Source organism: Streptomyces sp. NPDC008317, assembly GCF_042955955.1.
Lineage (GTDB): Bacteria > Actinomycetota > Actinomycetes > Streptomycetales > Streptomycetaceae > Actinacidiphila.
The window spans coordinates 760558-818228 of sequence record NZ_JBIBFQ010000004.1 but is presented as its reverse complement, the minus strand read 5'-3'; the positions used below and the strand labels follow the sequence as shown (position 1 = coordinate 818228).

Genomic DNA, 57671 nt, shown 5'->3' with positions numbered 1-57671 from the left:
GTCGAGATGCCCGAACGACAGCCTCCCGCCGCCGCGCGCGATCGTCTCGCGGGCCTTGCTTTGTGAGAGGCTAGGCCGCGTGAACCGGTTGGCTGACGCGACCTCGCCCTATCTTCTCCAGCACGCCGCGAATCCCGTGGACTGGTGGCCGTGGGGGGCGGAGGCGTTCGCGGAGGCGCGCAAGCGCGGTGTGCCGGTGCTGCTGAGCGTGGGGTACAGCGCGTGTCACTGGTGCCATGTGATGGCGCACGAGTCCTTCGAGGACGAGGTGACGGCCGCGTATCTCAATGAGCACTTCGTGTCGGTGAAGGTGGACCGCGAGGAGCGGCCGGACGTCGACGCCGTGTACATGGAGGCCGTGCAGGCGGCCACCGGTCAGGGCGGCTGGCCGATGACGGTGTTTCTGACGCCGGAGGGCGAGCCGTTCTACTTCGGTACGTACTTCCCGCCGGCCGCGCGGCAGGGGATGCCCGGCTTCCGGGACGTGCTGGAGGGCGTCGTCGCGGCGTGGCGGGACCGGCGCGAGGAGGTCGCGGATGTCGCGACGCGGATCGTCCGGGACTTGGCCGAGCGGGCCGACGCGTACGGCGCGGCCGTCCATCCGGGTGAAGGCGAACTGTCGGCGGCGCTGCTCGGGCTGACCCGTGAATACGACGCGCGGCGTGGCGGGTTCGGCGGGGCGCCGAAGTTCCCGCCGTCCATGGCGCTGGAGTTCCTGCTGCGGCACCACGCGCGGACCGGCGCCGAGGGCGCGTTGCAGATGGCCCGCGACACCTGCGAGGCGATGGCGCGCGGCGGGATCTACGACCAACTCGGCGGCGGCTTCGCCCGGTACGCGGTCGACCGCACCTGGACCGTCCCGCACTTCGAGAAAATGCTCTACGACAACGCGCTGCTCACCCGCGTGTACGCGCACCTTTGGCGGGCCACCGGCTCCGACTTCGCGCGCCGCGTCGCGCTGGAGACCGCGGACTTCATGATCGCCGAACTGGCCACGGACGAGGGCGGGTTCGCGTCCGCGCTGGACGCCGACAGCGACGACGGCACCGGCAAGCACGCCGAGGGCGCCTACTACGCGTGGACGCCCGCGCAGCTCACCGAGGTACTGGGCGCGGCCGACGGGGAGTTCGCGGCGGGCTACTTCGGCGTCACCGAGGAGGGCACCTTCGAGGAGGGCGCCTCCGTACTCCAACTCCCGCAGGGCAACGGCGTGGTGGACGCCGACCGGGTCGCCTCCGTACGCGAACGGCTGCTCACCGCCCGCGCGTCGCGCCCCCGTCCGGGGCGTGACGACAAGGTGGTCGCCGCCTGGAACGGCCTGGCCATCGCCGCGCTCGCCGAGACCGGCGCCTACTTCGACAGGCCCGACCTCGTACAGGCCGCGGTCGACGCCGCCGACCTGCTCGTACGCGTCCACATGGACGAGCGCGGACGGCTCTCGCGCACCTCGCGCGACGGCGTCGCCGGGGCCAACGACGGTGTGCTGGAGGACTACGGCGACGTCGCCGAGGGCTTCCTGGCACTCGCGTCGGTGACCGGCGAGGGCGTCTGGCTGGACTTCGCCGGGCTGCTGCTCGACTCCGTCATCGTCCACTTCACCGCGGACGACGGCGGGCTGTACGACACCGCCGACGACGCCGAGACCCTGATCCGCCGCCCGCAGGACCCCACCGACAACGCGACGCCGTCCGGCTGGACGGCCGCCGCCGGTGCGCTGCTCACCTACGCCGCCCACACCGGCTCCGACGCCCACCGCACCGCCGCGGAAAGGGCGTTGGGTGTCGTCGGCGCGCTCGCCTCCCGCGCGCCGCGGTTCGTCGGCTGGGGTCTGGCCGTCGCCGAGGCCGCGCTCGACGGGCCGCGCGAGGTCGCCGTCGTCGGCGCGGTCGGCGATCCCCTGACCGACGAACTCCACCTCACCGCGCTGCTCGGCGCCGCGCCCGGCGCCGTGGTCGCGGTCGGCGAGGAGGGCAGTACGGAATTCCCGCTGCTGCACGCCCGGCCGACGCGCGCCGGGCAGGCCGCCGCGTACGTCTGCCGCAACTTCGTCTGCGACGCGCCGACGTCCGACGCCCGCACCCTCCGCTCGCAGCTCCGCTCCGACGTGTGGACCGGACCCCGCCCGAGCTAGTCGGCCCCCCTGCGGGGGTGCGCGCTCAGCCACGACGCTCCCGCGGGTCACCGCCCGTCCCGGCGGGGCGTTTCGGTTGTTCCCGGACCACCGGCCGGTGGTGGGTTGCTCGCGCAGTTCCTCCCCCAGCCTTCGGCCGGGAGGTGCCCCCAGCGCCCCTGACGGGGCGCACTGTCTTTTGTCCGGGCGGTGGGCCGATCTTTTTAGGGGCGCGGGACTGTGTTTGATCTGCGGCTGCTGCCGCGTGGGCGCGCCCAGCCACGACGCTCCCGCGGGTCACCGCCCGTCCCGGCGGGGCGGATCGGGGGTGGCCGGGTCACCGGGGGGTGGGGGCTGGGGGCTTGGTGCCGGGGGAGGCGCGCGGGGTCAGAACTCCAGGCCACCGCGCAGCAGGCCGAGGGCGCGGTCGAGGAGGGGGAGGAGGTCTTCGGTGCGGCCCTGTTCGACCCAGTACATCGTCGTCTCGTGGATGACGCTGAAGACGGCGGCGGTGAAGACGCGTACCTCGAGGTCGTCGGCCGAGCGGCCGGACCGCTCGGCGATGATGCCGCCGAGCAGCCGACCGGTCTCCGACATGGTTTCGTGGGAGCGGGAGCGGATGGCGGGGACGTCGCGGACCAGTTCCTCGCGCTGAACCATCTCGGCCTGGCCCTCGGGGTCCTGGAGCAGCAGGCTGAGCGATTCGTGCATGACCATTTCCAGCGCCGTCAGCGGTGACTCGTCGGCGGGCCGGGACCGCAGCATCTCGGCCATGCCCGCGTCGTACTCGTCCGTGAGGACGATGTCCTCCTTGGTGGGGAAGTACCGGAAGACGGTGCTCGGCGAGACGTCCGCCTCGGCCGCGATCTGGTCGACGGGGGTGGCGTCGTACCCCTGCTCGGCGAAGAGCCGGTAGGCGGCGGCGCGGATGGCCTGGCGGGTCTGGGCCTTCTTGCGTTCGCGCAGACCGGTCTTCGCCGGGATGATGCCGCTGGAGCGAGGGGACATGGCCTCATTGTCCGGCATCCGTGGTGCGTTCTGCCACGGGCAGCGATGCCCCGGCGCGGGTGTCGGAGCCGGTCACGGCGCCAGTCACGATGCCGGGCGCGGTGTCGCTCCCGGACCCGGACCCGTGTCCGGACCCGGTCCCGTATCCGGACCCGTCTCCAGACCCCTTCGCGCCCCCGTCCGTCGCTTTCCCGGTGCGCGGGTTCGGCAGGAAGGCCGCCACCAGCGCGGCGGCCACCAGGGACGCGACACCGCAGACGGTGAGGACGACGCTCATGCCGTGCAGGTACGCGGCGTCGGCTGCGGTGGCCAGCGCGCGGTCGCCCAGGGAGGCGGCGACGGCGTGGGCGCCGACGACGGAGTCCTTGGCGGTGTGCGCGGCGGCCGAGGACAGGCCGCCGGTGTCCAGCCGTCCGGTGTACCCGGCGGCGAGGACGCTGCCGAGGATGGCGACGCCGATCGCGCCGCCGGTCTGCCGCAGCGTCTGGAGCAGTCCCGAGCCGCTGCCCGCGCGCTCGCGGGGGAGCGCGCCGAGCGCGCTGTCCATGGCGGGCACGATGGCGAGGCCGAAGCCGAGCCCGGCGATCGACAGCCACAGGGCGGTGACGCCGTAGCCGTCACCGACGCGCGTGGTGCTGCCGAGGAAGGCCGCGCCCGCCAGGACGGCGAGTCCGCCGACGATCACCGGCCGCGGGCCGAACCGCTTGACCAGCGGGGAGCCCGCGCGGGCGGAGAACATCAGCCCGCCCATCATCGGCAGCAGCCGCAGACCGGTGCCGAACGCGTCGTAGCCCAGGGAGGTCTGGAGGTAGGACGGCAGGACGAAGAGCAGCCCGGTGAGGATGAAGGTGACCAGGGTGGCGGCGACCGCGTTCCACACGAAACCGCGCTGCCGCAGCAGGGTCAGGTCGAGCATCGGCCTGCTCACCCCGCGCTCGCGCAGCACCAGCCCGGCGATCAGCGCGACCCCGCCGAAGAGCATCAGCAGCACCAGCGGGTCGCCCCAGCCCCGGTCGGGCGCCTCGATGATGCCGAAGACCAGGGCGCCGAGGCCCCCGGCGGCGAACACCGTGCTGGGGACGTCCACCCGGGGCGCGGCGGGGTCGCGGGTCTCGGGCAGCAGCGTCATGCAGGCGACGACGCTCAGGCCGACCAGCGGGATGTTGATCAGGAAGACCGAGCCCCACCAGAAGTGTTCGAGCAGCGTGCCGCCGATGATCGGGCCGAGCGGCATGCCGAGCGCCATCGCGGTGGACACGATCGCGACCGCCCGCGAGCGCTCCTGCCCGCTGAACATCGACGGCAGCACCGACAGCGCCAGCGGCATGATGAAGGCCCCGCCGACGCCCATCACCGTACGGGCGGCGATCACCGGTCCCGGGCTGTGCGCCAGCACGCCGAGCATCGATCCGGCCAGGAACACGACGAGGCCCGTGACCAGCATCCGGCGCCGTCCGAACCGGTCGCCCAGCAGGCCCGCCGGGAGCATCGCGGCGGCGAAGACGACGGTGTACGAGTCCACGATCCACTGCATGTCGCCGGTGTCGGCGCCGATCTGGGCGGACATCGTCGGCAGCGCCACGTTGAGGATCGTCGTGTCGAAGCTGAGGACGAGGACGCTGGCGATGATCGCGAGCAGTGCCAGCCAGCGCCGCGGGTCCGCCTGCGGCGGGGCTTGGGCGTCCGCCGGGGGCGGGGCCGGGGAGGAAGAGGTTGCCATGACGGCTCCTGAAGGTCTGTGTCAAATGAGAGTGACTCCTAAAAAAGAGTAGCTGTCAGATCGCCGCATGGGAACCCGTGCGGGTGGGCGCGTCCGCGGATGGGTGTCGGCGTACGCGTACGCACCGGCGTACGCGCCCTCACTCACCCGCGGGCGCGCGCCGACGTCCGGGCGTACGAAAAAACCCGCCCCCGTGGGGACGGGCGCGGGTGGGTGAAGGGGCGGGCGGCTGCGGCCCGGCGGATTTACGCGTGCTGGTAGGCGACCAGCGAGATGCCGACGTAGTGGACGATGAAGGCGACCAGCGTGAAGGAGTGGAAGACCTCGTGGAAGCCGAACCAACGCGGTGACGGATTCGGCCGCTTGAAGCCGTAGACGACGGCGCCGCCGCTGTAGAGCAGGCCGCCGACGATGACGCAGACCATGACGGCCACGCCGCCGGTCCGCAGGAAGTCCGGCAGGAAGAAGACCGCGACCCAGCCGAGCGCGATGTAGCACGGGGTGTAGAGCCAGCGCGGGGCGCCGACCCAGAAGACGCGGAAGGCGATTCCGGCGAGCGCGCCCGCCCAGACGACCCACAGCAGCGCCTTCGAGGTGTCGCCCGGCAGCAGCAGGATCGCCAGCGGCGTGTACGTGCCCGCGATGATCAGGAAGATGTTCGCATGGTCAAGTCGTCGCAAAATCGCTTCGCCCCGAGGGCCCCAGTTGCCCCGGTGGTAGAGCGCGCTCACGCCGAACAGCGCGCACGCGGTCACGGTGAAGACGCCGCAGGCGATCCGTCCCCTGGTGCTCTGGGCGAAGGCGGTGAGCACGACTCCCGAGACGAGCACGGCGGGGAACATCCCCGCGTGCAACCACCCTCTGAGCTTGGGTTTCACGGGGATCGGCAAGTCGACGCCGTCGACGATGGGGGACACCTCTGAAGTGTCGTTGCCAAGGACCATGCCGTCAATCCTACCTACGGTCGCGTAAGTTACCTGTTAGTAGATTTAAAGGTGGCGCGGGACACTCCCGGAGTGGTGATGCTCACTCGCGGCGCCCTGGACAGAATCATTTGACGGGGCCCACACTCATATGAGTGCGGTCGGTACCGGATGAGCACTCCACGAACGCGTCCGGGCCGCAGCCCCCAAGGGGCCGAGAACCAAACCCTCAATTTGTGACGCCGGTTCTGTGCGGACCCGGCGGGACGGAGCGATCGTGGCGCGCGGTATTGCGGCTCCCACCAACCATCAGGAACTGACCCGCTGGGTCGGCGAGATCGCCGAACTCACCCAGCCCGACGAGATCGTGTGGTGCGACGGCTCGGAGGCGGAGTACCACCGCCTGGCCGGAGAACTCGTCGCCAAGGGCACCTTCACCAAGCTCGACCCGACCCTGCGCCCCAACTCGTACTACGCGGCCTCCGACCCCTCGGACGTGGCGCGGGTCGAGGACCGGACCTTCATCTGCTCGGAGAACGAGGCGGACGCGGGCCCGACCAACCACTGGAAGGCCCCCGCCGAGATGCGGGAGATCTTCACCGGCGACAAGGGCGTCTTCCGCGGCTCGATGAAGGGCCGCACGATGTACGTCGTGCCCTTCTGCATGGGCCCGGTCGGCTCACCGCTGTCCGCCATCGGCGTGGAGATCACCGACTCCGCGTACGTCGCCGTCTCCATGCGCACGATGACCCGGATGGGTCAGGCCGTGCTGGACGAACTGGGCACCGACGGCTTCTTCGTCAAGGCCGTGCACACCCTGGGCGCCCCGCTCGAAGAGGGCCAGGCCGACGTTCCGTGGCCGTGCAACACCACCAAGTACATCTCGCACTTCCCCGAGAGCCGCGAGATCTGGTCCTACGGCTCCGGCTACGGCGGCAACGCCCTGCTCGGCAAGAAGTGCTACGCGCTGCGCATCGCCTCCGTCATGGCCCGCGACGAGGGCTGGCTCGCCGAGCACATGCTGATCCTCAAGCTCACCCCGCCCAAGGGGGGACCCGAGGCCGTCAAGTACGTCGCCGCCGCGTTCCCCTCGGCCTGCGGCAAGACCAACCTCGCGATGCTGGAGCCCACCGTCCCCGGCTGGACCGTCGAGACCATCGGCGACGACATCGCCTGGATGCGCTTCGGCGAGGACGGCCGCCTGTACGCCATCAACCCCGAGGCCGGTTTCTTCGGCGTGGCGCCCGGCACCGGAGAGCACACCAACTCCAACGCGATGAAGACGATGTACGGCAACTCCGTCTTCACCAATGTCGCCCTCACCGACGACGGCGACGTGTGGTGGGAGGGCATGACCGAGGAGCCGCCCGCGCACCTCACGGACTGGAAGGGCCAGGACTGGACGCCGCAGTCCGGCACGCCCGCCGCCCACCCCAACGCCCGCTTCACCGTCCCCGCCGCGCAGTGCCCGATCATCGCGCCCGAGTGGGAGGACCCGCGCGGCGTTCCGATCTCCGCGATCCTCTTCGGCGGACGCCGCGCCTCGGCCGTACCGCTGGTCACCGAGTCCTTCGACTGGCAGCACGGCGTCTTCCTCGGCGCCAACGTCGCCAGCGAGAAGACCGCCGCCGCCGAGGGCAAGGTCGGCGAACTGCGCCGCGACCCCTTCGCCATGCTGCCGTTCTGCGGCTACAACATGGGCGACTACTTCGGCCACTGGGTCTCGCTCGGCAAGACGCACGACGCCGCCAAGCTGCCGAAGATCTACTACGTCAACTGGTTCCGCAAGGACGCCGCCGGGCGCTTCGTCTGGCCGGGCTTCGGCGAGAACAGCCGGGTCCTGAAGTGGATCGTCGAACGCCTCAACGGCGAGGCCAAGGGCGTCGAGACCCCCATCGGCATCCTGCCGGCCCCCGGCGACCTCGACACCGAGGGGCTCGACATCTCGCAGGACGACCTCGACCTGCTGCTGTCCGTCGACCGCGAGGTCTGGAAAGAGGAAGCCGCCCTCATCCCCGCCCACCTCGAAACCTTCGGCACCCACACCCCGCGCGAGCTGTGGGACGAGTACGAGTCCCTGGTGGCGCGCCTGGGCTGACGTGGGGGGCGCGGATCGCCCGCGCCCCTTCGCGGTGACCTCCCGCGCTCCTTCGCCGTACCTCTTCCGGGCCCGTACCCCTCCCGGACGCCGTACCTCTTACGGCACCTGGCTGTAGCCGCCCAGGAAGTCGCCGATGCGGGTGACCGCGTCCGTCAGGTCCTCCTTGGCGGGGAGGGTGACGAGGCGGAAGTGGTCGGGGTCGGGCCAGTTGAAGCCGGTGCCCTGGACGACGAGGATGCGCTCGGCCCGCAGGAGGTCGAGGACCATCTGCTGGTCGTCCTTGATCTTGTGCACCTTGGGGTCGAGGCGCGGGAAGGCGTAGAGGGCGCCCTTGGGCTTCACGCAGGTGACGCCGGGGATGGCGGTCAGGGCCGCGTACGCCGCGTCGCGCTGCTCGGTCAGCCGGCCGCCGGGCAGGACGAGGTCCTTGATGGACTGGCGCCCGCCGAGGGCGGTGGCGATGGCGTGCTGCGCGGGCACATTCGCGCACAGCCGCATGTTCGCCAGGATCGTCAGACCCTCGATGTAGCTGGTCGCGTGGTCCTTGGGGCCGCACACCGCGAGCCAGCCGCTGCGGAAGCCCGCCACCCGGTACGCCTTCGACAGACCGTTGAAGGTCAGGGTCATCAGGTCGGGGGCGATGGCGGCGAAGGGGGTGTGCGTCGCGTCGTCGTACAGGATCTTGTCGTAGATCTCGTCGGCGCAGACGATCAGCCGGTGCCTGCGGGCGATCTCGGCGATGCCGCGCAGCATCTCGTCGTCGTACACGGCGCCGGTCGGGTTGTTCGGGTTGATGATCACGATCGCCTTGGTGCGGTCGGTGATCTTCCGCTCGATGTCGGCGAGGTCCGGCTGCCATTCCGCCTGCTCGTCGCAGCGGTAGTGCACGGCCGTGCCGCCGGAGAGCGAGACCGACGCCGTCCACAGCGGGTAGTCCGGCGCGGGCACCAGCACCTCGTCACCGTCGTCGAGCAGCGCCTGCATCGACATCTGGATCAGCTCCGACACCCCGTTGCCGAGGTAGACGTCCTCGACGTCCAGGTCGATGCCCTTGGTCTGGTAGTGCTGCATCACCGCGCGGCGCGCCGGGAGGATGCCCTTGGAGTTCACATACCCGTGCGCCGTCCCCAGCGACCTGAGCATGTCCTCCAGGATCTCCGGCGGGCACTCGAACCCGAACGGCGCCGGATTCCCGGTGTTCAGCTCCAGGATGCGGTGACCCGCCGCCTGCAGCCGCATGGCCTCTTCGAGGACCGGGCCCCGGATGTCGTAGCAGACGTTGGCGAGCTTCGTGGACTGGATCACCTGCATGCCGGTCACCTTACGGCCACGTCACGCGGACCGCTCGGTGTTTTCCGCCACGTACCGGCGGACCCGGGGGCGCGGCTGCCAGACTTGGACGGTGTCCTCCCCAGCGGCCGGACCGCCGCCCATGTCGCCGTACGCGACGCCTTACGCGACGCCGTACGCATTCCCGTACGGGTCCTCGTACCCGCCGGTGACCCCGCCCGCGTTCGCTCTGCTCAACGACGAACCCGTGGCCGACGAGACGCGCGACCTGCTCGGCGCCAACCGGGCCGCGGCGCAGCTCACCGGACTGCTGGTGGCCTCGCGCGACGCGACGCCCTTCACCCTCGCGGTGGACGCCGGATGGGGGATGGGCAAGAGCAGCCTGATGCGGCTGGTCGACGTACGGCTCCAGCGGTTCCCCGACGTGCACACCGTCTGGTACAACGCCTGGACCTCGACCGGCGGCGACGCCCTCGAAGGGCTCATCAAATCGGTGCTCAACCAGGTCGACCCCAGCATCCTGCGGCGCGCCCTGCGCCGGATCAGGGCCGGCGGCGCCCTGATGGGCCTGTTACGGGCGCTGACCGTCGTCGCCGCCGGGCCGCTCGGCGTGGCGGGCATGGTCGACGAGCTGTGGAAGCGCCTGTCGGTCGACGCGGGCGCCCGCAACGGCATGCGGGACGCGCTGCGCGACATGGTCGGCGAGTGGACCGCGACGCGCGGCTCCGCGCCCGGCGGCAAACTCCTCGTCATCTTCATCGACGACCTCGACCGCTGCTCGGAGCAGACCTTCCTCGCCGTCTGCGAGGCCGTGAAGGTCTACCTCGACGTGCCGGGCCTCGCCTTCGTCATCGGCTGCGACCGCGCCGCGATCGGCCCCGGCGGACTGCTGCCGGACCTCTCGCCCGCCGGGGCCGCCTTCGTGGAGAAGATCTTCCAGACCAGCTACCGCATCCCCGCGCCCAGCGGCCGGGAGATCCAGGCGTACGTCCGCTCCTGCGCCGAACTGGCAGGTATCGACCACCTGTTGGACCCGCACCTGGTCGAACTCCTCGCCTACCGCGCCGCCCGCAACCCGCGCCGGGTCAAACGCCTGCTCAACGGCCTGCTGTTGGAGGCGAGCCTCAACCCGGTCTGGGCGGGCATCCGCCCCGAGGCCGTCATCCGCACCCTGCTGCTCCAGTACCTCTATCCCGACTTCCACCGCATGATGACGGCGCCCGCCGGGCCCGGGGACGACGCCGACGTGGTGCGCGAATTCCGCACCTACCGCCGGGTCCGCACCCGCCTGTGGTCCCCGGCGCCGCTCGCCGACCCCGACCGGCCGATGGTCGCCGACTTCCTGCGCGCCCACTCCCTGCCGCCGCTGCACGGGCACGAGGACCACGGCACGGTCCTCGCCGACCTCGAAGCCCAGCTCCCGGTCGGCTTCCCCGACCTGGCGGGCGACCCCGCCTTCGTCTCCCTGGTCGAGGACCTGGTGGCGCTGCCCGAGTCCGAACTGGTGCTGCGACGGCTGCGGCAGGGCACCGAGGACGGCGAGGCGGCGCCGTATCCGCCGCTGGCCGGTCCGTGGGAGAGCGCGCCGCAGCCCGCGGCCGGGCCGGAACCGGCCGGGGACCCGGTGGCGTCACCGGGGCCGAGCGGATCGTCGGTCGACTACGGGGATACGGGGGTCGGCACGCCGCCGTACCCGGGGCCCGTGCCGGGGTACGGGCAGGGGCCCGTGCAGGGGTACGGCTACCCGCGCGGTGACGGGTCGCCGTACGAGCCGGATCCGCTGGAGCGGCCGCAGTCGGTGAGCCCCGCGCTCGACGACCCGGAACTGGCCGGGTACGGCGCCGACGCACCGGTCTGGCACGCGCCGCAACAGGGTTCCGGCTACCCGGCCGGGACGCCGGAGCGTACGTTCGCGCTCGCGGTGGCGGCGGGCTTCGCGCGGGGCAGAGGCCGTGCCATCGCCCAGTTGCTGACGGTGAGCTCCGCCGTGCTCCCCGCCGACACGGAAGCCGAGCTCGTCCAGATCTTCGCCGAACACCGCCCCGCCCTGCTGCTCTGCCACGCGGGCTTCGCGGACGAGCCCGCCAAGGGCTTCGCGCTGGTACGCGGTGTGAGGTCACGCGGCTACGCGGGTCCGGTGATCTTCTACTCCGGGCGGATCACGCCCAACGACCGGGCCGCCGCCGGGGCGTTGGAGGCGGTCATCACCGACGACCTGACCGCCGTACCGGCGATCGCCGAGACCCTCACCTCAGGGACTCTCGCCCCAGGGGGCGTCATCCCCGGGCCGTTCGCCGACCAGCCGTTCCTCGCGCCTCGGTCCGCCGCACCGAGCGTCCCGCCAGCACGTCCGTCCGACGGGCGTCCTCGATGACGAACCGGCCGTCGATCAGGACGTACGGGATACCGGTGGGCAGGGCGCGGGGGCGGTCGTACGTGGAACCGGCCGCGACGGTGGCCGGGTCGAACAGGACCAGGTCGGCGCGGTAGCCCTCGCGGACCAGGCCGCGATCGGGCAGCCGCAGCCGGGCGGCGGGCCTGCCGGTCAGATGGGCCACGCACTCCTCAAGGGGCAGCACCCCCAACTCCCTGACGTAGCGCCCCAGATACTCGGGGAAGGTGCCGTACGCGCGCGGGTGCGGCTTGTCGCCGCGCAGGATGCCGTCGGAGCCGCCGGTGTGCACGCGGTGCCGCATGATGGCCCGGACGTTCTCCTCGTGGCCGACGTGCTGGAGGATCGTGGTGGCGAGCCGGTCCTCCAGCAGGAGCCGCCGGGCGGTCGCGAAGTCCGCGATCCTGCGCCCGACATGGGCGGCCAGCGAGCGCTCGCGCACCCCGGCGACCTCGATCACCGACCAGTCGACGGGGACGCCGTGGCTGCCGTCGGCGCCGTCCACCTCCATCACCCGGCGGATGCGCGCCGCCGTCGCGTCGTCGCGCAGCCGGGCCAGCGTCGCCTCGGGGCCGCCCTCGGTGGCCCAACTGGGCAGCATCGCCACGAGGGTTGTGGAGCCGGGGAGGTAGGGGTAGCTGTCCAGCGAGATGTCCGCGCCTGCGGCCAGGGCCGCGTCCAGCAGCGCCAGCAGTTCGGGGGCGCGGCCCTCGTTCTCCGGGAAGTTCATCGTGGCGTGCGCCAAGTGCAGCGCGCAGCCCGCCTGTTCGGTGAGCGCCACCATCTCCTCGTACGCCCGCAGCGCGCCCGCCCCGTACGACCTGTGGTGCGGGCAGTAGTAGCCGTCGTACGCCGCCACCACCCGGCACAGCTCGGTCAGTTCCGCGTCCGACGCGTACATCCCCGGCGTGTACGTCAGCCCCGACGACAGGCCCACCGCGCCCTGGGCCAGGCCGTCGGCGACCAGTTCCTTCATCCGTGCCAGCTCCGCCGCCGTGGCCGGGCGGTCCTCCCAGCCCAGCGCCAGCATCCGGACCGTGCCCTGCGGCACCAGATACGCGGCGTTGACCGCGATGCCCCGGTCCAGCCGGTCCAGGTACTCGCCGACGCTCCGCCAGTCGAACTCCACGTCCGAGCCGTCGCCGTTCCACCCCGCGATCTGGGCCCGCACCTGCGCCAACGTCCGGTCGTCGACCGGCGCGTACGACAGGCCGTCCTGGCCGAGGACTTCCAGCGTCACGCCCTGTGCCGCCTTCGCCTCGTGCGACGGGTCCCGCAGCAGCGCCAGGTCGCTGTGCGCGTGCATGTCGATGAACCCCGGCGCCAGCGCCAGACCCTCCGCGTCCACCACCCGTCTCGCCGTGAGCCGCCGCCCCCCGTCCTTCCGCCGGATCTCCCCGACCCGGCCCCCCGCCAGCCCCACGTCCGCCACATACGACGCCGCCCCCGTTCCGTCGATGACGCGAGCGTCGCGGAACACGAGATCCATGGCGGGGCCTTTCATGTCGTCACGGTTGCCGCTCATCGCCGCCGGGCTAGTCCTCAATCGCCGGACGGGCTGGTCGGCTGGCGGGGGTTGCGTCGTCGGTCGCGGGTCGGGCTGTGCGTTGCTTCGCGCTGGTCGGCCGACGGCGGGCTTCGTCCTCGGTCGCCGGACGGGCTGGTCCGGCGCTTCTGGCGCGCCCGCCCAACCGGCCGCCCGTGCCCAGGGTTCGCACCCGGCGGTCGTCCCGCCCGGACCCGAGCCGCCTTCCCGCCCATCCGGCGGCCTCCGCCGAGCCCGTCCGGTGGGCGGGCGAAGCCTGCGCCCGCGCCGTCCGCGCCGTCCGCGCCAGACGGTCCGGGCCGTCCGGGCACCGCTTCCGGCGCGGGACGCGGCACACCCCTTTCAGCCCGTCCGGCGATTGAGGACATGGGGGGCGGGTGGGTTAGAAGAAGGTGCGGATGTAGGCGGGGACGGTGGCGTCGGGGGCGGTGACCGGGATGAGGGGCCACTTGTCGAAGGTGGTGCAGGGGTGGGAGAGGCCGAGGGCGACCCAGTCGCCGACGGCGAGGGGGTCGGAGGCGGGGACGGCCAGCCAGGTGTGCTGGTCGGACAGGGCGGTGACGGTGAGCCCGTCCGGCGCCGGACGCGGACCGGCGTCGGCGCCGCGAACCGTCTGGACGGACGGCAGCCCGAGATCGTACGGCGCGTCGCGCTTCCCGGCGTTGAGGAACGCCTGGGTGGGCGAGGGCCGGGAGACGACCTGGGCCCAGAGCCGGAAGGCCGGTTCGAGGGCGCCCTCGTCCGGGACCCGGTTGAACGGCGTGCGCCGCCGGTAGTGGTCGTCGTCGTGCGTGACGTACGCCCCGGAGCGCAGCAGCTTCAGGACCGGCAGGGACATCGCGGGCACGTCCGCGAAGACCTCCGCGACGAGGTCGAACCAGGCGGAGCCCCCGGCGCTGACCACGATCTGCTCGGCGCCCCCGAAGAGCCCGTCGGCGTCGAGGGCGCCGGCGAGCGCGACCAGCCGCCGCAGCCAGGCACGTACCCGCTCGGGGTCGGCGTCCGGCACCTCGCCCTCGTACCCGGCGACGCCGGTCAGCCGCAGCGTGCCGGTCGCGGCGACGGCCGCCGCGACGGCCGCGCACTCGTCCTCGGTCCTGACACCGGTCCTGGCGCCCTCGCCGCCCGCGAGCTCGACCACGACGTCCAGCCGCCGCCGCGTCCCGGCGTCCCGCAGCGCCGCGTCCATCAGCTCGACACCGCGCACGGAGTCGACGTACGTGACGACGGTGAGGCCGGGGTCGGCGTCGAGCTGACCGCCGATCCAGCGCAGCGCCACCGGGTCGACGACCTCGTTGGCGATGAAGATCCGCGGCACCCCGAACGCCCGGCACACGCGCGCCTGGTGGGGTACGGCGACGGTGATCCCCCAGGCGCCGCGCGCGAGTTGGTCGGCGAAGAGCTGCGGGGCCATGGACGTCTTGCCGTGCGGGGCGAAGGACAGGCCGTGTTGGGCGGTGTACCGCTCCAGCAGGTCGAGGTTGTGCGCGAGGGCGGCCTGGGACAGGACGAGGACGGGCGTGGTGAAGCCGCCGTCGAAGAGGCCGCGGCGCTGGTCGGCCAGCTCGCCGACGGTCAGCCCCTCGGCGTCCGGCGGCAGCCCCTTGAAGCGGTGGTCGACGCGCTCCCCGCGCAGCCCGGCCGCCAGCGCCGCCACCCGCTCGGCACCGGCACCGGCTCCCGTGCCGACCCCGGCCCCGCCCCCGTGTCCGCCCACGTCCGCCGTCATCGAACCTCCCGAGTTGCAACATATGCAACGGCCGTTGCATACAGTGATGCAAGCTGTCTAACATCCCCGCGAGTGCCTGGTCAACGGTGCTCCTGCCCACCAGGCCACCGCCGCTCCCGCCGCGGCCCGCAGAAGTGAGTGACCGCCGTGACCGTACCGACGAGCCCGAGCGCCGCCCCCGGCGCCGCCGACTTCGACGTCGTCTGCCTCGGCGAGTCCATGGTCACCTTCGTCCCCTCCCGCCCCGGCCGCCTCGCCGACGTGCCCGCCTTCCACCGCGCGATCGGCGGCGCCGAGTCCAACGTGGCCTGCACCCTGGCCCGCACCGGCCACCGCGCCCGCTGGATCAGCCGCGTCGGCGCCGACGGCTTCGGCGACCACCTGGTGGAGACGATCGCCGCGGCCGGGGTCGACGTCAGCGCCGTACAGCGCGACCCGCACCGCCCCACCGGCGTGTACTTCCGTACGGCGGGCGAGCGCGCCGTCGGTACGGACGCCCCCGCCGACCGGGCCGAGGTCGTCTACTACCGGGCCGGTTCCGCCGCCTCCGCGCTCGCCCCCGACCTCGTCGCCCGCGCCGACGCGTGGAGCGGCCGGGTGCTGCACCTCACCGGCATCACCGCCGCGCTCTCCGCGACCTGCGCGGAGCTGATGCGCGGCCTCACCCGCCGCGCGCCGGGACGCCCGCTGGTCTCCTTCGACGTCAACCACCGCCCGGCGCTGTGGCGCGACGCCGACCCCCGGCGCACGCTCGACCTCGCCCGCGGCTGCGACCTCGTCTTCGTCGGCGAGGACGAGGCGCAGGCCGCCTGGGGGCTGCCGGACGCGGCCGCGGTACGGGCCGCGCTGCCCGAGCCGCGGACGCTGGTGGTCAAGCAGGGCGAGGCGGGCGCGACCGTCTTCGACGGCGACGAACGCCGTCACGTCCCCGCCCTCGCGGTCGACGTCGTCGCGCACGTCGGCGCGGGCGACGCCTTCGCCGCCGGGTACCTGTCGGCGGCCCTGCGCGGCCTGCCCGTACGCGACCGCGTCAGGCACGGCCATGTGCTGGCCGCCGCCGCGCTGACCGAGCCGGGCGACCTCGGCACGCCGCCCGGCCGCGCCCGCGCCGACGCGCTGGTCGCCCTGGACGACGCGGCATGGGGGAGACTGCGGCTGGGCGCCGGGTGGACGGCGTCCGGAGATCGTGCGCCCACGACGACGGAGGAGGGACCGCGGTGAGCCAGACGGTCGACCGCGCGCTGAGCATCCTGCCGCTGCTGGCCGAGGGCCCGGCGGGGCTCGAACAGGTCGCCACCCGGCTCGACGTCCACAAGTCCACCGCGCTGCGGCTGCTGCGGACCCTGCACGAACACGGCCTGGTCTACCGGCAGCAGGACCAGCGCTACCGGCTCGGCGCCCGCCTGTTCGCCCTCGCCCAGCAGGCCATCGAGACCCTCGACATCCGCGGCATCGCCCACCCCCACCTCGCCGCGCTCAACGAACGCACCGGCCACACCGTGCACCTCGCGGTGTACGAGCAGGGCGAGGTCGTCTACATCGACAAGGTCGAGAGCCGCTATCCGGTACGGATGTACTCCCGGATCGGCCGCCCGGTCGCCATCACGGTCGCCGCCGTCGCCAAACTGCTCCTGGCCGACCTGCCCGAGCCCGAACGGCGCTCGGTGGCCGAGCAGTTGGAGTACCCCCGCTACACCGCGAAGTCCACGCCCGACGCCGCCGCGTTCCTCGCCGAACTGGCCCGCGTCCGCGAACAGGGCTGGGCCACCGACCTCGGCGGCCACGAGGAGTCCATCAACTGCGTCGGCGCGCCCCTGCGCGGTCCCGACGGCCGCGTCTGCGCCGCCATGTCGCTCTCGGCCCCCAACGTCGTCGTCCCCGCCGACGAACTGCTACGCCTGCGCCCGCTGTTGCTGCGGACGGCCGAGGCCGTCAGCCGCGACCTGTCGGGAAGCGCGCCCGCGCCCGCATCCGCATCTGTACCGGTACCCGCATCCGTACCCGTACCCGTACCCGTATCCGCGTCTGTACCCGCACCAGATTCAGTGAAGGACAACTCCGCATGAGCAACGGCCAGAAGACCGCGATCGTCCCGGCCACCCACACGGCGCCGCCCGCCAAGTTCTCGCACGGCGTCCGCAAGGGGAATCTCCTCCAGGTGGCCGGCCAGGTCGGCTTCCTCCCGGCCGTCGAGGGCCAGCCCCCGACGCCCGCGGGCCCCGGCCTGCGCGAGCAGACCCTCCAGACCCTCGCCAACGTCCAGGCCGTCCTCGAAGCGGGCGGTGCCACCTGGGAAGACGTCATCATGATCCGCGTCTACCTCACGGACACGGACCACTTCGCCGAACTCAACGCCATCTACAACGAGTTCTTCGCCTCCCTCGTCGAGCCCCCCGCCGCCCGCACCACCATCTACGTCGGCCTCCCCGCCGGCCTGCTGATCGAAATCGACGCCCTGGCCGTCCTGGGGTGACGGCTCCTCCCGCGCGGGAGGAGAGCTTTCGGGGCGCGGGGAACGCGTCGGGGGCGCCCCCTGTCCCGCACGTGCGGGACAGGGGGCGCCCCCTTGGAGCGGACTCCGTGTTACGGCATGCCGTGCACGTGGGCCCCGACGCTGTTGGACCAGGCGTTGCCCGCCGAGGCGTCCCAGTTGGTGGACCAGGTCATGGCCCCGCGGATGGTGGGCCAGGTGGTGGACGGGTGGAAGGTCCCGCACCCGGTGCCCTTGGCGAGGCAGTCCAGCGCGTTGTTGACGACGGTCGGGCTGACGTAACCGGAGCCCGCGGCGCTGGTGGACGCCGGGGTGCCGATGCCGACCTGGGACGGGGAGAGCCCGGCCTGGATGGCGGTGCAGGCCAGGGTCGTGATGAAGTCCACCGTGCCCTGGCTGTAGACGCCGCCGTCGCAGCCGTTCATCGAACCGCTGTTGTAGTACTGGGTGTTGACGACGGTCAGGATGTCCTTGATCTTCAGCGCCGTGGCCAGGTAGTCACTGCCCGCCGAGAGCATGTCGATGGTCTGCGGCGCCATCGTGATGATGAGCGACGAGCCCGCCTTGGCGCTCAGCGCGCGCAGTGCCTGCGGCATGTAGGTGGTGTCGATGCCGTTCTCGAGGTCGATGTCGACGCCGTTGAAGCCGTACGTCTGCATCAGCGTGTAGACGCTGTTGGCGAAGTTGGTGGCCGAGGCGGAGTCACGGACCGAGATGGTGCCGTTCTGACCGCCGACGGAGATGATCACCTTCTTGCCCGCGGCCTGCTTGGCGGCGATGTCCGCCTTGAACTGCGCGGTGCTGTAGTTCAGCGCCGGGTCGAGGGTGAACGAGACCGCGCCGGGCGTGGTCGTCGCGTCCGCGAAGGCGACGGCGATGATGTCGTACTGGCTCTGCACCTGCGCGATGGTCTGCACGGTGGCGCCGTTGTTGAAGTTCTGCCAGTAGCCGGTGACCGCGTGCTTGGGGATGCTGCTGGTGGGCGGGCTGGTCGGCGGCGTGGTGGGAGGCGTCGTGGGCGGGGTGGTGGGAGGTGTCGTGGGGGGAGTGGTCGGCGGCGTCGTGGGAGGCGTCGTCGGCGGGGTGGTCGGCGGGGTCGTGCCCGTACCGCCGGGGCCCGACAGCGAGATGTCGTCCGCGAAGTACGCGGGCTGCGCGTACCAGCCGTGGGTGTAGATCGTCACGGACTTGGTGTTCGCGCCGGTGGTGAAGCTGACGCTGAGCTGCTGGTACGAGGAGGCCGACGGCGTCCAGGTGGACGGGTCGGTGCCGCCGGTGCCGGTCGCGCCCAGGTAGACGTACGAGCCCTGCACCCAACCGCTGAGCGTGTACTGGGAGTTGGGCTGCACGCTGACGACCTGGGAACACTGGCCGGTGTCGCTGCTGGTCGGGGTGGCCTTGAGGGCGGCGGAGCCGGAGTGCACCGGGCTGGAGACGGTGCTGCCGCTGCCCGCGGTGCAGGTCCAGCCGGAAAGGCCGCTCTCGAAGCCGGGGTTGGCGGCGAGGTTGGTGGTCGCGGCGCTGGCGCTGCCCATGTCGACGAGCGCGACACCGGTGCCGATCACCGCGGCGGCGCTCAGCCCCGCGATACCTCGGCGGAAGAACGTCGAGCGGACGAGCTTTGATCTGTGCTGGGCATGGCTCGCTTGATTCGCGTGCGATGCACGTTCCACGACTGCCTCCTGGGGGCAAGGAGTTGGGGGGTAGTGGGAGTGCGGTGGCGCATGACATGACGTACGGACGTGAACGGGTGACCTGAAGTGCCGACGTGCGGAGCAATGTGAAGCGCATGCAGAAAACAGATGACAGGGAGAAAGTTGGTCCAGACCAATTCGGTTGTCAAGACCTCCGCCGGACACCTGTCGTTCACCACTTCCGATCCGCAACTTTCCGCACCCAAGCCGCTACACATCGATAAGCTGACGACCGCGAATCGCCAGGTACCGGCCACCACCGGGCGCAGGAGGGGAGGTTCCGCATGCCGAGCGTCATCACCGTCACCTCTGACGATCTCTCGCTCTCGCTGGAAGAGCAGTTGACGCGCACCACGACCGCGCTCGACACGTACGGGCACCTCATCGCCCTGGCACCGGCCGAACCGGCCGACCCCGCCAGGCGCCGGATGCACACCGTGCGGTCCGCCCTCGAAGCCGACCGGATCGCGATCGTCCCCAGCCCGCTGCCCCCGCTGGCCATCGCCCTGCTCGCCGAGCAACTGCGCCAGCTCTCCGGCACCGACCTCGGCCCCGGCGTCCTCGCGGGCGCCGCCCGGCTGCTCACGTACTACCTGCACTCCGGCGCGCTGCTCGGCTCCGTCGCCAAGCTCGACCGCGTCCCGGTCGGCGTGGGCGCCCACGTCAAGTCCCTCGTGCCGGGACGGCACTTCGCCGTCCTCGCGCACCCCGAGCCGTACCTGGCCGAGGCCGAACCGGGCACCGTCCCGCCGGGGCCCGGCTACCAGACACAGCTCGCCGTCGCGGGCAAGGGCGTCGACCCCGCCTGGGTCACCGGACCGCTCGCCAGCGGCTGGCGCGCCCAGCACCTGCGCGAAGTGCCGCTGCCGACCGACTCCCCACGCTGGTGGGGCACGTCCCGGCTGGTCGAATTCACCGCCTACATCGCCGATGTGGGCATGCTCTACCAACTCGTCACCTCGGTACGGCGCGACACCTGCACCTGGTGCGGGCTCGAAGTCATCGGTGACCAGTGCTTGTTCTGCGCCACACGGCTGGGGGATCGTACGGCTCCGGCGAAGCACGCCGCCGCCCGGCCGGGGCGCGAGGTCGAGACACCGCGCCGCCCCCAACTCGAACCCCACAAGCGATAGGTCCGCCCGCACATGAACTCACGTCAGCGTCGTGGTGTCGTCCTCCTCGTGATCTCCGTGATCTGCGCGGTGGCCGCCTTCGCGGGAGTGCTCGCCGTCGTCAGCGACGCGCGGTCACAGGTCGGACCGAAGGTCACCGCGTACGAACTCAGCGCCGACGTACCGGCGTACCAGGCGCTGACCGCGTCCCAGGTGCACCGGATCCGGATACCGAAGCGCTGGCTGCCGGACACCGCCGTACGCGATCTCGGCCAGCTCCAGGGCAAGATCGCCGCCGTGCCGCTGCGCAAAGGCTCGCTGCTCCAGTCCGACATGGTCGCCGCCCGGCCCGAACTCCAGGCCGGACAGATGGAGATCGCCATCATGATCGACGCCGAGACCGGCGTCGCGGGCAAGATCACCCCCGGCGCCCGGGTCAACATCTTCGCCACCTTCCAGGGCCGCAAGGACACCGACCCCGACGTCTCGAAGATCATCGTGTCCGGCGCGCAGGTCATCGACGTCGGCGAGATCAAGGCCTTCGACAAGAGCGAGAACGCCCAGCGGCTGTCCACCGAAGGCGTGCCGATCACCTTCGCGCTCAACGCCGGGGACGCCCAACGCGTCGCCTACGCCGAGTCGTTCGCGGAACACGTACGCCTCGCGCTGGTCGCCCCAGGTGACAGCTCCGCACCCTCGCAGACCGACCGCACGTACACCCTGAGCGGCGACGGCGGCACCGGAGGCAAGCCGTGACCGTACGCATCCTCGCCGGAACCGCCGACCCCGACGCCGCGCGCGCCCTGCTCGGCCTGCTCGGCCAACTGCCCGGCGCGGAACCGGCACCCGCGCTCGGCGACTCCACGGCGCTGCTCGAAACCCTCACGCGCGCCGCCGAGGCCGGGATCGACGAACTGCCCGAGGTCGTCATCGTGCAGGAGGGCATCGGACCGATGCCCGCGCTCGACCTCATCCGCGACGTCGCCCTGCGCTTCCCCGCCATCGGCGTCGTCCTGCTCACCGCCGACCCCAGCCCCGCCGTGCTCGCCGCCGCCATGGACTCCGGCGCCCGAGGCGTCGTCGGATTCCCGCTCTCCTACGACGAGTTGGGCGCCCGCGTCGAAGCCGCCGCCACCTGGTCGGCCGGCGTCCGCAGACACCTCGGCCCGCAGCGCGCCCTGCCCGCCGTCGCGGGCGGTACCCTCATCGCCGTCGCCGGGGCCAAGGGCGGCGTCGGTACCACCGTCACCGCCGTCCAACTCGCCCTCGCCGCCCACGCGTCGGGCCGCTCCACCGCCCTGGTCGACCTCGACCTCCAGGGCGGTGACATCGCCTCCTACCTCGACGTCCAGTTCCGCCGCTCCATCGCCGACCTCGCCGACATCGCGGACGTCTCCTCCCGGGTCCTGCACGACGCCATGTACGTCCACGAGTCCGGCCCCGCCCTGCTGCTCGCCCCCGCCGACGGCGAACGCGGCGAGGACGTCACCGACCGCTCGGCCCGCCTCGTCCTCGCCGCACTCCGGCAGCGCTACGAAGTCGTCGTCGTGGACTGCGGCACCCAGATGACCAGCGCCAACGCTGTCGCCGTCGAGGTCGCCGACGCCGCCGTCCTCGTGCTCACGCCCGACGTCATCGCCGTGCGCGCCGCCAAGCGCATGGTCCGCATGTGGGACCGGCTCCAGATCCGCAAGCCCCAGGACACCACCGCCGTCGTCAACCGCCACACCCGCGGCACCGAGATCCAGCCGTCGCTGATCGGCCGCATCACCGGCACCCGCATGGCGACCTCCGTCATCCCCGCCGGATTCCGCGAACTCCAGGCCGTCATCGACGCCGGCCGCCTCCAGGACCTCGACGCCCGTTCCACCGTCAAGGCCGGAATCTGGGCACTGGCAGGGGAGTTGGGCCTGGTCAGCAGCGCGACGCTGCCCGCCGCACGCGGGAAGAAGCAGCGCCGCGAGCGGTCCGAACGCGGCGACCGGGGCCAGGTCACCCTCGAAACCCTCGGCATGACGCCGATCATCCTCATCACCCTGCTGCTCATCTGGCAGGCGGTGCTGGCCGGTTACACCTTCACGCTCGCGGGCAACGCCGCCGATCAGGCGGCCCGGGCCGCGGCGGTGGGTTCCGACGCCTCCGCTGCCGCGAGCAGCGACCTTCCCAGCGCGTGGGGGCCAGGCGACACCTCGGTCAGCCGCGCGGACGGCACCGTCTCGGCGACCGTCACCCTCAAAATGCCCCTCCTCATCCCCGGCATCGGCGACTTCGTCCCCATCTCGGGCCACGCGAAGACGCTGGACGAAACGGCCAAGCGATGAAGCGCTCCCGCCGCCGGGCTCCCGCAGCCCGTACCTCCGCCGTGCGCGCGGTTCCCCGCGCCCCTTCGGGGCCCTCCCGGCGCGGGTTCGGGGGCGGCGCCCCCGAGAGGCACCGCGGGTCCGCCCGGGACCGGGGAGTGGCATCGCTCGAATACCTCGGAATGCTCCCGTTCCTGCTCCTGATCGCCCTCGCGGGCATCCAACTCGGCCTCGTCGCGTACTGCGGCGAACAGGCCGGCACGGCGGCCCGGACGGCGGCCAGGACCGCCGCGCAGGCGGGCCCGAACGGGGGAGAGGCGGCCGGCCAGCAGGCCGGCCAGGCGGCGGTGAGCGACTGGCTGACCGCGACGATCCGGTTCACGACGTCCGACACGACGACCGTGACCGCGCAGGCCACGGTGAAGGTCCCGTCCGTCCTGCCGGGCGTCAGTTTCTTCGACCCCGTGAAGCGCTCCGCCACCATGCCGAAGGAGGACACGACACGATGAGCCTCCGTGCCCGCCTCGCCGTCGAAGAGGCGACCCCGCAGACGCAGGAAGGCCACATGGTGGCCGTCTACCGCGCGAAACTGCTCCAGGAGATCGACCTCGCGGAGATGTCGGCGCTCGCGCCGGGCGAGCGCAGGGCCCGGCTGGAACGGGTGCTCGGCCACATCATCAGCCGCGAGGGCCCGGTGCTGTCCACGGCGGAACGCGCCGCGCTGATCCGCCGCGTGGTGGACGAGGCGCTCGGCCTCGGCATCCTGGAACCGCTGCTCGAAGACCCCACCGTCACCGAGATCATGGTCAACGGCCCCGACAAGATCTACGTCGAGCGCGGCGGCCGGGTCGAGGCGGTCGCCGCCCGCTTCTCGTCGGCGGAACAGCTCCTCCAGACCATCGAGCGGATCGTCTCCACGGTCAACCGCCGTGTGGACGAGTCGAATCCGATGGTCGACGCCCGGCTGCCGTCGGGCGAGCGCGTCAACGTCATCATCCCGCCGCTGTCGCTGACCGGGCCCACGCTCACCATCCGCCGCTTCCCGCGCGCGTACACGCTCCAGGAGCTGATCGCTCTCGGGACGCTGGACGAGCACATGCTGTTGCTGCTCTCGTCGTTCGTGCGCGCAAAGTGCAACATCATCGTCAGCGGCGGTACGGGCTCGGGCAAGACCACGCTGCTCAACGCGCTGTCCGGGCTGATCCCCGACGGCGAGCGGATCATCACGGTCGAGGACGCGGCCGAACTCCAGCTCCAGCAGGAGCATGTGATCCGGCTGGAGTCGCGCCCGCCCAACGTCGAGGGCGAGGGCCGGATCACGATTCGCGACCTCGTACGCAACTCCCTGCGGATGCGCCCCGACCGGATCATCGTCGGTGAGGTCCGCGGCGGCGAGACCCTCGACATGCTCCAGGCGATGTCCACAGGACACGACGGCTCACTGGCCACCGTGCACGCCAACTCCGCCGAGGACGCGGTGCTCAGGCTCCAGACGCTCGCGTCGATGAGCGAGGTCAAGATCCCCTTCGAGGCGCTGCGCGACCAGATCAACAGCGCCGTGGACGTCCTCGTCCAGCTCAACCGCCACATCGACGGCACCCGCAGGATCGGCGAGATCGCCGTCCTGTCCTCCCGCGGCCGTGACGTCTTCCGGCTCACCTCCGCGACCCGCTTCCGCGCGGAACCGCTCGGCGTCGACCGCATCGTCCGCGGCTGGTACGAACACCGGCCCGTCCCGCGCGAGATCGCCGAGCGGCTCTACCTGTCCGGCGAACACGTACCCGCCGCCTTCGGCATCGGCGCGAGCGAACTCGAACTCGACAGCAGGGAGGCGAAGTGACCGCCGTTCCGCAAGAGTTGACGGCGGTCGCGGCCCCGCCCGGCAGCGGTCTCCCACACCTGGCAGCGAGCCCCGGATTCGCCTCGGGACCGTACCCGCTGCTCGTCCTCGGCGTCAGCGTGCTCGCCCTCGCACTGGCCGTGTGGGGCGGCCACGCCTGGCGCGGCGGCAGGGCCGACCGGGCCGCGCTCGTCGACCGGCTCGCCGGCGACTTCGGCGGCGGCCCCCGCGAATCGGCCTTCGCCGGACTCGACCGCCGCGTACGCCGCTACGCCTGGGGCCAGCGCCTCGCGGCCCGACTGGCCGCCACGGGAACGAACTTGACGCCAGGTCAGTTCACCGCGGCCGCGATCGGCGTCGTCCTCGTCGCGTGGGTGCTCGCCGCGGCGGTCCTCGCCCCCTTCTTCGGGCCGATCGCCGCACTCATCGCGGGCTGGTCCGCGTACAGCTTCCTGGAGTGGCGCCGCCGCGTCCGTACCGAGCGCTTCATCGCCCAACTCCCCGAACTCGCACGCGTCCTGGCCAACGCCACCCAGGCCGGGCTCGCCCTGCGCACCGCCGTCTCCATGGCGGCGGAGGAGCTGGACGCGCCCGCGGGCGAGGAGCTGAAGCAGGTCGCGGACGCGATGGCGGTGGGCCACTCCATCGAGGACGCGCTGGCCGAGCTGCAACAGCGGCTGCCCAGCCGCGAGTTGGTCGTGCTGGTCTCCACGCTGGTGCTCTCCAGCCGCGCGGGCGGCTCCGTCGTCGAGTCGCTGCGCAACCTCACGGTCACCCTGGAGGAGCGCAAGGAGACCCGGCGCGAGATCCGCACCCAGATGTCCCAGGTCACCGTCACCGCCTACGCGGTCCCGGTCATCGGCATCGGCTCCCTGCTGCTCCTCAACCAGATCATGCCGGGCTCGCTCAGCGCCATGACCGGCTCCACCGTCGGCCGGATCTGCGTCCTGGTCGCGCTGGGCCTGTACGTGGTCGGCTTCGCGCTGATCCGCCGGATGTCGAGGATCGACGTATGACCGCGACCGTGCACACCTCACGCGGCAACCGGCCGGTGACCGGAGGGAATTCCCGATGCTCCTGATCGGCCTCGTCCTGGCGGCGGTCGTCGCCGCGGGCGTCGTCGGCGTCGTCCACGCCGTCGCACTCCTGCGCGCCGACGTGAAGCTCCCTGACGACCTGGCCCTCGCGCTGGAAGTCGGCAGGACCCGGACGACCCGTACCGGCAACGCCATCGACCGGATCGGCATCCGCTGGGCGCCGATGGTGATGCGGATGATGGGCCCGGCCCGGATCGCCAAAATGCGCGCCCGGATCGACCACGCGGGCCACCCGCACGGCCTCACCGTCGAGCGCTACGCCGCCCGCCGCGCCGTCTACGGCGGCCTCGGCGGCTTCGCGGCCCTGCTGCTGCTCGTCCAAGGGCACTGGATCCTGGCCCTGTTGCTCGCCGCGTACGCCTGGTGGTGGGCCGACCTCGGCATCTGGCTGGCCGTCCGCCGCCGCCGCGACGACATCGAACGCACCCTCCCCGACTTCCTCGACGTCCTCGCCGTCGTCGTCAGCGCGGGCCTCGGCTTCCGCCAGGCCCTGGAACGCGTCAACGCCGTGTACCAGGGCCCCTGGTCGGACGAGATCCGGGTCGCCCTGCGTCAGATGGACGTCGGCGTCAGCCGCCGCGACGCCTTCGACCAGCTCCGCAGGCGCAACCGCAGCGACCAGGTCGGCCAGTTCGTCACCGCCCTCCAGCAGGGCGAGGAACTGGGCGCCCCGATCGCCCGCACCCTCCTCCAGATCGCCAACGACATGCGCCGCACCGAGGCCCAGAACGCCCGCCGCCGCGCCGCCCGCATGGTCCCGCGCGCCACCGGCGTCATCACCACCATCCTCGTTCCGGCGACCATGATCCTGCTGATCACCGGCACGATCATGGGCTCCCACATCCAGTTCGGCGACACCTTCGGCAGCGGCGGATGACGGGGCGGGTGGTGGTTCGTACGTCGGGCCGGGTGATGGGGCGGGTGTCGGCGCGGACGACCGGGCGGATGACGGTCGTGGCCGCCGGACGCGGCGCGCGCGTGACCGGTGACGATGAGCGGAGACGGCGGCCGATGACCGGAGATGAGCGGTTGATGACCTGGCGATTACTGTGATCCGCTGGCCACACAGTGTGATCAACCGGCATGCTGTAAGCGCCAATTGGCGCAGAACGGGCTGCGGATGTCCGAGGTTCGGGTGTACCTTTGCATTCGCAACCATATTTGCACCTGCAATCAGAACCGATCCGCTGCGGACGGCAACACGACCAGCGAGAGGCGGTGCGCCGTGGACACCTACCCCGACAGGTGGAACGCGGCCGTCGCACGCATCCGTCAGGTGACGAAGAATGGGGCGAACGATGATGAACAGGTGGGTAGTCCGGCGCTACACGGACACCGAGATCTGGCTGCGCGACCGCACGGACAGACTCGCGGCCCGGATCGCCGACCGGTCGGCGGACGGGTCGGCCGACAGGGGTCAGACGTCGTTCGAGTATCTCGGGATCGCGGTGGTGATCGCGGTGATCATCGGAGTGCTGGCGGGGACGACGGACATCGGCACGAAGATCAAGGACGGCATCAACTCGATGATCGACAAGATCACCGCCGGAAACGGCAAGTAGGCCGGTTCGGGGATGACCGCGGTCAGACCCTCGGCATCTACATCGTGTCCATGGCCGCGCTGTTCTTCCTGGCCTTCGCGTACTTCGCGGTCGGCCAGGCCGCGGTCGTCCGCAACTCCGCCCAGACCGCGGCGGATTCGGCGGCGCTTGCCGCCGCTCGCGCGGACCGTGATGCCGCGTCCGCCGACTTCCTCGCCGCACTGACCTCGGGCGACCTCGTCCAACTGGGCAAACTGCTGGCGAATTTGGGGGCGCACGACGCGGAGGCGTGCGCTGCCGCGTCCTCGTACGCCGGGCAGAACGATGCCGCCGTGGACGCTCCGGACGGCTGCGGCCGGGCCTCCGGCGTACCGCTCGGATACACCGTCTCCGTCACGACCCTGGGCACGGTCGGCACCTCGGTGGTCGACGGCACCGAGACCAAGCACGCCAAGGCCACCGCCACCGCGGTGGTCGAACCGCGCTGCGGACTTGGCGACAAGGACGGCAACGCGATCGGATTCATCTGCAACGGCGACCATGTGACGGTCGATCCGACGGCGGGCGGCTTCGTGCTGGACCTGTCGACCTTCTACACCGTCCACTTGAGCAAGTGACGGCGGCCGAGCGATGAGGGAACGGGGAACGATGCGATACGGGCACAGGGCGACGATTGCGGTGGCGTTCGCCGCCGGTGCCGCCATCACGCTGGCGGGTTGCGGTGGCGGAGGCGGCGGCGGTGACAAGGCGGACAACAAGCCGTCCACCTCCGCGAGCGCGTCGAAGAACCCTGGATCGAGCGGCGGTGACACCGCCGCGCCGAGCGCCACCGCGACCCAGATCCTCGCCCAGATCAAGGGCGAGAGGGACATCGAGGTCACCATCAACTCGGCCGTGCGGGACTCCGGCGGATTCGTCACGGTCCAGGGGGTTGTGACCAACAACGGCACGAACATCTTCAACGCGGACAACTGGGTCGGCAACGAGACCGCGCTGTCCTCGTCCGGCGCGTCGGTCGCGGGCGCGGTCCTCGTCGACGAAGCCGGAAAGAAGCGCTACTACGTACTGCGCGACACGGACGGCAAGTGCCTGTGCACGATGAAGCTGCTGAGTGTCCAGCCCAAGGAATCCCGCCCGTTCTTCGCCCAGTTCCCCGCCCCGCCGGAAGCCACCACCCAAGTGTCGTTCGAGCTGCCGACGATGCCGCCCGCGAAGATCACGATCTCGGAGGGGTGAGGACGATGAAGCGCAACGCGTCGCCGCCCGGGGCGGCATCCCGCGCCGGAGGTCAGCGGGCCGCCCTGTCCGCGGGTGTGGTGATCGTGCTCGTGCTGGCCGCCGGGACGGTGGCCGGGGGGACCGCGGCCGTGGCCGACACGAATCCGCCGCCCACGGCCGGTGACAGCACGCCGACGGCCCCCGTGCGGATCGACCCGACGTCGCCAGGACTCAGGCTGCCGGAGGGCTCGACGCTGGCGCCGGCGAAGGTGCTGGACATCGTGTCCGTGACGGACGAGTCGTCGACGAAGGCGAGCCAGCCGGAGCAGCGGCAGGAGACGTCGAACTCGACGGTCACCTACGCGCTCCAGTCGGAGGTGCTGTTCAAGAAGGACAGCGCCGTGCTGTCGCCCACGGCGACCTCGCGGATCCAGGCCATCGCGGACGACATCACCGCACGCCATGTGACGTCACCCATCCGGGTGTTCGGGTTCACGGACAATCTCGGCAGCTCCGAGCACGGCATGGTGCTCTCGAAGCAACGCGCCGACGCCGTTTACCAAGTCCTGGCAACGGAAATGGGCAGCGCCGGTGACCCGTCCCACACGTTTCAGGTTCGTGGGTACGGCGAGGACTACCCGATTGCCGACAATTCGTCCGAAACCGGACGCAGTCAGAATCGCCGCGTCGAGATCACTTTCACGCCACCTGCCGCGTAACGTGCTGAGCGGTCGCTCTGACGCGGTACGGTGTAACTCCCCCCCTCGGGCCGGTTCGCTCTCCCCCCCTGCGAACCGGCCCGTTTTTCTTTTCCCGCGCCCGCGCCCGCGCCCGCGCCCGCACCCGCACCCGCGCCGCACCTGGCACCGCACGCGCTTTCGTGCCTGTCCCGCGCCCGGCGCCGCCCCGCACCCGCGTGCCCCCCATAGGCCGCCCCCGCAGGGCCCCCGCGAACGCCACCCTCAGCCCGTCTTCTCCACCCCCGCCGCCCGCAGCGGCCGGTAGGCCAGCCCCAGGCCGCGGTAGAGCCGCAGCGCCGGGGCGTTGGAGTCGTCGACGATCAGGGCGGCGGTGCCGTGAACGGCCAGCGCCTCCGCGACGACGAGCGCGCAGACCTCGCGGGCCAGCCCCCGGCCGCGCGCCGCCGCGGCGGTCGCGACCCCCGCCACGTACCCGACCGTCGGCGCGCACCAGGTGAGCGCGGCGACCGCGGCCAGGCGCCCGTCCACGCGGGCCCCGGCCCACCGGTCCCGCGCGCCGGGGCGGCCGGGGTAGGCGTACGAGGCGGGGAAGGCGGTGTCCAGCAGGGCGCCCACCTCCGGGGCGGCGCTGTCCGGAAGCCACCGGGCGGAACCGTCTCCCGAGGGGACGGGCCCGACCGGCGGCCCCGTACGGTCCATCCAGCCGAAACCGGCCACCGGCCGCAGCGAGGGCACCGCGCGCACGACCGTGTCGATCAACTCCCGGTCGCCGAGCGGCCGATAGCTCGGGCCGACCTCGCGCAGCACCTCGCGTACGAGCGGGACGGCGTCGTCCGCGGGGCCGGTGACCGCGAGCCGGTCGAGCAGCGACAGGTTCGGCGCCGCCACCGCGACCGCCGCGCCGCGGACGAAGGCCCGGCCCGCGCTCAGGTCCTGCGCCGCCCAGCGGCACAGCGAGTCGTCGGTGGGCAGGTCGCGGAGGCGGCCGATCTCGTGGGTGGAACGGGCGGAAGAGGTCGCGGGCATTCCGCATGCCTATCAAGGAGATGCGGGCCGCCGCATCGTAGATTGCCCGCATGCGGAACAAAACGGCGAAAAGCCGCCGGTATTCGCTCACCGGCACCGCCCTGACCTGCCTGGTCCTGGCCACCCTCTCCGCCTGCTCGGTCGGCGCCGGAGCCCCGGACGGCTGGCGCTATCTGCGGGCGGACCCGCTGGCGGTCGCGGTCCCCAAGACCTGGCAGGACGTGCGCGGCGGGGCGGTGCTGCGCGGCCCTGACGGCCGTACGGACGCCGAGGTCGCCGTCAGCGCCAATCCGGGCGCCGGCGGTCCCCCCGACAAGGCGACGGCCACCGCCCTCGCCACAGCCCGCAAGGAGTCGCTGGACTTCGACGGCCAGCCCGGCCAGGTCCTCAGCTACGCCCAGGCCGCCCCCGACGGCCGCCCCGCCGCCCGCGTCGAGGTCCGCCTGCACGACTACGAGGGCCACCCGGTCACCGTCCGCGCCTGGACGGCCGACGGCGCGGCCGACCCGATGCTGCTGCGCCGGATCATCAACAGCATCGAATTCGCCACCGACCCGAACCGCTAGGGCCTGTCCGGCCCGCCTCCCACGTCCGCCTCCAGCCGCACCCCCTTGCGCACCCCCCACCGCGCCAGCGCGCCCGCCTCCGCCTCCAGGACGTGCCGGGCCAGCATCCGGGGGCGGCCGACGCGGCCGGGCGGCATCGTACGGACGGCCAGGACGCGCAGCCGGCGGTCCAGATAGGCGACGTCGATCGGAAACCGCATCCGTACGGTGTGCACGCTGGAGGCCGGGGTCAGCAGAAGGGCGCCCTCGATCCCGTCCAGGCCGAGCAGCCCGCGGGTCCGCGCCCGGTACGACGCGGCGACCCGCAGCGGCACCTCGGCGTCGGGCGTACGCAGCGTGCCGTCACCGTCTCGCCAACGTCGGCGCATGGCCACTCCCCGGGGTGCTCGATCAGGCGGCAGGTGACGCGGTACGGGCCCCGTTACGGGTCCGCGGCGGCCGTGTACGGTCGGCCCGGTGCATGTCTATCCGATCGTGGCCGCCGCCGTGTGGGGAATCGTCAGCGGCCTGCCGCTGCCGCGCGCCGCCTACCGGTTGGCCGTCCCCTCAGGTGAGCCGTGGGCGGCGCACTGCCCCGAGGGCCATCCGCTGCCCGAGGGCATACGCGGCTGGCTCGGACCGGCGCGCTGCCCGCGCTGCGCCGAGCGCGGCTCCTACGGCTCCTACGGGCCCGCCGTCGTCCTCGCCCTCGTGTGCGCGCTCGCCTGCGCCGGACTGGCCGTCAGGGTGGGCGCCCACCCCGAACTCGTCGTCTGGCTCCTGCTGGTGCCGCTCGGCCTCGTCCTCGGCCGCGTCGACCTCAAGGTCTTCCGGCTCCCGGACGTCCTCACCTTCCCCGCCTTCCTCGGCACCGCCGCGCTGCTCGGTCTCGCCGCCCTGCTCCCCGATCACCGGGGCTCCTGGCCGCGCGCCCTGTTCGGCGCCCTCGCCGTCGGCTTCGTCTACCTGCTCCTCTTCCTCATCAACCCCGCCGGCATGGGCTTCGGCGACGTCAAACTCGCCCCCACCCTCGGCCTCGCCCTCGGCTGGTACGGCTGGCCCACCGTCTTCACCGGCACGTTTCTCGGCTTCGCCCTCGGTGCCCTCATCGGCCTCGCCCTCATCGCCACTCGGCGCGCCACCCGCAAGACCCCACTGCCGTTCGGGCCCTTCATGCTCCTCGGCACCCTCACCGCCCTCCTGCTCACCCCCTGAGCCCCCCTCAGGCCCCCGCCCCCCTGTCCGCCCGCCCTCCACAAGAGGCTGCCCCCCAGGGGCGCGGGGAACTGCGCGCTCGCCCTGCGCAAGGCCAGGCTTTTCAGGGGCGCGGGGAACTGCGCGCTCAGCCCCCACCGGCCCGGTGGTCGGGAGACCACCGAACTGCCCCTCCGGGCCCGGTGGTGACGCGCAGCCATCGCCATGGCCGGCCGCGCAGTTCCCCGCGCCCCTGAAAAACGCGGCGTACCGCCCGGCGCAGCCGCAGGTCCGGGGCCCGAGCCCCGAAAGAAAGGGGGGTGCCCCCCTCCGCCCGGTGAGGGGCGAAAGGGGGCACCCCCTTTAAACGGAAGCGAGCCGCAGGCTAGGCCTCGCTGCTGACCGACCAGAGGTTGACCCCCTCCGGCTCCACCGCGTGCGCGTCGATGGAGGAGAGCTCCTCGGCGGTGAGGGGGGCGGCGCCGACGGCGGCGACGTTGGCCTCGAGCTGGGCGACGGAGGAGGCGCCGATGAGGGCGGAGGTGACGCGGGGGTCGCGCAGGACCCAGGACAGGGCGAGCTGGGCGAGCGACTGGCCGCGCGCGGCGGCGATGTCGTTGAGGGCGCGCAGCCGGCCGATGGTCTCGTCGTTGACGAGGCCGGGGTTGAGGGACTTGCCCTGGGCGGCCCGCGACCCCTCGGGGATGCCGCCGAGGTAACGGTCGGTCAGCAGCCCCTGGGCGAGCGGCACGAAGCCGATGCAGCCCATGCCCTCCTCCTCCAGGACGTCCAGCAGACCCTCGTCCTCGATCCACCGGTTGATCATGGAGTACGAGGGCTGGTGGATCAGCGCGGGCACCCCCAGCTCGCGCAGGATGCGCGCGGCCTCCCGCGTACGGTCGGGACCGTACGAGGAGATGCCGACGTAGAGCGCCTTGCCCTGCTGGACGGCGGTCGCCAGCGCGCCCATCGTCTCTTCGAGGGGCGTGTCGGGGTCGAAGCGGTGGGAGTAGAAGATGTCGACGTAGTCGAGGCCCATGCGGGACAGGGACTGGTCGAGGGAGGACAGCAGGTACTTGCGCGAGCCCCATTCCCCGTACGGTCCCGGCCACATGTCGTAGCCCGCCTTGGTGGAGATGACCAGTTCGTCGCGGTAGGGCCGGAAGTCCTGGGCGAAGAGGGTGCCGAAGTTGGCCTCGGCGGCGCCGTACGGCGGGCCGTAGTTGTTGGCGAGGTCGAAGTGCGTGACGCCGAGGTCGAACGCGCGGCGCAGGATGGCGCGCTGGGAGTCCAGGGTGCGGTCGTCGCCGAAGTTGTGCCACAGACCCAGGGAGACGGCGGGGAGCTTGAGGCCGCTGCGGCCGGTCCTGCGGTACTCCATCGAGTCGTAGCGCTCGTCGGAGGCGCGGTAAAGGGAACGAATATTCACGGTCTCTGCTTATCACGCGGGGGTGTCGGCCCCGCCTCCCCGGTTCGTCCGCGAGCCCTTGTGCGCAGTAGTGTGGCCGCCGGGCGACAGGCCCAGGAGGGGCTGGTGTGCGATGAATCTGCGCGACCTGGTGTACGGGCTGTACTCCCGCAGGGTGGAACGCCGGCTGGACGTGGCGCAGGGCCCCAAGCACATCGGCGTGATCCTTGACGGCAACCGGCGCTGGGCCAAGGCGTCCGGCGGCAGCCCCGAGCAGGGGCACAGGGCCGGGGCCGACAAGATCTCCGAAATGCTCGGCTGGTGCGAGGAGACCGGTGTCGAGGTGGTCACGCTGTGGCTGCTGTCCACCGACAATCTGGACCGCCCCGCCGACCAGTTGGTGCCGCTGCTGGGCATCATCGAGGACGCGGTGCGTGAACTGGCCGCGACCGGCCGCTGGCGCGTGCACCACGTGGGCACCATGGACCTGCTGCCCGCGCACACCCAGTCGGTGCTCAAGGAGGCCGAGCAGGAGACGCACGCGCTCGGCGGCCTGCTGGTGAACGTGGCGGTGGGCTACGGCGGCCGGCAGGAGATCGCCGACGCCGTACGGTCGCTGCTGCACGAGCACGCGGGGCGCGGCACCACCATTGAGGACCTGGCCGAGATCCTGGACGTCGAGCACATCTCGGAGCACCTCTACACGCGCGGCCAGCCCGACCCGGATCTGGTGATCCGCACCTCGGGGGAGCAGCGGCTGTCCGGCTTCATGCTCTGGCAGAGCGCCCACTCGGAGTACTACTTCTGCGAGGTCTTCTGGCCCGCCTTCCGCAAGGTGGACTTCCTGCGGGCGCTGCGCGACTACGCGGCCAGGCACCGGCGCTACGGCACCTGACGACTTCCCTACCGGCGCGCGGGTACGGAAGACCCCGTGGAGCCCCTGCCGCGCGGGGCGCGGTGTGGGCCGTACGGGGGGCGTGGGGGCGGCCTGAATCCGGTGCCGCGAGGGCTCCACGACGGCGTGCGGAGGCCGGTTTCTCCCGCGTAATGGCCGGTGAGCGGTCGGTGACCGGGCGATGACCGTCGGATGACTGTCATATGCATTCGCATGGGCGACGGTTTTCCAGGGCATATCACTGGGAGACCGGCATCCGGCCCATGGTTGCCGGTACCGCAGTTCGACCTCTCCCGAGGGGGTTCGTCCACACGTGGTGACCAGCAAGAATCGCCGTGACAACGACCGGCGCACGTACGTACTCGACACCAGCGTGCTGCTCGCAGACCCCAATGCCATCGCCCGCTTCGACGAGCACGAGGTTGTGCTGCCGGTCGTCGTGGTGACGGAGTTGGAAGCCAAGCGCCACCACCCGGAACTCGGCTACTTCGCCCGCCAGGCGTTGCGGCTGCTGGATGAGTTCCGGATCCGGTACGGCCGTCTGGACGCACCGATTCCGATCGGTGACGTCGGTGGCACGCTGCGTGTCGAGCTCAACCACTCGGATCCCGGGGTGCTCCCCGCCGGATTCCGGCTCGGTGACAACGACTCGCGCATTCTGGCGGTCGCCCGCAATCTGCAGGCCGAGGGGTACGACGTCACCGTCGTCTCCAAGGATCTGCCGCTGCGGGTGAAGGCGTCCTCCGTCGGCCTGCTGGCCGAGGAGTACCGGGCCGAGCTGGCGATCACCTCGGGCTGGACGGGAATGGAGGAACTGCTGGTCGGGGCGGACGAGGTGGACACCCTCTTCGCGGAGGAGTCCATCGCGCTGCCCGAAGCGGCCGAGCTGCCGGTGCACACCGGACTGGTGCTCCAGTCAGAGCGCGGCAAGGCGCTGGGCCGGGTCACCGAGGACGGCCGGGTGCGGCTGGTGCGCGGCGACCGCGAGGCGTTCGGCATCCACGGCCGCAGCGCGGAACAGCGGATCGCGCTCGATCTGCTGCTCGACCCCGACGTCGGCATCGTGTCGATGGGCGGGCGCGCGGGTACCGGCAAGTCCGCGCTGGCCCTGTGCGCGGGCCTCGAAGCCGTCCTGGAGCGCCGTCAGCACCGCAAGGTGATGGTCTTCCGGCCGCTGTACGCGGTCGGCGGCCAGGAGCTGGGCTATCTGCCCGGCAGCGAGGCGGAGAAGATGAGCCCCTGGGCTCAGGCCGTCTTCGACACGCTGTCGGCCGTGACGTCCAAGGAGGTCATCGAGGAGGTCGTGGCGCGCGGCATGCTGGAAGTGCTGCCGCTGACCCACATCAGGGGCCGTTCGCTGCACGACGCCTTCGTGATCGTCGACGAGGCCCAGTCGCTGGAGCGGAACGTCCTGCTGACCGTCCTGTCGCGGATCGGCGCCGGATCGCGGGTGGTCCTCACCCACGACGTGGCGCAGCGCGACAACCTCCGGGTGGGCCGTTACGACGGTGTCGTGGCGGTGGTGGAGAAGCTGAAGGGCCATCCGCTGTTCGCCCACATCACCCTCAACCGCTCCGAGCGGTCGCCGATCGCCGCTCTCGTCACCGAGATGCTGGAGGACGGCGGGGCCTGACCGGGGCACGGCCCCCGAATGGCGGGGGGCCTGAAGTGTCCGGATTTACTGAGTGATAGCGTGAGTTGAGGCTGCTGCGCCCGGCGTGAAGGGCGCAGCAGCCTAGCGTTATACGGGGTTCGCCGCTCGAATTTACCCTCCTCCGCAGCGTGTGAGCTTTGCCACTCAACCGGAAATTGCCGCGCGGCGTCCGCGTACGGCAGGGTGTGAGGCTGTCAGGCCCCGCTTATGGCACTCCTACACCTTCAGGGGCGTGGGAAGAGCAGCTCCACACAAATCCACATCGACCGCCATGAGCCGCCCGAGCACCACGCGGGACTCCTCCGGGAGTTCGCACCGGGCCAGTGCCCCCGTGACCGACCGGCCCGTATTGGCGGACCGGCAGGAAGGGGACCGTGCCAGGGGCACGATTTCGTCCGTGAGGTCACCCATCGGGCGATGCTGGAAGGAAACCGTGTGAGCCGGATCTCGGTCCGGGGACTCGCGGTGGCTTCGGCCACTGCGGTCACCACTGTGGGCGCCGTCGTAGGCGTCGCGTCGGGCGCCGACCAGGGCTCTTCCGAGCCTGTCGAAGCAGCCGGCACGACGACCCTCCTTGCGGACATTCCCGCTGGGCAGCAGATTCAGCAGGCTTCGCTGACCGAGCAGGTGCAGGCGCAGTCGGACGCCGCCGATGCCACGGCCCGGCAGTCCGCTGAGCAGACCGCCCGCGTCCAGGCGGCCAAGGACGCCGCCGCCAAGAAGAAGGCGGCGGACGAGGCGGCTGCCAAGGAGAAGCAGCGCAAGCTCGAAGAGGCCGCCAGCCGGGGCGGTGGCGACTCACGTGCCACGTTCCCCGTCACGGCCTCGTACACGGTGGCGCAGGTCAAGGCGATGGCGCAGACCATCGTCGGCGGCGACCAGTTCGCGTGCTTCTCCAACATCGTCTCCCGCGAGAGCGGCTGGAACTACACGGCGACCAACCCCTCCTCCGGGGCGTACGGCCTGGTTCAGTCCAACCCCGGTTCGAAGATGGCCTCGGTCGCCTCGGACTGGCGGACCAATCCGGCCACGCAGATAAAGTGGGGCCTCAACTACATGAACAGCCGGTACGGCAGCCCCTGCGGCGCATGGTCGTTCTGGCAGAGTCACAACTACTACTGAGCCGACGGCGCCCAGCCGTCAGGCGGCAGTGCGCGGTATCTCTCCGCAAGCCCCCGAGCCCTCAGGGCCGGGGGCTTGTGCGTGTCCCGGAACGGGGTAGGCGCGGGGAGGATGTGGGAGGCAACCCTCCTCGCGAATAACATCGTCATTCTCAGCAGTTCCACAGATGGTCGACGGGGTCAGGGGAGAGCAATGCCGGACAAGCGCCACTGGAGCGCCGTACTGGCCTCCGGGCTGGCCAATATCGCCGGACGGATCGACGAACGCCAGGCGGCGGTGAACGCGAGCCGCGGCGTCGGCGCCGCGATCGAGGACCCGCGCCGCGACTCCTCGGACGCCGCTCCCGCCACCGACCCCTCCGCCGGTGCGGACCGGGGGGCCGACACGCCCGACGCGGCCTCCGAACCGGGCGGCGGGAAGCGTACGGCGAAGGCCGCCGGTGCGGGAGGCGGGGCCGTCGCGCCCCCGCCCGTCGTCGTCGTGCCCGCGCCGCGCGCGCCGCAGCCCGATCCGGTGTCGGCCGTGCCGTGGAGCATGCGCGTCGGCGCCGAGGTCGGCTGGCGGCTGCTGGTGCTCGCGGGCACCGTCTGGGTGCTGATGCGGGTGATCGGCGCCGTACAGCTCGTGGTGCTGGCCTTCACCGCCGGCCTGCTGATCACCGCGCTGCTCCAGCCGTTCGTCGCCCGCCTCAAGCGGCGCGGTGTGCCGCGCGGGGTGGCGACGGCCATGGTCTTCGTCGGCGGCTTCGTCATCATGGGCCTGGTCGGCTGGTTCGTGGTCTGGCAGGTGATGGACAACATCAGCAATCTGTCGACCAGCCTCCAGGACGGCGTCAACGAGGTGAAGAAGTGGCTGCTCAACAGCCCCTTCCACGTCACCGACGACCAGATCAACCAGGTCGCCAAGAACCTCCAGGAAGCGATCGGCTCCAACACCAAGGCGCTGACCGACGCCGGGCTCCAGGGCGTCACCGTCATCGTCGAACTGCTCACCGGCATACTGCTGGCGATGTTCAGCACGCTGTTCCTGCTCTACGACGGGCCGAACATCTGGAACTGGTTCCTCAAGCTGTTCCCCGACGCGGCCAGGGACGGGCTGGCCGGCGCCGGTCCGCGCGCCTGGCGCACCCTCACCCTGTACGTGCGCGGCACGGTGATAGTCGCCCTCATCGACGCCATCTTCATCGGCGTCGGCATCTTCTTCCTCGGCGTGCCGATGGCCGTGCCGCTGGCCGTGGTCATCTTCCTGTCGTCCTTCGTGCCGCTGGTCGGCGCCGTCGCCTCCGGCTTCATCGCGGTCGTCGTGGCCCTGGTCACCCAGGGGCCGTTCACCGCGCTGATGGTGCTGGTCGTCGTGCTCGCCGTCCAGCAGATCGAGGGGCACATCCTCCAGCCCTTCATCCTCGGCCGCGCCGTCCGCGTCCACCCGCTGGCCGTCGTCCTGTCCGTCGCCGCCGGTTCGATGATCGCGGGCATCGGCGGCGCCGTCGTCGCCGTGCCGCTGGTCGCGGTCGGCAACACGGTGGTCGGCTACCTCAGGGCCCACACCAAGGAGCGGGCGGCGGCCGCAGCCGGTCCGCACGGCGCGACGGCCTACGAGATCGCCCCGGTCACCACCCGTCAGCCCCCGGCGGACCCGGAGGCCCCGGCCTCGGGCGGCCCGACACCGGACGGCCCCGGTCCTGAGGGCTCCGGTCCTGAGGGCTCCGGTCCCGAGGGTTCCGGTCCTGAGGGCCCCGGCCCGAACGGTCCCGGCCCGGACGACCGGGACCCCTCCCACGAGGACGACCACACTCACGAGGGCGCGTCCGCCTAACAGCGCCCCCGCGACCGCCCCCCGCCTCCGACCGCCCCCGCGTCCCCCCTCCGGACGCGGGGGCGGTCGCGTCGTTCGCCCTTCGGCCTTCGGCCTATTCGGTCCGCAGACCGTCCGGCCGCATCAGCCGCCACAGCGGCGGCAGGCTGAGGAGGGTGACGGCCAGGACGACGGACGCGCCGATCGCCGACATCTGGGCGACGATCGCCCAGTCGACGTGGAACGTACGGCCGACCATCGCCAGGAGCGCGGCACCGAGCCCGAGCCCGCCGACACAGGCGAGGACCAGGCCGAGCGCCATCGGAATGGCCGTCTGCCACAGCACCGACCAGGCCAGGGCGGTGCGCCGGGTGCCGAAGGCGACCAGGACGGCGAGCAGCTTCTTGCGGTCGCGGAGCTGCTCCAGCATCGTGACGAGCAGGCTGGCGCCGATCAGCGCCATGGTGATGGCCGCGCCCACGAACAGGCCGCGCCGCAACTGGCCGTACTGCGTCTGCGTGGTGCTGTCGCTCACGGCCGAGACGGTGACCGTCGGGCCGAGCGCGGCCCCGGTGTTGCGCAGGTACTCCACCGCGTCCCGCTTGCCCGCGTCGAGGTTGACCATGACGACGGCCGTGGGATCGGCCAGCTTCGACTGGTCGACGGCCTCGGGGGTCAGCAGGACGCCCCAGTTGGTCTGACCGCGCGGGTCGGTCCGCGCCGTGACCGAACGGGCGTCGGACGGGACCGTCCACAGCCGCGGAGCGCCGGTGTACGGCAGGGCACCGGTGTTGAGGTCGAGGCGCTTGCCGGGCTTGGCGTACTTGGCCAGGTCCGCGTTGGACGACGCGCCCCACTGCTCGTTGTTGGGCACGATGTAGACGCTGCCCGCCCCGCAGGAGCCGATGTCCGCCATCTGCCGCAGCGTGTCGCAGTCGGCGACCAGCAGCGGGATGTAGGCGGTCTCGGCGTCGGGGCCGAGCTTGCTGGCGTCCGGCTGCGTGGCCCGCGTGTCGATGAAGCCGTACGCCCGCGCCACGCCGGGCGTCGCCCGGACCTTCGCGGTGTAGTCGACCGCCTGCCGCGCGTCGGCGGTCGGCGCGCTGACGGTGGCCTGGATACGGGACGTGTCGGCGCCCGTGGAGTGCACGAAGGTGTCGTTGACGCCCGCGAAGAGCATCTGGAGCGCGATGGCCCCGGCGACCGCGACCGTGACGCCGCTGACCATCCGCGCCGATCCGTTGCTGTTCAACTGGAGCCTGCGGGTGGCCAGTTGCCAGGCGACCGGCCCGCCGCGCAGCCGTCCGACGACGGCCTCCACGACCCACGGCAGCACCGTGGTGACACCGAACAGCAGCAGCACCGCGCCCGCCGCGGTCTGGTACTCGTTGACATGCGCGTCGCTGCCGTTGACCGAACCGAACAGCGGGACCAGCAGGCCGATTCCGACCAGCGGCACCAGCAGCCGCCACCACAGGGTGCGGCGCCGGCCGAGCCCCTGGCGGACCACGCCGAGCGGTTCGATCGCCGTGCCGCGCAGGCTGACCAGGGTCACGGCGACGGCCGCCACCGGGACCGCCAGCACGATCAGCGTGGTGAGCGCCGCGTTCGGCGTCATGTCGGCGGGGAAGGCGCTGATGTCGTGGATCGTGAAGTGCGAGGCCAGCTGCCGACCGGTGAAGAAGAACACCGCGCCCAGCACCAGCCCGAACAGCGACCCCAACAGGGCTTCCCCCGCGGCGATTCTGCGGGTCATCCGGATGTCCGCGCCGACCAGCCGCATCGCCGCCAGCCGCCGGTCCCGCCGCTCGCCGCCCAGCCGTACCGCCGCGCCGACGAAGACCGCGACCGGCAGCAGCAGCACCACCAGCATGACGACCAGCAGCAGCGTCAGCACCGGGCTCATCGCCTCGGACGGGGCGTGGTAGCCGTACGAGGTGACCCGAGTGGCGTTGCCGTGCCCGTAGTTCTCGTCACGGGCGGTGAGCTGATCGCTGCCCGCGTAGTACAGCAGCTCGCTCGGGCCCATCAGCCCGGCTTCCCCGACGGTGCCGGTGATCTTGTACGGGATGCGCTCGCGCAGCAGCGGCGTGGAGTTCAGCAGCTTGCGCAGCGCGGGGGAGACCACCATCTCCCCGGCGCCCGGCAGATGGGCGACGCCGGGCGGCGAGGGCGCCTTGGCCCCCTCGGCCTGGAGCAGCGAGCCGCCGATCTGCGAGTCCCGGTAGACGGTCCTGACGTCGGCCACCAGGAGCGAGCGGTCGGACGGCTTGGCGATGAACGTGGCGGAGGAGGTGTCGCGGGCCACCCGCTTCTGTTCCCGCGTGTCCAGCATGGCCGGTACGGCGGCGGCGAGCAGCAGCAGCGCCACGCCGAGCCCGACGCCGACGGCGGTCAGCACCGTACGGGTCCAGCCCTCGCGTCCGCCGCCCGCCGCGAAACGCGCGCCGAGCGCGAGGTCGCGCGCCCAGGTCCGCACGCCGGCCGGCTGGTCCGGTGCCTCGGTGCCGTGAGGTTCGCGGCTGTTCATGACACCCGCTCCATGTCGCGCGACTTCCCGTCCCGCACGACGATCTCCCGGTCGGAGTAGGCGGCCACCCGCGCTTCGTGGGTGACCAGGACGACGGCGGCGCGGGTGTCGTGCGCGGCGTCGGTCAGCAGCCGCATCACCCGCTCGCCGTTGAGCGAGTCCAGCGCGCCGGTCGGCTCGTCGGCGAAGACGACCCGCGGGCCGCCGACCAGCGCGCGCGCCACCGCGACGCGCTGGCCCTGGCCGCCGGAGACCTCGCCGGGCCGCTTGTCGGCGATGTCGGCGACCTCCAGGCGCTCCAGCCACTGCGCCGCCTGCTGCTCGGCCGGCCTGCGCTTGGCGCCGCCGAGCCGCATCGGCATCGCCACGTTCTCCAGGCAGGTCAGCTCGGGTACGAGCTGGCCGAACTGGAAGACGAAGCCGAAGTCGGCGCGGCGCAGCGCGCTGCGCTCACCGTCCGACATGGCCGACAGGTCGCGTCCCCGGTAGCGCACCTGGCCGGAGTCGGCCTTCACGATGCCGGCCAGGCAGTGCAGCAGGGTCGACTTGCCCGACCCCGAGGGGCCCATGACCGCGACGACCTCGCCGGGCCTGATGCTGAAGTCGGCGCCGTCCAGCGCCGGGGTCGGGCCGTACGCCTTGCGCAGTCCCGCGGCCACCAGCAGCGGCTCGGGTCGGGGCTCGGTCGACGCGTTCATTTGGCCACCTCCGCGGCGAGCTGGTCGAGACGGGCGGCGGTCAGCTCCAGCCACCGCAGATCCGCCTCCAGATGGAACAGGGCGTGGTCGCAGATGAGCTGGTCCGCCAGGTCGCCCGCCGACTTGCGCCGGGTGAGGTCGCGCATCAGCCGCAGGTGCTCGGCGCGCTGGGTGTCGAGCAGGTCGGCGGCCGGGCGGCCGGTCAGCAGCGCCAGCACGACCTTCGTGTACAGCGTGGTCTGGAGGTACGGCTCCGGCTTCTCCGGCTGTGTCAGCCACGTCTCGACGTCCGTGATCCCCGCTTCGGTGATCGCGTACCGCTTGCGCTCGGGGCCGCCGCCCGGCTCTATGCCGTCCACCTCGACCAGGCCGTTCTTCAGCAGCCTGGCCATCGTCGAGTAGACCTGCCCATAGGCCAGCGGGCGGTCGTGTCCGAACCGTTCGTCGAATGCGCGCTTGAGGTCGTAGCCGTGGCGCGGGCCGGACTCCAGGAGTCCGAGCAGGGTGTGCCCAATTGACATGCGGAGCACTGTACACCACGGGTATACACACCATGTATACGCACCGGAGCGCTGCCTTCCGCCGCCGTGCGGTGGTGTCGGGAGGGGGCCGGTGGCGGGCGGGGCCTACGTACCGGCCGACGGCTTCGGGGGCCGGCCGCGGCGGGGGAGGGGGCGGGTCGCGCTGGGCAGGCGGCCCGCCTCGGCGAGGGCGCGGCGCAGCAGGAACTCGATCTGCGCGTTGGTGCTGCGCAGCTCCGCCGCCGCCCAGGACGCGAGGGCGTCGTGAACGGCGGGGTCGAGCCGCAGCAGCACCTGCTTGCGTACGGGGCGGGCGGCGGTCTCCCCGCCGCCCGCCCCGTCGGGCCCGTCGTCGGGCGCGGAGGAGGTCACTGGTAGAGGGTGCCCGTGTTCAGGACCGGCTGCGCGGCGCGGTCACCGCAGAGCACGACCAGCAGATTGCTGACCATGGACGCCTTGCGCTCCTCGTCCAGTTCGACGATCCCCTGCTCGGCGATCCGGGACAGCGCCGACTCGACCATGCCGACCGCGCCGTCCACGATCGTCTGCCGGGCGGCCACGATGGCCCCGGCCTGCTGCCGCTGAAGCATCGCGGAGGCGATCTCGGGCGCGTAGGCGAGGTGTGTGAAGCGGGATTCGATGATCTTCACACCGGCCGACTCGACGCGGGCGGCGATCTCGGCGGACAGCCGCTCGGTGATGTCCTCGGAGTTGCCGCGCAGCGAGATCGACTGGCCGTCGTGGGCGTCGTACGGGTAGTTGGTCGCGATGTGCCGGACGGCGGTGTCGGTCTGGATGCTCACGAACTGGACGTAGTTGTCGACCTCGAAGGTCGCCTGCGCGGTGTCCCTGACCTGCCAGACCACGACCGCGGCCAGTTCGATCGGGTTGCCGTACGCGTCGTTGACCTTCAGCGTCGAGGTCTCGTGGTTGCGCAGCCGGGTGGAGATCTTGCGGCGGCTGGTGAAGGGGTTCACCCAGCGCAGGCCGTCCTGCCGGATGGTGCCCTGGTAGCGCCCGAAGAGCTGGCACACCCGCGCCGAGCCCGGCGCGACCTGGGTGAGGCCGAACAGGGTGATGAACGCGCAGAGGACGACCACCGCGCCCGCGACGATCAGCGTGGTCGCGAGGGCGCCGGGGTGGTCCTTGGCGTGCACCGCGCCCGCGACGATCAGCGCCACACCACCGGCCACCACCACCAGTGCGAGCAGCAGAAAGGGCAGACCGGGCATGCCCACCGCCCGTCGCTCCTGCACCCGCGGCGCGGGCATGTCCGGTGCGTCGACGGCGAGCTGTGGTTTCTGGTCCGACATGGCGGGTCCCCGTTCCTCCGAAAAAGTGTCTATCAAAGAGATATCACATTTTCGGGAAACCCAAACCTTGGCAAAGCCTCGAACCCGCACCGGACCCGCACCTGACCCGCCCCCGGACGCGATGCAGCCCCGGGGCACGGGACATGATCACGTGCCTCGGGGCTGCGCTTCGGTGGGCGTCAGCCGGTCTTGACCTCACCGGCGATCCGGTCGCCCAGCGACTGGTCGACATTGCGCCAGTACGTCAGCGCCCGCTCCAGCACCGGCGCGCTCACCCCGTCGCTGAGGTGGCCCGCCACGTTCGACACCAGCCGGGCGCGCGCCGCGTCGTCCAGCACCTCGCGCACCATCGTGCCCGCCTGCCCGAAGTCGTCGTCCTCCGCGTGCAGCGCGTACGCCTCGCGCACCATCTCGCCCGCCGCCCGCCAGCCGGTGACCTCGCCGTACGCCTGCGGCGAAGCGGCCGGTCCGCCGTACGAGTTGGGCGCGTACGGCGCCCCCGCGTTCGACGGCTCGTACCGCATCGGGCCGTCCTTGGCATAGGAGTTGACCGGCGAGTGCGGGCGGTTCGGCGGGAGCTGGGCGTAGTTGGGGCCGATCCGGTACCGGTGCGTGTCCGGGTACGAGAACAGGCGGCCGAGCAGCATCTTGTCCGGGGACGGGCCGATGCCCGGCACCATGTTCGAGGGCTCGAACGCCGCCTGCTCGATGTGGACGAAGTAGTCCTCGGGGTTGTGGTCCAGCGTCATCCGGCCGACCTCGATCAGCGGGTAGTCGCCGTGCGGCCACACCTTCGTCAGGTCGAACGGGTTGAAGCGGTAGCCCGCCGCGTCCTCGAACGGCATGACCTGCACATACAGCGTCCACGACGGGTGGTCGCCGCGGTCGATGGACTCCCACAGGTCCTGCCGGTGGTAGTCGGCGTTCTGGCCCGCGAGGGTGTCGGCGTCCGCCTGGGTGAGGAAGTCGATGCCCTGGTCGGTCTTGAAGTGGTACTTCACCCAGAACTTCGTGCCGCCGCCGTTGACCCACATGTACGTGTGCGAGCCGTAGCCGTTCATGTGCCGGTACGACTTGGGGATGCCGCGGTCGCCCATCAGCCACGTCACCTGGTGCGCGGACTCCGGCGAGAGCGTCCAGAAGTCCCACTGCATGTCGTTGTCGCGCAGCCCGTTGTCCGGGCGGCGCTTCTGCGACCTGATGAAGTCCTGGAACTTGATCGTGTCGCGCACGAAGAACACCGGGGTGTTGTTGCCGACCAGGTCGTAATTGCCGTGCTCGGTGTAGAACTTCAGCGCGAAGCCGCGCGGGTCCCGCCACGTGTCCGGGCTGCCCTGCTCACCCGCGACCGTCGAGAACCGCGCCAGCATCTGCGTGCGCTTGCCCGGCTGGAACAGGTCGGCGCGGGTGAACTGGCTGACGTCGTTGGTCACTTCGAACCGGCCGTACGCCCCGCTGCCCTTGGCGTGCACCACCCGCTCGGGGACCCGCTCCCGGTTGAACTGGGCCATCTTCTCGATCAGGTAGTGATCCTGCAGCAGGATCGGCCCGTCGGCCCCCACGGTCAGCGAGTGCTCGTCGCTCTCGACCGGGATACCGGCGTTGTTGGTGGTGTACGGGGTGCTCATCGAGAGTGTCCTCACGCTCGGGAGTCGTATGACCTCGCTGCTCCCCACCTTCCCACCGAATATGCCTGTCGGCACGCTGAGCCACCTTGCGGTGACCCTCGGTCACGCTGGTGGCCGAGTCACCGGGGTGCGTTCGCGCGAGGGGCTGCGCCCCTCCGGTACCGCTGCGCAGGTGGGTTCGCCGGTAGCCAGCGAGCCGAAGGCGGCGCCGGTGTCGAAAGCGACGATGAGCAGGGAGCGAGGAACGAGCGACCGTCGAAGAGGAGCGTCGACACCGGATCTAAGCCGCCGGAGGCGAGAGGGCGGCAAAAAAAGGGGATCGCGGTGAGCATGGGAAAGACGGCTCCCACGCACGGTTCGCCGTGACGCTGAGCTGACGCAAGACGGCTCCCACCCACGGTCCGCCGTGACGCTGAGCCGACGCAAGACGGCTCCCACCCACGGTCCGCCGCCACGCTGAGCCGACGCAAGAGGGTGCCGCGGGCGTTCACCCCCCACGGCAACCCCACCCAAGACGGCACCCCCACCCCCGTACGGCCCTAGATCGGGAGCTCGAACCACACCACCTTGCCCGCGCCCAAGCGGGTGGCGCCCCAGCGTTGGGCCATGCGGTTGACGAGGTAGAGGCCGCGGCCACCTTCCTCCTCCGGGGCGGCGTGGCGCATGCGCGGCAGAAGAGGCGCGTCGTCGCCGACTTCGCAGCGCAGGACGTCGGTGCGCAGGAGGCGCAGGGTGATGGGGCGCTCGGCGTAGCGCACGGCGTTGGTGACGATCTCGCTGACCAGGAGTTCGGCGGCGTCGGACTGGTCCTCGAGGTCCCAGCGGCGCAGGGCCTGGCGGATCAGGCGGCGGGCGCGGCCGGGCGTCTGGGGGTGCGGCTCCAGGAACCAGTAGGCGACGTCGCTGGGCGAGATGCCGTCGAAGCGCGCGGCGAGCAGGGCGATGTCGTCGTCGCGGTCGCCGGGGCCGAGGATCTCCAGCACCTCGTCGCACAGCGGCTCCAGCGGCGGCGGCGAGACCACGCTGGCGGCGTCGTGCAGCCGTTCGCGCAGCAGCTCGATGCCGCCCCACACGTCACGGCTGCGGGACTCGACCAGGCCGTCGGTGTAGAGCAGCAGGGTCGCCCCCGCGGGGGCGGGCAGCTCCACGGCCTCGAAGGGCACCCCGCCGACGCCGATGGGCGCGCCGGGCGGCACGCGCAGCACCTCGGCGAGACCGTCGGCGTGCAGCAGCACCGGCGGCGGGTGGCCCGCGTTGGCGACCACCAGCCGGTGGGCGATCGGGTCGTAGACGGCGTAGACGCAGGTCGCCATGCGGTCCTGGCCGAGCCGCTGGGCCTGTTCGTCCAGGTGGTAGAGGACTTCCTGGGGCGCCAGGTCGAGCCCGGCCAGGGTCTGGACGGTGGTACGGAGCTGGCCCATGATCGCCGCGGAGGTCATGGAGTGGCCCATGACGTCACCGACGACGAGCGCCACCCGGCTGCCGGGCAGCGGGATCGCGTCGTACCAGTCGCCGCCGACGCGCGCGGACTCGGCCGCCGGAAGGTATCTGCTGGCGAGCTGGACGCCGGTCGGCTGCGGCAGCGAGTCCGGCAGCATCTCGCGCTGGAGGGCGTCCGCGATGTACGCCTCGCGGCCGTAGAGCACGGCCTTGTCGACGCCGAGCGCGGTGTGCGTGGCGAGCTGGGCGGCCACCAGCAGGTCGTCCGCCTCGAAGGGCGTACGGTCCGCGCGCCGCAGCAGCACCGCGGCGCCGATCACCCGGCGACGGCCGCGCAGCGGTGCCAGCAGGGCGCGGCGCCCGGTCGGCATGCCCGGCAGCGGCCCGTCGCTGTGGTCGGGGCGGCCGAGGAGTTCGGCGAGCGCGTCGGCGGCGCGCGGGGAGTCGGCGAAGACCGGCCGTACGCCGCGCAGCACTTCCGCCAGCGGCCCGTCGAGCAGCACCGCGATGGACTCGGCGGCGCCGCCGTACGACGACTCCAGGGCGGGCAGCAGCGGCGCCGCGCCGACCGGGGCGGTCGCGGTCGCCAGCGGGTCCGCGGGCTCCTCCAGGCCGCCGTCGGCGCGCCGCAGCCGCAGCCGCAGCGGCCCGGACGGCCGCTCGTCGCCGACCGGCAGCGGGTCGCGAAGATAGACGAGGATCGCGTCGGCGAAGGCGGGCACCGCCGAGCGGCACAGGCCGAGCAGGATCTCGTCGAGGTCGAGCCCGCGGGCGATCCGCCGGGTCGCGGCGCCCACGTATCGCAGCCGGTCGGCCTCGGGACCGGTCTGCACGGGCATCGGGATGCGCATCCCCACAGAATCCTCGTCGCCTGGGTGTCCCGCCGCTTCCAGCGGTGTGCCGCGCGGCGGAGTGCTGACGAACGACGCCAGCGACTCGCCCTCGGGCGGCGCCGTCCAGCCGGAGCCGTGCGTCGGGATGGGCGGCAGCGGCGGCAGGTGCGGCTCCACGGCGCGCGAGGGTCCGCGCGGGGTCTCGGGGGCGGATCCGCCGGGTATGGCCGAGGGCCGGTCCGCGCCGGGGCGGTCGGTGGCGGGGCGCTCGGCCGCCGGGTGGTCGGCGCCGGGGCGCTCGGCCGGCCTGCCCTCCGGCTCGTTCTCGTCGTGCGAGCGGGCCCCACCGGGGCGCGGGGGTGTGGCGGAGGCCGCCGAGGCCAGGCCGCGCGCCGACTCGAAGTCGCGGGCGGCGCGGGGCAGCTCGTGGTGGCCCGTGGCCGAGCCGAGGCCCGCAGCGGTACTCGGCCCCGAAGGCGTCTCGGGTACGGCGAAGCCGCCACGCGGGTCCGGTGGGGTCGCGGCGTGGTTCCTGGGCGTACGGGGCGGGTCCGTGGTCACGCGAGTCGTTCCATCCGTCTGTGCGCCACGCGCTGGCCGCGGCGGGTCGGGCCTGGTCAGGCGCGTCGGCAGGAGAGGAAGATCTGCTCCTCCGGCGGCACGTCGGTGCTCGCCGGTGCGTAGGCGTACGAATCCTCCTTGATCACCTCGAAGCCCGCGTCCACCACGACATGGCGCAGTTCATCCCTTAGATAACCGGATACCCGGATGGTGTGACCGAGGAACGGAATCGGCACATTGTCCAGATCGGCTTCCACCATCGACACGGCGAGCAGGCCGCCGGGCTCCAACAGGCCGTGGAGCGCCCGCAAGGTGCCGGGGATCTCGTCCTTGGGCAGCATGAGCAGCGAGAAGAACGCGGCGACCGCCGCGAAACTTCCCGACGCCAGCGGCCCGCCCTCGGTGAGGTCGGCGAAGTCGGCCTGGACGAAGTCGGCCGCGGGCACGTTCACCCGTGCCTGCGCGAGCATTCCGGCCGACAGGTCCACGCCCGTCACCCGCAGCCCCGCGTCGGTGAACTGGCGCGCGGTCGGCAGTCCCGTACCGCAGCCGAGGTCCAGCACACGGGCACCGGCGGGCAGGGTCTCGACGAGCCATTCACCGGCCCTGACCTGCCCGTCCTTGTGCGGGAACGCTTCGTCGTACCGGTCGCCGATCGCGTCGAACGCCTCGGCCTGGCCGGTACGGTCCCTGCCCTGATCCTCGTGATCGTCGGCAGGGGGGATCCCCATGTGCTCGTAGCCGCCGGTTCCCACCGTTCCGGGCCTCCCTGACTGCTGCTGGATGGCTGCTGCTGAATGGCTGTACGAATGGCTGTGTTCGCGTCGCTGTGACGTAGCGTCAAACTCTAGGCCGCGATCGGCAATTGCGCAGTGTTCCGGAGCACGATCCTACGGTTGGGGGTCAGGGACGCAACAAGGGGCTCGGAGGTTCACTCCCGCCCCCCACGGCTTACGCCCGCTTACGCCCCCTACCGTACGCACCGCGGCCGTACCCCCGGCCCGGCCCGCCGCTTCTACGACGGCGGCCGGTCCCAGTCCGGCGGCAGCGCGGGCACCGGCCACGCCGGGTCGGGCCGCCAGTCCTCCCAGCCGTCACGGAACGGCGGACCCCAGGCCCTGACCACCCCCGCCGCGCGCTCACCGGCCCGCCGCACACGCGCCGCCAGCTCCGCCGGCATCAGCCCGTCCGCCTGCGCCTGCGCGAACTCGTCCTCGTCCAGCCAGCGCCAGGAGCGGTCCGGGTGGACCGAGATGTCGAGGAAGTGATCCTCCGAGTCCACCCCTCCCGACCAGCGCCGACGAGGTTCCTCAAGGTTCACATACCAGCATTTGAACCGCCACCCGGGCTCCCAGAACAGCCACACCGACCACGGCTCGCCCGGCCGCGCCAGCTTCAGCACCCCGGCGCCCCACCACGGCTCGACCCGCGCCACCCGCGGCTTCACGTACCGGCTCGCCAGCGGCTCCCGGTGCACCGGCGTCCCGTCCGCCAGCACCGGCTTCACGCACGCCGTACCGGGCGCCATCCACACCGCGAGCAGCTCCGCGTCGTCGCGCACCACGGTCACCGGACGGCAGATGTGCACCGCGTCCGTGCCGTTCCCCCGGTAACGCCACAGCACCTGCGCGCCGGGCGTCCAGAAGTGGCGCTCCCCGGCGCGGGTCGAGAGATCGGCTTCGGCTGTCATGAACAGAGTTTACGGAAGCACTGTTACGGATGCGTCATACGCAGAACGTCCAGCGCCTCGTCGAGCTGCGTTTCGGACAGCAGACCGCGTTCGACGTAACCGGACTCGATCACCACCTCGCGGATCGTCTTCCGCTGCGCCAGCGCCTTCTTCGCGACCTTCGCGGCCTCCTCGTATCCGATGTAACGGTTCAGCGGAGTGACGACCGAAGGCGAGGACTCGGCGTACTCGCGGGCCCGCTCGACATTCGCCGTGATCCCGTCCACCGTGCGGTCCGCCAGCAGCCGCGTGACGTTGGCGAGCAGCCGGACCGACTCCAGGACGTTGCGGGCGATCACCGGCAGCATCACGTTCAGCTCGAAGTTGCCCGCCGCGCCCGCCACCGAGATGGCCGTGTCATTGCCTGTCACCTGCGCCGCCACCATCAGCACCGCCTCCGGGATGACCGGATTGACCTTGCCCGGCATGATCGACGAGCCGGGCTGTAGGTCGGGCAGCGCGATCTCGGACAGCCCGGTTCGCGGCCCCGAGGACATCCACCGCAGGTCGTTGGCGATCTTGGTGAGGCCGACCGCGATCGTCCGCAGCTGCCCCGAGGTCTCCACGATGCCGTCCCTGGCGCCCTGCGCCTCGAAGTGGTCGCGGGCCTCGGTCAGCGGCAGCCCGGTCGCGCGCGCCACCTCCGCGATCACCGCGGCCGGGAAGCCCGCCGGGGTGTTGATGCCGGTGCCCACCGCCGTGCCGCCCAGCGGCAGCTCCGCCAGCCTCGGCAGCGAGGACCGCAGCCGCTCGATCCCGTACCGCACCTGCGCCGCGTAGCCGCCGAACTCCTGGCCCAGCGTGACCGGCGTGGCGTCCATCAGGTGCGTGCGGCCCGCCTTCACGACGGTCGCGAACTCCGCCGCCTTCGCCTCCAGGGACTCCGCCAGACGGGTGAGCGCCGGAATCAGGTCGCCGGCCACCGCCGCCGTCGCCGCGATGTGGATGGAGGACGGGAAGACGTCGTTGGACGACTGCGAGGCGTTGACGTGGTCGTTGGGGTGGACGTCGCGGCCCAGGCGCTCGGTGGCCAGGGTGGCGATCACCTCGTTGGCGTTCATGTTGGACGAGGTGCCGGAACCGGTCTGGAAGACGTCCACCGGGAAGTGCTCGTCCCAGCGCCCCTCGGCGACCTCGGCCGCGGCCTCCTGGATCGCCTCGGCGGTGTCCTTGTCCAGGACGCCCAGCTCCGCGTTGACCTTCGCGGCGGCGGCCTTGATCCGGGCCAGCGCCGCGATGTGCGCCCGCTCGATCCGCTGCCCCGAGATCGGGAAGTTCTCCACCGCGCGCTGCGTCTGCGCCCGCCACTTCGCCTCGGCGGGCACCCGTACCTCGCCCATCGAGTCGTGCTCGATCCGGTATTCGCTCATGCCTATAACAGTGCCCGGGAACACCTGGGTGTTCCCGGGCACTGTCTCCCCGTGGTGAGATCGGCCGAATCCGCGCGCAGCCGCGCGAGCCCGCGTGAAGCCGGGCGAGGCCGCGTGAGATCCGCGCGGAGCCTCAGGCGGGCATGGCCAGCCGGCCGTTCCCCCCGTCCTGCGCCTCCTGCGCGTCGAGCGCCGCCCGCGCGGCCGACCTGCGGTCCGCGAGCAGCCGGTCCAGCGCCAGGGCGCCCGGCCCCGAGAAGACGATCAGCAGCAGCGTCCAGCAGAAGAAGACCGCCGCCTCACCGCCGTTCTCGATCGGCAGCAGCCCCCGGTGCTGATGGACGTCGAAGTACGCGAACGCCATCGACCCCGAGCCGATCAGCGCGGCCGGCCGGGTCGCCAGCCCGAACAGCACCAGCACACCGCCGACGAGCTGGATCAGCGCCGCGTACCACCCCGGCCACCGGCCCGCCGACAGCTCGGCCGTGCCGAGCACGCCGAAGAGCGACGCCACACCGTGGCAGGTGAACAGGAGCCCGACGACGATACGGAACAGGCTGAGCGCGTACGGCTGGGCCCGGTCGATGCGGGAGTCCGAACCCGTACCGGTAACGGTGTCCGACATGAGCGCACCTCCTCTCCGCTTAGTTGTAGACGCCGAATTCGTAGAGCGAGTACCCGTAGGCCGTGCCGCGCTGCGTGCCCGTCAGGCGCACATAGCGGCCGGTGCCGGAGACGTCGAGGTCGTCGATGTCACCGTTGCCGTCGGTCACGGACTTCACCGTCGTCCAGTTCTGCCCGTCGTCGGAGGTCTGGATGTCGTACGCCTTGGCGTACGCCGACTCCCAGGAGAGCTGGACGTGGTGGAAGGCGGTGGTGGCGCCCAGGTCGACCTGGATCCACTGCGGGTCGCTCCAGTCGCTCGCCCAGCGCGTCCCGGCGTTGCCGTCCACCGCGTTCGACGGGGTGCACGGGCAGCCGCCGGTCGGGTCGGTCTGGTACGTCGAGGCCGTCGCGGGCTTGTTGAGCGCGACATTCGTACCGTTCGGCTTCGGCGGCACGATCCGCACCGACTTGGAGCCGTAGCTGACGTTGCCGTGGTTGTCGGTGGCGCGGACGTACGCCTCGTACACGCCGACCTTCTCCGGCGCCTTCGCCGTCAGCGTGCCGCCGTTCTGCGTGGTCGCGGCCGGAGTGAGCGAGCCGTTGTTGTCGATGTAGATGCTGCTGAACAGCACCTGGTACGCGATCGGGTCGTTCTCCGGGTCGGAGGTCGAGGTGGTGATCGTCACCGTGCCGCCAGCGGGCACACCCGAAGTGGCGTTGTCCACCGTCATGTCGGTCACCAGCGGCGGCTGGTTGTCACCCGAGGTGTTCCCGCCGTACGCGCGCTTGACCGCGTAGTACGAGGGCCGCTTCAGGCCGTCGGGCACCAGGTTGAACCAGATGCCGCCGAAGTCGTCCTCGTTGCCGTAGTGGAAGAGCGTGGCGCCCAGCGCCACACCGGGGTGGCCGGCCACGCAGTTCCACGCGTTGGTGTAACCGTCCGCCTTCTGCTGGTCGGTGGGCTCGTCCGCCACACCGTTCACGTCGTTCGGCACCTCCCACGAACCGGCCGGGCCGCCCTCGGTGATGATGTACGGCTTGTCGTAACCGCCGCTCTCCCACGCCGACTTGACGTTGCAGACGTCCTTGTAGGAGTTGACCGCCAGCAGGTCCAGGTCCGGGGTGTTGCGCTTGTAGTACGGCCACGCGCCCGTCCACGCGTCGGTCGACGTCACCGGGTGGTTCGGGTCCGCCGCGTGCACCGCTTTCGAGAGGTCGTTGACGAAGGAGGTGTACGCGTTGCGCTCCTGCTCCAACTGGTCACCGCTGTAGCAGTTCTGGAGCCCCAGCACCGACTCGTTGCCGACGTCCCACATCAGCACGCCCGGGTTGTCCTTGTAGGTGTTCACCCACTTCGGGAACTCCGCGAGCATGTTGTTCTTGTACGTGGTGTCCGTCAGGTAGTCGACACAGCCGCCCGAGCCGGGACCGCCGCCCGGCTGGAGCCAGAAACCGGCGATCACCTTGATGCCGTTGGCCGCCGCCGCGTCGAACAGCGGCGCGCTGCTCGCGTCCGTACCCCACGTACGGATCGTGTTGACGCCCATCCGTGCCACGTCCGGCAGGTCGGCCGCCGCCTGCGAGGGCTGCGGACCCCACGTCAGACCCTTCACGGTGTACGGGGCGCCGTCCACGGTGAGCTGCCAATTGCCCTGCGAGCCGGTCACCTTGACCACGCTGCCCGCCGCCTGCGCGGCCGGGGCCTGCACGACGGCGAGACCCGCCGCGACCAGTGCCGCCACCGCGAGGGGCGCCAGGCCGCGCCTGGCCGTCCTCCTGATCACATGTGCGCGCATCTCGTCCTCCGAAGGGGTCACGGGTAGCTCACCAGGTAGGAGATACCGGAGTTGGTGTTGTTCACCGGGTCTCCGGTCTCGTTGACGACATGGCTGATCGTCCCGTCGTTGCCGAGCGAGACGGTGACCATGTCGTGCAGCCGCACCCCGGACGTGTTCGGCACCAGCAGGGCGCTGTCGGCGACGACGCTGGGGTCCGCGAGGAACAGGCAGTAGCTGCCCAGCCCCCACGCCTCGTGCGAGGAGACCGAGTCCGCCACCTGGTAGGCGGCGTAGCCGTGCCGCGAACCGTCCATCCAGGCCGCCTGGTTGGGCGGGTCGTACGGCATCTCGTTCTGGAAGAAGTACGTCCGTCCGGCGTCGCCGTTCCAGAGCACCTCGGTCTTCTGGTGGTGCTCCACGAACAGGCCGTACATCGTGACGCGCGCGCCGTTGACGACCAGGCCGGTGTCGCTGGTGTTGACGTCCCAGCCGACACCGCTGCCGTGGTCGGCCCGCCACAGCCACAGGTTGTCGCCGATCACGTCGGAGCTGTTGATCTCGACGCTGACGGTGGCCTTGCCGGCCTGCGCGCCGCCGATCCGCACGAACACGTCCTGGAGGAGCGTCGGGTCGCCCGCGTGGCCGCCGCCGGCGCCCTGCGGTCCGACGCGGACCAGCACCGCGGAATTCGTGGCGCCCGCGTCGATCAGCAGCCCGGAGATCTTCACACCGTCGACGTCGGCGACGGACAGCGCGGTGATGCCGTTGTCCGGCAGCAGTGTGGCGATGCCCAGGCCCAGCACGACCGTGCCCGCCCGCGTCACCTCCACGGTCTGGTCGAGGGCGTACACGCCCGGCGTGACCAGCAGGTGCTTGCCCTGCGCCAGCGCGGAGTTGATCGTGGCCGCCGAGTCGCCCGGCTTCGTGACGTAGAAGTCGGTCAGCGGGATCGACTCGCCCTGCGCGCCGCCGTTCCAGGTCACCCCGCGGGCGTTGCTGTGCAGCGCGGGCACGAACACCTGGTACGCGCCGGACCCGTCCACGTACAAGAAGGGCTTCTCCCGGATCACCGGGGCGCTGTCGACCACCGTGTGGGAGGGGTCGGGGAAGTTCTGCGGCGGTGCGCCGTCCACGCCGACGAAGACCATGTTCCATACGGAACCGGCCCATTCGCCGAGCGCGCTGTTCCGGGTCAGCCACTGCTGCTGGGAGCCGGACACGACCCGGCCGTCCACCTTGCAGTCGGCCATGAAGCCGCCGCTGGACCAGCCGTCGTAGCCGTTCCACAGCGGGACCTCGCCGCGGATGTGCACGCGGCGCAGCGGGGCGGCCTGCGAGACCGCCCAGCGGTTGGAGCCGCCGGTCGGGGTGACCGACAGATTCTCGGCGCTGCGCCAGAAGTTCTGGGTGGCGTTGCCCTGCATCCAGTCGGCCTCGACGTGCACCAGGCCGTGGATGTCGACGTCGTCGGGGGACAGGCCGAGACCGGCGACGTGGGTGTAGAAGCCGACGTTGACGTCGAGTCCTTCGTACGTGCCCGGCTTGAAGAAGAGCGCGAAGCGGTCGGTGCCGAACTGGTTGGACTCCTGGCGGCGGAAGACGTCCGAGACCTTCGCCTGGGTGTCGGCGATCGGCATCGAGGGGTCGAAGACCAGGACGTTGGGGCCGAAGTCGGGGTCCGCGGCGGCGGCGCGCGGACCGGCCGTCGTACCGGCCTTCGTACCGGCCGTCGAACCGGCCTTCGTACCGTTCGCGCCGGCCGCGGTGGCCGCCGAGGCGCGGCCCGCCAGTACCGGGGTGGCCGCGAGGGCCGCCAGCGCGCCGAGGGCCGCGCGCCGGGAGAAGACGGATGTCACCGGTGAGCCGGGTGTGCCGGTCGTGCTGCTTGTGCTGCTTGTGGGGGGTTGAGAGGGGGGAAGTGCGGGGCTGTTCATAGATCACCTGTGTGTTGGGGGGACAGGTTTCCGGAGAGCGCTCTCCCACGGGGTCGGGTAAAGCCCGGCCCGCGCGGGAGAGCGCGGTGTCCGGGCTTACGGCAGTTGGTAGTTCTGGTTCAGAGCCGCGCCCTTCTGGGGCTGCGACTGGTCGTAACCGCGGGCGTCGCACTGGAGTCCACCGTTGATGCAGTGGGTGACCAGCGCGTTGAGGGTCGGGGCGTCCCAGTCGTTGAAGAAGTCGTAGTGGAAGGAGAAGCCCTGGCCACTGGAGAGGTGGACCTGCGACATGTCGCCGTTCACCGGCCAGGCCATCTTGAACTCGATCATCGGCAGGGCGACCGGGTGGTCGGCCGGGCAGACGTTCTGGTTGGCGCCGCCGGCGACCGGGTAGGCCATGTGACTCTTGTGGTCCGGCACGTCCAAGTGGATGCCGTCCCAGCAACTCGGCGCCTGGAGACGGATGTTGAGCTGCGTGTCAGGCGTGTTGGGGCAGCTCACCGGGATGTTCCAGTTGTGGTAACTGGTCCCGCACTCCCAGCCCTCGACGGTGCCCTTGAGGTGCTGGAACTCGTCCTGCGTCTGGCTCGGGCTGCCGACCACGAAGCGCAGGCCCTTGGGGAAGGGGCGGACGCTGGTGTAGTCGTTCACGGACGACTTGTAGTAGATCGTCTGCGTGCCGACCGGCAGGATCTTCTGGGTGCCCTTGAACAGACTCGGCATCCAGTACGCCGACTTGTCGCCGGGCGCCAGACACACCGTGTTACCGGTCTCCAGCGAGGCCGTCGTGGAGTTGCCGTTCGTGCTGGTGTTGCCCATGAAGGTGTGGTCGTGCGACGCCCCCGGCTGGCCGGGGAAGACGATCGGGTCGTCCGGCGCCGTGTGCGTGGGGGCACACTGGGCCTGGAACTCGTGGAAGTACGCGTGCGGCGGCTCGTACGTCGACGGCGTCACGCCGGTGACCGGCGGGTTCGCCATGATGTAGCCGTCGCCGTCCGGGTCGTCGCCGGACGCCAGTCCGTTGCCGGTCAGCGGCATCGCCATGCCGGGCATCCCGGCGTGGTCGGCCGCGTGGTCCGCGGCGGCCGGTGTGCTGGCGGAAGCGTTTCCGGTCGTCATCGCGACCCCGCCGATACCGAGGCCGGTAGCGGCGAGTGACAGGGCTATGAGCAGCCCCGGGATCCTTCTGGTCCTCCGTGCCATGGAGACCTCCTGCTTGATGGTGCGCATGGGGGGCTGACGGCACGACGTGGCGGCAGGCGTCATGACGGGCCGTCAGTTGGGAGAGCGCTCTCCCAGGTACGGAATGTTCCGCTCCCGCTAAGGACATGTCAACGGTTGATGAATCGGCCCCGCTGCGCGAGCCGGGCATTCCGCCACCCCCCGACCACCCTGGCCTGCAAGCCCTCCACTTCTTGCGGATTTCGTGAAGGTCCACCCCCTGCCCTTGGCCTATACCAACCCCCGGCGCCACGCGCTGGCGTTCACCACCGACCCCCGGCGCCACGCGCTGTCGTAATCAGCGGTCCCCCCGCCGGGCCGCCCGTGCGGCACGTGCGGGTGCCGCCCCGCCGTGCGGTTCTCGACTGGCCCCGCCGCCCGGGCGCTGCGTGCTGGCGTAATCAGCGGCCCCCACCCCACGCGGTTTTCGGCCGGCCCCGCCGCCCCGGCGCCGTGCGCTGGCATACGCGGCGGTCGCCCCGCCGGGCCTGCGGCGTGGACGCTGGGGTGTCACCCCCGGCCGTTGGGTAACCGGCAGGGCTCCGGCGCGGTGCCGCGCCCCATCGGGCGGGGCCTTCGCCCGGTTCAGCGCCGCGTCCCGGACGCATGTCGGGCGACGGGCGTCGGCGATCAGCCGCCGGGCCGGCCCCGTAACGCGGGCGCTGCCACGCCCCGCCGCATCAGGTGCACCGGCTTATGGCCCGTTGCCGCCGGGCCCTGCGTCGACTCGCCCTTGCGCGCTGGCCGCGCGGTACCTGCTGCCGTTCTCACGTCCGCGTCTGCCGCTGCTCCTGCGGGCACCATCGCCCAGCCCGCGTGTAGTGCGCGCTCGCGCCCGCGTATGTCGCCGTCGCCGCTCCCGAGTCTGCGGAGTTGCGGCCCCACCCCGCAGGGCAAGTGCGTGCCCACTACCGTGCGCGAGCATGCGGTCGTTGCCGCCCCGTGGGTCAGCACGTCCCCGTGCCGCGCTGTTGCCGTCGCGGCTCCCGTGCCGCCAGCGCCCCGCAGGGCGGTACCCGCTCGTGCCTGCGCCGTGCGCGTCCGAGCATGCCGCCGCT

The 57671-nt window shown here is 71.8% G+C and carries 46 protein-coding genes and 1 pseudogene; 23 read left to right on the top strand and 24 right to left on the bottom strand.

The window, feature by feature from the left end; genetic code table 11:
- Positions 1-79 precede the first annotated feature (79 nt).
- Positions 80-2131 carry a DUF255 domain-containing protein gene (locus ACFY9V_RS16870; protein WP_391049134.1) on the top strand — a complete coding sequence of 684 codons (2052 nt, stop codon included), beginning with the start codon at positions 80-82 and terminating at the stop codon, positions 2129-2131.
- Between the two features lie 366 nt (positions 2132-2497).
- Here the strand turns inward: ACFY9V_RS16870 and ACFY9V_RS16865 are convergent, their stop codons facing one another.
- From ACFY9V_RS16865 to ACFY9V_RS16855, 3 genes are all read right to left on the bottom strand, one after another.
- A complete protein-coding gene (locus ACFY9V_RS16865) occupies positions 2498-3118 on the bottom strand; it encodes a TetR family transcriptional regulator (protein WP_355347827.1) in 621 nt (206 codons plus the stop codon).
- A 4-nt stretch (positions 3119-3122) separates the two neighbouring features.
- On the bottom strand, positions 3123-4838 hold the full coding sequence (locus tag ACFY9V_RS16860) for a DHA2 family efflux MFS transporter permease subunit (RefSeq protein ID WP_391161709.1): 1716 nt from the start codon (positions 4836-4838) through the stop codon (positions 3123-3125).
- A 245-nt stretch (positions 4839-5083) separates the two neighbouring features.
- On the bottom strand, positions 5084-5782 hold the full coding sequence (locus ACFY9V_RS16855) for a hemolysin III family protein (protein WP_355347833.1): 699 nt from the start codon (positions 5780-5782) through the stop codon (positions 5084-5086).
- 256 nt (positions 5783-6038) lie between these two features.
- Between ACFY9V_RS16855 and ACFY9V_RS16850 the strand changes: the two genes are divergently transcribed.
- Positions 6039-7859, top strand: a complete 1821-nt coding sequence (locus ACFY9V_RS16850) for a phosphoenolpyruvate carboxykinase (GTP) (protein WP_355347836.1) — start codon at positions 6039-6041, stop codon at positions 7857-7859.
- Positions 7860-7958: 99 nt separating this feature from the next.
- On the opposite strand, the gene ACFY9V_RS16845 is transcribed toward ACFY9V_RS16850, so the two are convergent.
- On the bottom strand, positions 7959-9173 hold the full coding sequence (locus ACFY9V_RS16845) for an aminotransferase class I/II-fold pyridoxal phosphate-dependent enzyme (RefSeq protein ID WP_391127123.1): 1215 nt from the start codon (positions 9171-9173) through the stop codon (positions 7959-7961).
- A 91-nt stretch (positions 9174-9264) separates the two neighbouring features.
- Here ACFY9V_RS16845 and ACFY9V_RS16840 point away from each other — a divergent pair, with 91 nt between their 5' ends.
- Positions 9265-11526 carry a P-loop NTPase fold protein gene (locus tag ACFY9V_RS16840; RefSeq protein ID WP_391161708.1) on the top strand — a complete coding sequence of 754 codons (2262 nt, stop codon included), beginning with the start codon at positions 9265-9267 and terminating at the stop codon, positions 11524-11526.
- Here ACFY9V_RS16840 and ACFY9V_RS16835 read toward each other — a convergent pair.
- On the bottom strand, positions 11429-13033 hold the full coding sequence (locus ACFY9V_RS16835) for an amidohydrolase family protein (protein ID WP_391161749.1): 1605 nt from the start codon (positions 13031-13033) through the stop codon (positions 11429-11431). The genes ACFY9V_RS16840 and ACFY9V_RS16835 overlap by 98 nt on opposite strands.
- Before the next feature lie 439 nt (positions 13034-13472).
- Positions 13473-14819 (bottom strand): alanine racemase, encoded by a 1347-nt coding sequence (locus ACFY9V_RS16830; protein WP_391161707.1) that lies wholly within the window; start codon positions 14817-14819, stop codon positions 13473-13475.
- A 147-nt stretch (positions 14820-14966) separates the two neighbouring features.
- On the opposite strand from ACFY9V_RS16830, the gene ACFY9V_RS16825 reads away from it, so the two are divergent.
- From ACFY9V_RS16825 to ACFY9V_RS16815, 3 genes are read left to right on the top strand one after another with little or no spacing between them, the layout of a single operon-like run.
- A complete protein-coding gene (locus tag ACFY9V_RS16825) occupies positions 14967-16040 on the top strand; it encodes a PfkB family carbohydrate kinase (protein WP_391161706.1) in 1074 nt (357 codons plus the stop codon).
- Entirely contained in the window at positions 16037-16885 is an 849-nt protein-coding gene (locus ACFY9V_RS16820; RefSeq protein ID WP_391161705.1) for an IclR family transcriptional regulator C-terminal domain-containing protein, read from the top strand. The genes ACFY9V_RS16825 and ACFY9V_RS16820 overlap by 4 nt, the downstream gene beginning before the upstream one ends.
- Positions 16882-17292, top strand: coding sequence for a RidA family protein (locus ACFY9V_RS16815; RefSeq protein WP_355347857.1), 411 nt, complete (start codon positions 16882-16884; stop codon positions 17290-17292). Before ACFY9V_RS16820 ends, ACFY9V_RS16815 begins: the two co-directional genes overlap by 4 nt.
- 110 nt (positions 17293-17402) lie before the next feature.
- On the opposite strand, the gene ACFY9V_RS16810 is transcribed toward ACFY9V_RS16815, so the two are convergent.
- The gene (locus ACFY9V_RS16810) at positions 17403-18899 is read right to left on the bottom strand and encodes a glycosyl hydrolase family 18 protein (protein WP_391049374.1); all 1497 of its coding nucleotides are present in this window, start codon (positions 18897-18899) and stop codon (positions 17403-17405) included.
- Positions 18900-19288: 389 nt separating this feature from the next.
- Here ACFY9V_RS16810 and ACFY9V_RS16805 point away from each other — a divergent pair, with 389 nt between their 5' ends.
- The 11 genes and pseudogenes from ACFY9V_RS16805 (at position 19289) to ACFY9V_RS16755 (ending at position 28831) form a co-directional block, all read left to right on the top strand.
- Positions 19289-20137: a hypothetical protein gene (locus tag ACFY9V_RS16805; RefSeq protein ID WP_391049158.1), complete on the top strand. Its 849-nt coding sequence runs from the start codon at positions 19289-19291 to the stop codon at positions 20135-20137.
- Between the two features lie 12 nt (positions 20138-20149).
- Entirely contained in the window at positions 20150-20872 is a 723-nt protein-coding gene (cpaB, locus tag ACFY9V_RS16800) for a Flp pilus assembly protein CpaB (protein ID WP_355347863.1), read from the top strand.
- Complete coding sequence (locus ACFY9V_RS16795; protein ID WP_391161704.1) at positions 20869-22437, top strand: AAA family ATPase; 1569 nt, start codon at positions 20869-20871, stop codon at positions 22435-22437. The genes cpaB and ACFY9V_RS16795 overlap by 4 nt, the downstream gene beginning before the upstream one ends.
- Before the next feature lie 137 nt (positions 22438-22574).
- Positions 22575-22925: a TadE/TadG family type IV pilus assembly protein gene (locus ACFY9V_RS16790; protein WP_355347869.1), complete on the top strand. Its 351-nt coding sequence runs from the start codon at positions 22575-22577 to the stop codon at positions 22923-22925.
- A complete protein-coding gene (locus tag ACFY9V_RS16785; protein ID WP_355347872.1) occupies positions 22922-24256 on the top strand; it encodes a CpaF family protein in 1335 nt (444 codons plus the stop codon). The genes ACFY9V_RS16790 and ACFY9V_RS16785 overlap by 4 nt, the downstream gene beginning before the upstream one ends.
- A 59-nt stretch (positions 24257-24315) precedes the next feature.
- A complete protein-coding gene (locus ACFY9V_RS16780) occupies positions 24316-25272 on the top strand; it encodes a type II secretion system F family protein (RefSeq protein ID WP_391161748.1) in 957 nt (318 codons plus the stop codon).
- Between the two features lie 55 nt (positions 25273-25327).
- Positions 25328-26230, top strand: a complete 903-nt coding sequence (locus tag ACFY9V_RS16775; protein WP_355347874.1) for a DUF5936 domain-containing protein — start codon at positions 25328-25330, stop codon at positions 26228-26230.
- A gap of 424 nt (positions 26231-26654) precedes the next feature.
- Entirely contained in the window at positions 26655-26915 is a 261-nt protein-coding gene (locus tag ACFY9V_RS16770) for a Flp family type IVb pilin (RefSeq protein ID WP_391049164.1), read from the top strand.
- A 32-nt stretch (positions 26916-26947) separates the two neighbouring features.
- Positions 26948-27511: pseudogene (locus ACFY9V_RS16765) on the top strand (pilus assembly protein TadG-related protein); the annotation flags it as partial.
- A gap of 31 nt (positions 27512-27542) precedes the next feature.
- Entirely contained in the window at positions 27543-28130 is a 588-nt protein-coding gene (locus tag ACFY9V_RS16760; protein WP_391161703.1) for a hypothetical protein, read from the top strand.
- A 5-nt stretch (positions 28131-28135) separates the two neighbouring features.
- Complete coding sequence (locus tag ACFY9V_RS16755; protein ID WP_391049167.1) at positions 28136-28831, top strand: OmpA family protein; 696 nt, start codon at positions 28136-28138, stop codon at positions 28829-28831.
- A 243-nt stretch (positions 28832-29074) separates the two neighbouring features.
- Here the strand turns inward: ACFY9V_RS16755 and ACFY9V_RS16750 are convergent, their stop codons facing one another.
- The gene (locus tag ACFY9V_RS16750) at positions 29075-29839 is read right to left on the bottom strand and encodes a GNAT family N-acetyltransferase (protein WP_391161702.1); all 765 of its coding nucleotides are present in this window, start codon (positions 29837-29839) and stop codon (positions 29075-29077) included.
- Positions 29840-29889: 50 nt separating this feature from the next.
- Between ACFY9V_RS16750 and ACFY9V_RS16745 the strand changes: the two genes are divergently transcribed.
- Entirely contained in the window at positions 29890-30405 is a 516-nt protein-coding gene (locus ACFY9V_RS16745; RefSeq protein ID WP_391161701.1) for a hypothetical protein, read from the top strand.
- Here the strand turns inward: ACFY9V_RS16745 and ACFY9V_RS16740 are convergent.
- On the bottom strand, positions 30402-30773 hold the full coding sequence (locus tag ACFY9V_RS16740) for a DUF192 domain-containing protein (protein WP_391161700.1): 372 nt from the start codon (positions 30771-30773) through the stop codon (positions 30402-30404). The genes ACFY9V_RS16745 and ACFY9V_RS16740 overlap by 4 nt on opposite strands.
- A gap of 88 nt (positions 30774-30861) precedes the next feature.
- Between ACFY9V_RS16740 and ACFY9V_RS16735 the strand changes: the two genes are divergently transcribed.
- Positions 30862-31599 carry a prepilin peptidase gene (locus ACFY9V_RS16735; protein WP_391161699.1) on the top strand — a complete coding sequence of 246 codons (738 nt, stop codon included), beginning with the start codon at positions 30862-30864 and terminating at the stop codon, positions 31597-31599.
- A gap of 364 nt (positions 31600-31963) precedes the next feature.
- On the opposite strand, the gene mgrA is transcribed toward ACFY9V_RS16735, so the two are convergent.
- Positions 31964-33007 carry an L-glyceraldehyde 3-phosphate reductase gene (gene mgrA / locus ACFY9V_RS16730; protein WP_355347898.1) on the bottom strand — a complete coding sequence of 348 codons (1044 nt, stop codon included), beginning with the start codon at positions 33005-33007 and terminating at the stop codon, positions 31964-31966.
- A gap of 112 nt (positions 33008-33119) precedes the next feature.
- Here mgrA and ACFY9V_RS16725 point away from each other — a divergent pair, with 112 nt between their 5' ends.
- The 4 genes from ACFY9V_RS16725 to ACFY9V_RS16710 all read left to right on the top strand — a co-directional run bounded on the left by ACFY9V_RS16725 (position 33120) and on the right by ACFY9V_RS16710 (position 38472).
- Complete coding sequence (locus tag ACFY9V_RS16725) at positions 33120-33881, top strand: isoprenyl transferase (protein ID WP_355347900.1); 762 nt, start codon at positions 33120-33122, stop codon at positions 33879-33881.
- 313 nt (positions 33882-34194) lie between these two features.
- Entirely contained in the window at positions 34195-35514 is a 1320-nt protein-coding gene (locus tag ACFY9V_RS16720; RefSeq protein WP_355347904.1) for a PhoH family protein, read from the top strand.
- 438 nt (positions 35515-35952) lie between these two features.
- Positions 35953-36657, top strand: coding sequence for a transglycosylase SLT domain-containing protein (locus tag ACFY9V_RS16715; protein ID WP_355347907.1), 705 nt, complete (start codon positions 35953-35955; stop codon positions 36655-36657).
- 192 nt (positions 36658-36849) lie between these two features.
- Positions 36850-38472, top strand: coding sequence for an AI-2E family transporter (locus ACFY9V_RS16710; RefSeq protein WP_391161698.1), 1623 nt, complete (start codon positions 36850-36852; stop codon positions 38470-38472).
- Positions 38473-38566: 94 nt separating this feature from the next.
- Here ACFY9V_RS16710 and ACFY9V_RS16705 read toward each other — a convergent pair whose 3' ends face one another.
- The 14 genes from ACFY9V_RS16705 to ACFY9V_RS16640 all read right to left on the bottom strand — a co-directional run bounded on the left by ACFY9V_RS16705 (position 38567) and on the right by ACFY9V_RS16640 (position 56595).
- Positions 38567-40981 (bottom strand): FtsX-like permease family protein, encoded by a 2415-nt coding sequence (locus ACFY9V_RS16705; RefSeq protein ID WP_391161696.1) that lies wholly within the window; start codon positions 40979-40981, stop codon positions 38567-38569.
- Positions 40978-41679, bottom strand: coding sequence for an ATP-binding cassette domain-containing protein (locus ACFY9V_RS16700; protein ID WP_391049189.1), 702 nt, complete (start codon positions 41677-41679; stop codon positions 40978-40980). Before ACFY9V_RS16700 ends, ACFY9V_RS16705 begins: the two co-directional genes overlap by 4 nt.
- A complete protein-coding gene (locus ACFY9V_RS16695; RefSeq protein ID WP_355347919.1) occupies positions 41676-42200 on the bottom strand; it encodes a PadR family transcriptional regulator in 525 nt (174 codons plus the stop codon). The genes ACFY9V_RS16700 and ACFY9V_RS16695 overlap by 4 nt, the downstream gene beginning before the upstream one ends.
- A gap of 105 nt (positions 42201-42305) precedes the next feature.
- Positions 42306-42572, bottom strand: coding sequence for a hypothetical protein (locus ACFY9V_RS16690; protein ID WP_355347922.1), 267 nt, complete (start codon positions 42570-42572; stop codon positions 42306-42308).
- A complete protein-coding gene (locus tag ACFY9V_RS16685) occupies positions 42569-43513 on the bottom strand; it encodes an SPFH domain-containing protein (protein ID WP_355347925.1) in 945 nt (314 codons plus the stop codon). Before ACFY9V_RS16685 ends, ACFY9V_RS16690 begins: the two co-directional genes overlap by 4 nt.
- A 179-nt stretch (positions 43514-43692) precedes the next feature.
- Positions 43693-45141: a catalase gene (locus tag ACFY9V_RS16680; protein WP_391161695.1), complete on the bottom strand. Its 1449-nt coding sequence runs from the start codon at positions 45139-45141 to the stop codon at positions 43693-43695.
- A gap of 539 nt (positions 45142-45680) precedes the next feature.
- The gene (locus ACFY9V_RS16675) at positions 45681-47975 is read right to left on the bottom strand and encodes a SpoIIE family protein phosphatase (RefSeq protein ID WP_391161693.1); all 2295 of its coding nucleotides are present in this window, start codon (positions 47973-47975) and stop codon (positions 45681-45683) included.
- 56 nt (positions 47976-48031) lie between these two features.
- The gene (locus ACFY9V_RS16670) at positions 48032-48706 is read right to left on the bottom strand and encodes a methyltransferase domain-containing protein (RefSeq protein WP_391161746.1); all 675 of its coding nucleotides are present in this window, start codon (positions 48704-48706) and stop codon (positions 48032-48034) included.
- 284 nt (positions 48707-48990) lie between these two features.
- Entirely contained in the window at positions 48991-49665 is a 675-nt protein-coding gene (locus ACFY9V_RS16665) for a DUF402 domain-containing protein (protein WP_355347933.1), read from the bottom strand.
- Positions 49666-49688: 23 nt separating this feature from the next.
- Positions 49689-51074, bottom strand: a complete 1386-nt coding sequence (locus ACFY9V_RS16660; RefSeq protein ID WP_391161692.1) for an aspartate ammonia-lyase — start codon at positions 51072-51074, stop codon at positions 49689-49691.
- 133 nt (positions 51075-51207) lie between these two features.
- The gene (locus ACFY9V_RS16655; RefSeq protein ID WP_355347938.1) at positions 51208-51699 is read right to left on the bottom strand and encodes a DoxX family protein; all 492 of its coding nucleotides are present in this window, start codon (positions 51697-51699) and stop codon (positions 51208-51210) included.
- 19 nt (positions 51700-51718) lie between these two features.
- The gene (locus ACFY9V_RS16650) at positions 51719-53476 is read right to left on the bottom strand and encodes a discoidin domain-containing protein (RefSeq protein ID WP_391161690.1); all 1758 of its coding nucleotides are present in this window, start codon (positions 53474-53476) and stop codon (positions 51719-51721) included.
- A 17-nt stretch (positions 53477-53493) separates the two neighbouring features.
- Entirely contained in the window at positions 53494-55392 is a 1899-nt protein-coding gene (locus tag ACFY9V_RS16645) for an adenylyl cyclase (RefSeq protein ID WP_391161688.1), read from the bottom strand.
- 96 nt (positions 55393-55488) lie between these two features.
- A complete protein-coding gene (locus ACFY9V_RS16640; RefSeq protein ID WP_355347946.1) occupies positions 55489-56595 on the bottom strand; it encodes a DUF1996 domain-containing protein in 1107 nt (368 codons plus the stop codon).
- Positions 56596-57671: the final 1076 nt, after the last annotated feature.

Coding starts and splice junctions, on each gene's coding strand:
- ACFY9V_RS16680 (WP_391161695.1), bottom strand. CDS start 45,141: ATGAGCACCCCGTACACCACCAACAACGCCGGTATCCCGGTCGAGAGC.
- ACFY9V_RS16835 (WP_391161749.1), bottom strand. CDS start 13,033: ATGGATCTCGTGTTCCGCGACGCTCGCGTCATCGACGGAACGGGGGCG.
- ACFY9V_RS16640 (WP_355347946.1), bottom strand. CDS start 56,595: ATGGCACGGAGGACCAGAAGGATCCCGGGGCTGCTCATAGCCCTGTCA.
- ACFY9V_RS16645 (WP_391161688.1), bottom strand. CDS start 55,392: ATGAACAGCCCCGCACTTCCCCCCTCTCAACCCCCCACAAGCAGCACA.
- ACFY9V_RS16670 (WP_391161746.1), bottom strand. CDS start 48,706: ATGGGGATCCCCCCTGCCGACGATCACGAGGATCAGGGCAGGGACCGT.
- cpaB (WP_355347863.1), top strand. CDS start 20,150: ATGAACTCACGTCAGCGTCGTGGTGTCGTCCTCCTCGTGATCTCCGTG.
- ACFY9V_RS16700 (WP_391049189.1), bottom strand. CDS start 41,679: ATGAACGCGTCGACCGAGCCCCGACCCGAGCCGCTGCTGGTGGCCGCG.
- ACFY9V_RS16770 (WP_391049164.1), top strand. CDS start 26,655: ATGAACAGGTGGGTAGTCCGGCGCTACACGGACACCGAGATCTGGCTG.
- ACFY9V_RS16660 (WP_391161692.1), bottom strand. CDS start 51,074: ATGAGCGAATACCGGATCGAGCACGACTCGATGGGCGAGGTACGGGTG.
- ACFY9V_RS16845 (WP_391127123.1), bottom strand. CDS start 9,173: ATGCAGGTGATCCAGTCCACGAAGCTCGCCAACGTCTGCTACGACATC.
- ACFY9V_RS16755 (WP_391049167.1), top strand. CDS start 28,136: ATGAAGCGCAACGCGTCGCCGCCCGGGGCGGCATCCCGCGCCGGAGGT.
- ACFY9V_RS16760 (WP_391161703.1), top strand. CDS start 27,543: ATGCGATACGGGCACAGGGCGACGATTGCGGTGGCGTTCGCCGCCGGT.
- ACFY9V_RS16655 (WP_355347938.1), bottom strand. CDS start 51,699: ATGTCGGACACCGTTACCGGTACGGGTTCGGACTCCCGCATCGACCGG.
- ACFY9V_RS16775 (WP_355347874.1), top strand. CDS start 25,328: ATGCTCCTGATCGGCCTCGTCCTGGCGGCGGTCGTCGCCGCGGGCGTC.
- ACFY9V_RS16830 (WP_391161707.1), bottom strand. CDS start 14,819: ATGACGGCGGACGTGGGCGGACACGGGGGCGGGGCCGGGGTCGGCACG.
- ACFY9V_RS16725 (WP_355347900.1), top strand. CDS start 33,120: ATGAATCTGCGCGACCTGGTGTACGGGCTGTACTCCCGCAGGGTGGAA.
- ACFY9V_RS16710 (WP_391161698.1), top strand. CDS start 36,850: ATGCCGGACAAGCGCCACTGGAGCGCCGTACTGGCCTCCGGGCTGGCC.
- ACFY9V_RS16860 (WP_391161709.1), bottom strand. CDS start 4,838: ATGGCAACCTCTTCCTCCCCGGCCCCGCCCCCGGCGGACGCCCAAGCC.
- ACFY9V_RS16785 (WP_355347872.1), top strand. CDS start 22,922: ATGAGCCTCCGTGCCCGCCTCGCCGTCGAAGAGGCGACCCCGCAGACG.
- ACFY9V_RS16650 (WP_391161690.1), bottom strand. CDS start 53,476: ATGCGCGCACATGTGATCAGGAGGACGGCCAGGCGCGGCCTGGCGCCC.
- ACFY9V_RS16865 (WP_355347827.1), bottom strand. CDS start 3,118: ATGTCCCCTCGCTCCAGCGGCATCATCCCGGCGAAGACCGGTCTGCGC.
- ACFY9V_RS16715 (WP_355347907.1), top strand. CDS start 35,953: ATGCTGGAAGGAAACCGTGTGAGCCGGATCTCGGTCCGGGGACTCGCG.
- ACFY9V_RS16695 (WP_355347919.1), bottom strand. CDS start 42,200: ATGTCAATTGGGCACACCCTGCTCGGACTCCTGGAGTCCGGCCCGCGC.
- ACFY9V_RS16685 (WP_355347925.1), bottom strand. CDS start 43,513: ATGTCGGACCAGAAACCACAGCTCGCCGTCGACGCACCGGACATGCCC.
- ACFY9V_RS16815 (WP_355347857.1), top strand. CDS start 16,882: ATGAGCAACGGCCAGAAGACCGCGATCGTCCCGGCCACCCACACGGCG.
- ACFY9V_RS16750 (WP_391161702.1), bottom strand. CDS start 29,839: ATGCCCGCGACCTCTTCCGCCCGTTCCACCCACGAGATCGGCCGCCTC.
- ACFY9V_RS16665 (WP_355347933.1), bottom strand. CDS start 49,665: ATGACAGCCGAAGCCGATCTCTCGACCCGCGCCGGGGAGCGCCACTTC.
- ACFY9V_RS16705 (WP_391161696.1), bottom strand. CDS start 40,981: ATGAACAGCCGCGAACCTCACGGCACCGAGGCACCGGACCAGCCGGCC.
- ACFY9V_RS16805 (WP_391049158.1), top strand. CDS start 19,289: ATGCCGAGCGTCATCACCGTCACCTCTGACGATCTCTCGCTCTCGCTG.
- ACFY9V_RS16745 (WP_391161701.1), top strand. CDS start 29,890: ATGCGGAACAAAACGGCGAAAAGCCGCCGGTATTCGCTCACCGGCACC.
- ACFY9V_RS16740 (WP_391161700.1), bottom strand. CDS start 30,773: ATGCGCCGACGTTGGCGAGACGGTGACGGCACGCTGCGTACGCCCGAC.
- ACFY9V_RS16855 (WP_355347833.1), bottom strand. CDS start 5,782: ATGGTCCTTGGCAACGACACTTCAGAGGTGTCCCCCATCGTCGACGGC.